This is a genomic window from Lysinibacillus sp. DFXJR4 (assembly GCF_057196045.1).
Window position 1 is genome coordinate 1 of record NZ_JBXUNW010000025.1, and the last position, 44,451, is coordinate 44,451.

At 34.8% G+C, this 44,451-nt stretch carries 43 protein-coding genes and 2 pseudogenes; 25 read left to right on the plus strand and 20 right to left on the minus strand.

Going from position 1 to position 44,451, the window contains the following annotated elements:
- Nucleotides 1-315: 315 nt before the first annotated feature.
- Nucleotides 316-1,779, plus strand: a complete 1,464-nt coding sequence (locus tag AC2CGN_RS24220; protein ID WP_484516717.1) for an IS1182 family transposase — start codon at nucleotides 316-318, stop codon at nucleotides 1,777-1,779.
- A 152-nt stretch (nucleotides 1,780-1,931) separates the two neighbouring features.
- Here the strand turns inward: AC2CGN_RS24220 and AC2CGN_RS24225 are convergent, their stop codons facing one another.
- From AC2CGN_RS24225 to sigV, 4 genes are all read right to left on the minus strand, one after another.
- Entirely contained in the window at nucleotides 1,932-3,410 is a 1,479-nt protein-coding gene (locus AC2CGN_RS24225; protein ID WP_484516719.1) for a spore germination protein, read from the minus strand.
- Nucleotides 3,410-4,534 carry an endospore germination permease gene (locus AC2CGN_RS24230; protein ID WP_484516721.1) on the minus strand — a complete coding sequence of 375 codons (1,125 nt, stop codon included), beginning with the start codon at nucleotides 4,532-4,534 and terminating at the stop codon, nucleotides 3,410-3,412. Before AC2CGN_RS24230 ends, AC2CGN_RS24225 begins: the two co-directional genes overlap by 1 nt.
- 170 nt (nucleotides 4,535-4,704) lie before the next feature.
- Entirely contained in the window at nucleotides 4,705-5,592 is an 888-nt protein-coding gene (gene rsiV, locus AC2CGN_RS24235; RefSeq protein WP_484516723.1) for an anti-sigma-V factor RsiV, read from the minus strand.
- Nucleotides 5,585-6,103, minus strand: coding sequence for an RNA polymerase sigma factor SigV (gene sigV / locus AC2CGN_RS24240; protein WP_283868371.1), 519 nt, complete (start codon nucleotides 6,101-6,103; stop codon nucleotides 5,585-5,587). Before sigV ends, rsiV begins: the two co-directional genes overlap by 8 nt.
- 505 nt (nucleotides 6,104-6,608) lie before the next feature.
- On the opposite strand from sigV, the gene AC2CGN_RS24245 reads away from it, so the two are divergent.
- Together AC2CGN_RS24245 and AC2CGN_RS24250 are read left to right on the plus strand one after the other, a co-directional pair.
- Nucleotides 6,609-6,989: a hypothetical protein gene (locus AC2CGN_RS24245; protein ID WP_484516725.1), complete on the plus strand. Its 381-nt coding sequence runs from the start codon at nucleotides 6,609-6,611 to the stop codon at nucleotides 6,987-6,989.
- Between the two features lie 74 nt (nucleotides 6,990-7,063).
- A complete protein-coding gene (locus AC2CGN_RS24250) occupies nucleotides 7,064-8,056 on the plus strand; it encodes an LLM class flavin-dependent oxidoreductase (RefSeq protein WP_484516727.1) in 993 nt (330 codons plus the stop codon).
- Between the two features lie 48 nt (nucleotides 8,057-8,104).
- Here AC2CGN_RS24250 and yfkAB (AC2CGN_RS24255) read toward each other — a convergent pair.
- Nucleotides 8,105-8,960 (minus strand): annotated as a pseudogene (gene yfkAB, locus AC2CGN_RS24255) (radical SAM/CxCxxxxC motif protein YfkAB); the annotation flags it as partial.
- 40 nt (nucleotides 8,961-9,000) lie between these two features.
- Between yfkAB (AC2CGN_RS24255) and AC2CGN_RS24260 the strand changes: the two are divergent.
- The 3 genes from AC2CGN_RS24260 (at nucleotide 9,001) to yfkAB (AC2CGN_RS24270) (ending at nucleotide 10,866) form a co-directional block, all read left to right on the plus strand.
- Nucleotides 9,001-9,453: a hypothetical protein gene (locus AC2CGN_RS24260; RefSeq protein WP_484516729.1), complete on the plus strand. Its 453-nt coding sequence runs from the start codon at nucleotides 9,001-9,003 to the stop codon at nucleotides 9,451-9,453.
- Nucleotides 9,454-9,495: 42 nt separating this feature from the next.
- The gene (locus AC2CGN_RS24265) at nucleotides 9,496-9,699 is read left to right on the plus strand and encodes a hypothetical protein (protein WP_484516731.1); all 204 of its coding nucleotides are present in this window, start codon (nucleotides 9,496-9,498) and stop codon (nucleotides 9,697-9,699) included.
- Nucleotides 9,700-9,762: 63 nt separating this feature from the next.
- Complete coding sequence (gene yfkAB, locus AC2CGN_RS24270; RefSeq protein WP_484516733.1) at nucleotides 9,763-10,866, plus strand: radical SAM/CxCxxxxC motif protein YfkAB; 1,104 nt, start codon at nucleotides 9,763-9,765, stop codon at nucleotides 10,864-10,866.
- Between the two features lie 568 nt (nucleotides 10,867-11,434).
- Here yfkAB (AC2CGN_RS24270) and tnpC read toward each other — a convergent pair.
- The 5 genes and pseudogenes from tnpC to AC2CGN_RS24295 all read right to left on the minus strand — a co-directional run bounded on the left by tnpC (nucleotide 11,435) and on the right by AC2CGN_RS24295 (nucleotide 15,001).
- Nucleotides 11,435-13,023: pseudogene (gene tnpC, locus AC2CGN_RS24275) on the minus strand (IS66 family transposase).
- Nucleotides 13,024-13,073: 50 nt separating this feature from the next.
- A complete protein-coding gene (tnpB, locus tag AC2CGN_RS24280; RefSeq protein WP_313373316.1) occupies nucleotides 13,074-13,427 on the minus strand; it encodes an IS66 family insertion sequence element accessory protein TnpB in 354 nt (117 codons plus the stop codon).
- Nucleotides 13,424-13,618 carry a hypothetical protein gene (locus AC2CGN_RS24285; protein WP_429986016.1) on the minus strand — a complete coding sequence of 65 codons (195 nt, stop codon included), beginning with the start codon at nucleotides 13,616-13,618 and terminating at the stop codon, nucleotides 13,424-13,426. Before AC2CGN_RS24285 ends, tnpB begins: the two co-directional genes overlap by 4 nt.
- 232 nt (nucleotides 13,619-13,850) lie before the next feature.
- Entirely contained in the window at nucleotides 13,851-14,474 is a 624-nt protein-coding gene (locus AC2CGN_RS24290; RefSeq protein WP_429987526.1) for a hypothetical protein, read from the minus strand.
- A 14-nt stretch (nucleotides 14,475-14,488) separates the two neighbouring features.
- Nucleotides 14,489-15,001, minus strand: coding sequence for a zinc metalloprotease (locus AC2CGN_RS24295; protein WP_429987525.1), 513 nt, complete (start codon nucleotides 14,999-15,001; stop codon nucleotides 14,489-14,491).
- Nucleotides 15,002-15,115: 114 nt separating this feature from the next.
- On the opposite strand from AC2CGN_RS24295, the gene AC2CGN_RS24300 reads away from it, so the two are divergent.
- From AC2CGN_RS24300 to AC2CGN_RS24320, 5 genes are all read left to right on the plus strand, one after another.
- Nucleotides 15,116-15,529 carry a hypothetical protein gene (locus AC2CGN_RS24300; RefSeq protein WP_484516735.1) on the plus strand — a complete coding sequence of 138 codons (414 nt, stop codon included), beginning with the start codon at nucleotides 15,116-15,118 and terminating at the stop codon, nucleotides 15,527-15,529.
- Between the two features lie 273 nt (nucleotides 15,530-15,802).
- On the plus strand, nucleotides 15,803-16,060 hold the full coding sequence (locus tag AC2CGN_RS24305) for a hypothetical protein (protein WP_429987522.1): 258 nt from the start codon (nucleotides 15,803-15,805) through the stop codon (nucleotides 16,058-16,060).
- Between the two features lie 139 nt (nucleotides 16,061-16,199).
- Complete coding sequence (locus tag AC2CGN_RS24310) at nucleotides 16,200-16,904, plus strand: YjjG family noncanonical pyrimidine nucleotidase (RefSeq protein WP_484516737.1); 705 nt, start codon at nucleotides 16,200-16,202, stop codon at nucleotides 16,902-16,904.
- 162 nt (nucleotides 16,905-17,066) lie between these two features.
- Nucleotides 17,067-17,981, plus strand: coding sequence for an S-layer homology domain-containing protein (locus tag AC2CGN_RS24315; RefSeq protein ID WP_429987521.1), 915 nt, complete (start codon nucleotides 17,067-17,069; stop codon nucleotides 17,979-17,981).
- A 173-nt stretch (nucleotides 17,982-18,154) separates the two neighbouring features.
- Nucleotides 18,155-18,790, plus strand: coding sequence for a 50S ribosomal protein L25/general stress protein Ctc (locus tag AC2CGN_RS24320; RefSeq protein ID WP_286923814.1), 636 nt, complete (start codon nucleotides 18,155-18,157; stop codon nucleotides 18,788-18,790).
- A gap of 46 nt (nucleotides 18,791-18,836) precedes the next feature.
- Here the strand turns inward: AC2CGN_RS24320 and AC2CGN_RS24325 are convergent, their stop codons facing one another.
- The 3 genes from AC2CGN_RS24325 to AC2CGN_RS24335 form a co-directional block, all read right to left on the minus strand.
- Complete coding sequence (locus tag AC2CGN_RS24325) at nucleotides 18,837-19,445, minus strand: DUF2812 domain-containing protein (RefSeq protein ID WP_484516740.1); 609 nt, start codon at nucleotides 19,443-19,445, stop codon at nucleotides 18,837-18,839.
- On the minus strand, nucleotides 19,432-19,719 hold the full coding sequence (locus AC2CGN_RS24330; RefSeq protein WP_054771827.1) for a PadR family transcriptional regulator: 288 nt from the start codon (nucleotides 19,717-19,719) through the stop codon (nucleotides 19,432-19,434). Before AC2CGN_RS24330 ends, AC2CGN_RS24325 begins: the two co-directional genes overlap by 14 nt.
- A 144-nt stretch (nucleotides 19,720-19,863) precedes the next feature.
- Entirely contained in the window at nucleotides 19,864-20,490 is a 627-nt protein-coding gene (locus tag AC2CGN_RS24335; protein ID WP_283868363.1) for a YczE/YyaS/YitT family protein, read from the minus strand.
- Between the two features lie 165 nt (nucleotides 20,491-20,655).
- Here AC2CGN_RS24335 and AC2CGN_RS24340 point away from each other — a divergent pair, with 165 nt between their 5' ends.
- Together AC2CGN_RS24340 and AC2CGN_RS24345 are read left to right on the plus strand one after the other, a co-directional pair.
- A complete protein-coding gene (locus AC2CGN_RS24340; RefSeq protein WP_283868362.1) occupies nucleotides 20,656-21,081 on the plus strand; it encodes a pyridoxamine 5'-phosphate oxidase family protein in 426 nt (141 codons plus the stop codon).
- A gap of 361 nt (nucleotides 21,082-21,442) precedes the next feature.
- Nucleotides 21,443-22,771 carry an alpha/beta hydrolase family protein gene (locus tag AC2CGN_RS24345; protein WP_484516743.1) on the plus strand — a complete coding sequence of 443 codons (1,329 nt, stop codon included), beginning with the start codon at nucleotides 21,443-21,445 and terminating at the stop codon, nucleotides 22,769-22,771.
- A 77-nt stretch (nucleotides 22,772-22,848) separates the two neighbouring features.
- On the opposite strand, the gene AC2CGN_RS24350 is transcribed toward AC2CGN_RS24345, so the two are convergent.
- Nucleotides 22,849-23,400 (minus strand): flavodoxin family protein, encoded by a 552-nt coding sequence (locus AC2CGN_RS24350; RefSeq protein WP_484516745.1) that lies wholly within the window; start codon nucleotides 23,398-23,400, stop codon nucleotides 22,849-22,851.
- 114 nt (nucleotides 23,401-23,514) lie between these two features.
- Here AC2CGN_RS24350 and AC2CGN_RS24355 point away from each other — a divergent pair, with 114 nt between their 5' ends.
- On the plus strand, nucleotides 23,515-24,399 hold the full coding sequence (locus AC2CGN_RS24355; RefSeq protein WP_484516747.1) for a LysR family transcriptional regulator: 885 nt from the start codon (nucleotides 23,515-23,517) through the stop codon (nucleotides 24,397-24,399).
- Nucleotides 24,400-24,454: 55 nt separating this feature from the next.
- On the opposite strand, the gene AC2CGN_RS24360 is transcribed toward AC2CGN_RS24355, so the two are convergent.
- A complete protein-coding gene (locus AC2CGN_RS24360; protein WP_484516749.1) occupies nucleotides 24,455-25,480 on the minus strand; it encodes an S-layer homology domain-containing protein in 1,026 nt (341 codons plus the stop codon).
- A gap of 141 nt (nucleotides 25,481-25,621) precedes the next feature.
- Between AC2CGN_RS24360 and AC2CGN_RS24365 the strand changes: the two genes are divergently transcribed.
- From AC2CGN_RS24365 to AC2CGN_RS24390, 6 genes are all read left to right on the plus strand, one after another.
- Nucleotides 25,622-26,599 (plus strand): bile acid:sodium symporter family protein, encoded by a 978-nt coding sequence (locus AC2CGN_RS24365; RefSeq protein ID WP_484516751.1) that lies wholly within the window; start codon nucleotides 25,622-25,624, stop codon nucleotides 26,597-26,599.
- A 776-nt stretch (nucleotides 26,600-27,375) separates the two neighbouring features.
- Nucleotides 27,376-28,293 carry a metal ABC transporter solute-binding protein, Zn/Mn family gene (locus tag AC2CGN_RS24370; protein WP_429982083.1) on the plus strand — a complete coding sequence of 306 codons (918 nt, stop codon included), beginning with the start codon at nucleotides 27,376-27,378 and terminating at the stop codon, nucleotides 28,291-28,293.
- A gap of 9 nt (nucleotides 28,294-28,302) precedes the next feature.
- Nucleotides 28,303-29,031, plus strand: coding sequence for a metal ABC transporter ATP-binding protein (locus AC2CGN_RS24375; RefSeq protein WP_283868346.1), 729 nt, complete (start codon nucleotides 28,303-28,305; stop codon nucleotides 29,029-29,031).
- Nucleotides 29,032-29,043: 12 nt separating this feature from the next.
- Nucleotides 29,044-29,916: a metal ABC transporter permease gene (locus tag AC2CGN_RS24380; protein ID WP_429982082.1), complete on the plus strand. Its 873-nt coding sequence runs from the start codon at nucleotides 29,044-29,046 to the stop codon at nucleotides 29,914-29,916.
- Nucleotides 29,913-30,779: a metal ABC transporter permease gene (locus AC2CGN_RS24385; RefSeq protein WP_286923830.1), complete on the plus strand. Its 867-nt coding sequence runs from the start codon at nucleotides 29,913-29,915 to the stop codon at nucleotides 30,777-30,779. The genes AC2CGN_RS24380 and AC2CGN_RS24385 overlap by 4 nt, the downstream gene beginning before the upstream one ends.
- A gap of 246 nt (nucleotides 30,780-31,025) precedes the next feature.
- Nucleotides 31,026-32,213, plus strand: coding sequence for an MFS transporter (locus AC2CGN_RS24390; RefSeq protein ID WP_484516754.1), 1,188 nt, complete (start codon nucleotides 31,026-31,028; stop codon nucleotides 32,211-32,213).
- A gap of 79 nt (nucleotides 32,214-32,292) precedes the next feature.
- Here the strand turns inward: AC2CGN_RS24390 and AC2CGN_RS24395 are convergent, their stop codons facing one another.
- Nucleotides 32,293-33,060, minus strand: a complete 768-nt coding sequence (locus AC2CGN_RS24395) for a GNAT family N-acetyltransferase (RefSeq protein WP_429990065.1) — start codon at nucleotides 33,058-33,060, stop codon at nucleotides 32,293-32,295.
- Nucleotides 33,061-33,299: 239 nt separating this feature from the next.
- Here AC2CGN_RS24395 and AC2CGN_RS24400 point away from each other — a divergent pair, with 239 nt between their 5' ends.
- Nucleotides 33,300-33,947, plus strand: coding sequence for an ArsR/SmtB family transcription factor (locus AC2CGN_RS24400; protein ID WP_484516769.1), 648 nt, complete (start codon nucleotides 33,300-33,302; stop codon nucleotides 33,945-33,947).
- Between the two features lie 348 nt (nucleotides 33,948-34,295).
- Nucleotides 34,296-35,480: an MFS transporter gene (locus AC2CGN_RS24405; protein ID WP_429983987.1), complete on the plus strand. Its 1,185-nt coding sequence runs from the start codon at nucleotides 34,296-34,298 to the stop codon at nucleotides 35,478-35,480.
- Between the two features lie 254 nt (nucleotides 35,481-35,734).
- On the opposite strand, the gene AC2CGN_RS24410 is transcribed toward AC2CGN_RS24405, so the two are convergent.
- The gene (locus tag AC2CGN_RS24410; protein WP_484516756.1) at nucleotides 35,735-36,952 is read right to left on the minus strand and encodes a helix-turn-helix domain-containing protein; all 1,218 of its coding nucleotides are present in this window, start codon (nucleotides 36,950-36,952) and stop codon (nucleotides 35,735-35,737) included.
- A gap of 146 nt (nucleotides 36,953-37,098) precedes the next feature.
- Here AC2CGN_RS24410 and AC2CGN_RS24415 point away from each other — a divergent pair, with 146 nt between their 5' ends.
- The gene (locus AC2CGN_RS24415; protein ID WP_484516758.1) at nucleotides 37,099-37,863 is read left to right on the plus strand and encodes an alpha/beta fold hydrolase; all 765 of its coding nucleotides are present in this window, start codon (nucleotides 37,099-37,101) and stop codon (nucleotides 37,861-37,863) included.
- Between the two features lie 203 nt (nucleotides 37,864-38,066).
- On the opposite strand, the gene AC2CGN_RS24420 is transcribed toward AC2CGN_RS24415, so the two are convergent.
- From AC2CGN_RS24420 to AC2CGN_RS24430, 3 genes are all read right to left on the minus strand, one after another.
- Nucleotides 38,067-39,368 (minus strand): alpha/beta hydrolase family protein, encoded by a 1,302-nt coding sequence (locus tag AC2CGN_RS24420; RefSeq protein ID WP_484516760.1) that lies wholly within the window; start codon nucleotides 39,366-39,368, stop codon nucleotides 38,067-38,069.
- A gap of 169 nt (nucleotides 39,369-39,537) precedes the next feature.
- On the minus strand, nucleotides 39,538-39,972 hold the full coding sequence (locus AC2CGN_RS24425; protein WP_484516762.1) for a DUF3021 family protein: 435 nt from the start codon (nucleotides 39,970-39,972) through the stop codon (nucleotides 39,538-39,540).
- A gap of 15 nt (nucleotides 39,973-39,987) precedes the next feature.
- Nucleotides 39,988-40,437: a LytTR family DNA-binding domain-containing protein gene (locus AC2CGN_RS24430; RefSeq protein WP_429982076.1), complete on the minus strand. Its 450-nt coding sequence runs from the start codon at nucleotides 40,435-40,437 to the stop codon at nucleotides 39,988-39,990.
- A gap of 789 nt (nucleotides 40,438-41,226) precedes the next feature.
- Here AC2CGN_RS24430 and AC2CGN_RS24435 point away from each other — a divergent pair.
- Both AC2CGN_RS24435 and AC2CGN_RS24440 read left to right on the plus strand, forming a co-directional pair.
- Nucleotides 41,227-42,705 carry an Lsa family ABC-F type ribosomal protection protein gene (locus AC2CGN_RS24435; protein WP_484516764.1) on the plus strand — a complete coding sequence of 493 codons (1,479 nt, stop codon included), beginning with the start codon at nucleotides 41,227-41,229 and terminating at the stop codon, nucleotides 42,703-42,705.
- 529 nt (nucleotides 42,706-43,234) lie between these two features.
- On the plus strand, nucleotides 43,235-44,119 hold the full coding sequence (locus AC2CGN_RS24440) for a GNAT family N-acetyltransferase (protein ID WP_484516766.1): 885 nt from the start codon (nucleotides 43,235-43,237) through the stop codon (nucleotides 44,117-44,119).
- Nucleotides 44,120-44,451: the final 332 nt, after the last annotated feature.

Consider the following 44,451-nt stretch of genomic DNA (forward strand, 5'->3'; position numbering starts at 1 on the left):
TATTCGCAATGCTGATCGTGTGCTTGTCGTTACACCAAATGGCATCGAAGAGGATGGCACTTATGATGAGCTAGTTGAGCAAAATGGTCTATTTGCTAAGCTACACCATATTCAGTTTCGCAAAGGTCAAGGTGAATCTATACAACAATATGTAGAAATCCCATAGATAAATAAATCTCCCCTTATCTTAAAGGAGGGCACTGAAAAAGTCCATTATTTAAATTAGGTAGTTGAAAGTTCGATTATATCGAACTTTCAACTGCCTTTTTACTTTATAATAATGATATTAAAAGTAAGTATGTAGGTGATATCCCGATGATTTCAAACCAAGAATCTCTTAATCTTAGTCCGTTTATGGCCATATATGACATTGTTGTACCGAAGGATAATATGCTTCGGCAAATAAATGAACTTGTTGATTTCTCTTTTATTTTGGACGAACTGAAAAACAAATATTGTCTTGATAATGGTCGTAATGCGGTACCTCCCATTCGCATGTTTAAATATTTACTATTAAAATCAATATTCGATTTATCCGATGTAGATGTGGTAGAACGTTCTAAATATGATATTTCGTTTAAGTATTTTTTAGATATGGCACCAGAAGACTCTGTCATTAATCCAAGTTCACTAACGAAATTCCGTAAGCTCCGTCTCCAAGATATGAGCTTATTAGATATGCTCATTGGCAAAACTGTAGAGATTGCAATAGAGAAAGAAGTCATTAAAAATAAAACAATAATCGTGGACGCCACCCATACAAAAGCACGGTATAATCAAAAATCACCTATAGAATTTTTACAAGAGAAATCAAAAAATGTAAGAAAAGCTGTTTATCAAATCGATGAATCGATGAAAGAGAATTTCCCACCAAAGACAAATTCTAACGAAATAAATGATGAAGTGGATTACTGTCGTCAAGTCATCGAGGTAGTTGAATCTCAACCTCAAATTGAGATGATTCCAGCTGTAAAAGAAAAACTAAATGTCCTAAAAGAAGTGGTACAAGATTATGAGGAGAAGTTAAGTTATTCGACAGATCCAGATGCACGTATTGGACATAAATCAGCGGATTCTTCTTTCTTTGGTTTTAAAACACATATTGCAATGAGTGATGAGCGAATAATAACAGCTGCGATAGTAACTACTGGGGAGAAGAGTGATGGAAAATACCTTCAAGAATTAGTTGAAAAAAGTAAAGAAACAGGTATGACCATTGATACAGTCATTGGTGATACAGCCTATTCTGAAAAAGACAATATCCAGTATGCAAAAAAAGAAGAATTCCAACTTATATCTAAACTAAATCCACAAATCACGCAAGGTGGACGAACAAAAGAAGATGAATTTGAATTTAATAAAGATGCTGGTATGTATGTGTGTAAAGCTGGTCACATGGCGATTCGCAAAGCACGGACAGGAAAGAAAAATCAAGGACAAAATCAAAAACATACGTATTATTTTGACATCGAAAAATGTAAAATATGTGCTTTCCGCGAAGGTTGTTATAAAGAAGGGGCAAAAAGTAAAACATATTCAGTTTCAATCAAATCTACTGAGCATAAGGAACAAGAAGCATTCCAAAACAGTGAAGAGTTTAAGGAGCTCGCACGTACTCGCTATAAAATAGAGGCGAAAAATAGTGAATTAAAAAATAGACATGGGTATGACACGGCAATAGCTTCGGGTTTATTTGGTATGGAAATACAAGGTGCAACCGCCATCTTCGCTGTAAATTTGAAACGAATCATTACACTTTTAAAAGAAAAAAATAGTTAATGGAGAATAAAAAAGACAACTTCTTGTTCGAAATGAAACAAGAAGTTGTCTTTTTTAAAGTTAAACTCTTTCCACAATAAAAAAACTGTATGTTTTTCAGTGCCCTCATCTTAAAGGGGGAGATTTATTATGAAGCAATAAAAATGCCAAGACTATTGGGAGCTTTCCTTTGTTTTCTTTTGCTTATTCGAAGAAGTTCGTGTGTAATCTTGTGGAGCCAATGCTTTATTACGTTCTGTATAGCCTTTTGGTGAAAGTCGGAAGATGGATTTTTTAATGGTAGACCAATTTAAATCTGTGGCAAGATTCATGTAAGAATAACCATAAATTCGAATGTTACATAAGTACAAAAGTGTCAAGTATAGAGAGATAAAAAATCCAAATAAACCCAAAAATCCACTAGCAAGAATAAAAATGACACGTAATAAGCTGATTGTTGTGACTAGGGATTGGTTCACTAATGTAAATGAAGCAATTGTAGAGATGGCAATGATCACAATCATTTCTGGACTTGTTACACCAGCACGGATGGCTGCATCCCCAATAATTAATCCACCTACAACACTTATCGTTCCTCCAATAACAGAGGGGAGCCGTAAACCAGCTTCACGGAATAATTCGAACATGAGTAGCATAAGTAGCATTTCAAGTGAAGAGGGGAGCGGTAGCCCTGTTTTCGCTTGGACAACTGTTGCTAAAAGCTGCAATGGTAGCTGATTTTGATGGTAGGTTGTCAAGGCTAACCAAAATGCTGGCAACAATAAGCCAATTAAAATACCGGATATCCTTAATAAACGTTCAACAGAACTAAAGATAATAGGGTATTCATTATCCTCAGCTGATTTTAACAATAGAAATAAATTTACAGGTGTGATAACAGCATATGCTACACCATCAACGAATATAAGAAAACGCCCCCTGATTAAAGCTTGAATGGCATAATCAGGACGTCCTGTATAATCAAATTTTGGGAAAAGCTTAGAGTTTTTATTAATACGTTCCATTAATAAATCCCCACTGAACACTATATCTGTATCAACAGATGCCAATTGCTTTTTAATGCCGTGTAAAATATCCATATCGACAATATCATCAAAATAAAGAATGGCCACGGTTGTTTTTGATCGTTTACCTAACTCTACTTTTTCGACACAAAAAGAATTAGTCGGTAATCGTTTTCGCAAAAGTGCTATGTTGACACGTATATCTTCAATGAAATTATCACGAGGTCCCTTTACAAGAACCTCCATTCTCGTTTCTTCAGGATTTCGATTAGGCTTTTTTGCAATATTACTCGCATATAACAATTCCTCTTCCTCAAAATAAAGCAGAAGAGACCCCGTATAGACAAATGTAATAGCCTCTTCTTTGTCCTTAACCTTTTGCAGTGAAGGGATATGGAGTTCCTTTTCAATATTTTCTTCCAGCGGAGCATCTGTTAAATGATCAAAGAGATATCGAACGCGCTTTATAATGACTTCATTGAGTAACTGCTGGTCGATCATTGAATCACAGGTAACGAAATGTACTTTGTGTTGATTAAATGTATATTCCTGAAATTGAATATCTGCAGATTTTTGAAATAATTTTTTTAAGGTGCTCAGGTCTATAGCCATCTCCGGCTGAGGCATTATGATTCACCACTTTCCATTTCTTGTTTATCGGATTTCCCCTTTTTTGCGGATTTATCTGAAAAGAATGCTACTAGGACGAGAAAAACAGAGATTGCAAAAAAGAAAATAACAGTAGTTGTTAATATATAGTTCCCTTTCACCTTTAAAAATATGTTTTCATTCAAAATAATTAATGGTAAACAAATAAAGAAAAATGGTGGAGCGAGCATTTTCCAAATTTGCTTTGGCTTACTAGTCATTTTTAATAAATCAGCCACTATATATAACATAAAGCTGACTCTTATAAATGTTCCAGTAAGCCATTGATAAATTGAGAAAAAGTCTAAATGCTCTATATAGCGACCGATGGAAACTAATCCCCATTCCTCATAGGCAGGGTACCTTTGTTTAGCCGCTTCCACTGGGCCGAATTCTGTAATTGCACCAATAAGAGGTCCTAAAGTAAGCCCCATTAAAATGAAAAGCATGATGCCAAAATGATACCAGCGGATACGGTCTTTATACTGATGCTGAAGAAATAACAACATCAATAGCTCAATGAATCCTGATGTAGGATAGATTGCTCCCTTTAGAACAGGTGAAAAACCATGCTCAAAAAGGGGAAGTAATAAATGATATTCCTTCACCTGAATATTTGTAAATGCTACAAAGAATCCAAAAACTACTACTCCAAACAATACAAAAACATTTAAGATAACGATCGTCTGTAGACTAGTTGTGACAAGTAAAATACAAAGAATTGTATAAATAAATAGCAAAATGATAACTGGTGTTTGTGGTAAAAACGTAGTGTTCACCCATTGTAGCGTTTCAACCATCGTAAAAGCTGCTAAAATAATCAAAAATATAGCGATACAATAAATAACAATTGTTGAGGCTGTTTTTCCAATAGTTCCATCTAACCAATCTCTTATAGGTTCTTGTTTTGACTTTGATTGAATATAAACTAACAAAAGTAACCAGAAGATTATAATGACCGCGGCTATTAACACAGATGCCCACCCATCTCTTTTTGCAACGTCAAGCAGCGGTGGAATAATCGTCACATGGTTTTTTAAGCCAATAACAGTCATGGATAAGAAAATAACATGTAAAATACTAATTGATCCTACATTCTTCATATGAAAACCCTCTATCGTTAATTGATACCATTCAGTTTTGACAAAAAGTGAGCGGTTTATAAGTATGTTGACATTAACTCAAAAGGAGAGTATTAAATGATTCAAGCCATAGAAAATGCGAGGAACTGACGTATATACATCAATTTCCTCGCATCTTGAACTTTTTATGTTTAGTGAATATATTGCATACTTACAAGATCATTCTTTAACACATCTGTTGGGATTTCGAATTCAACAACACCCATATAACCAGGAGCAACTTCATATTTATCGAAGGAAATGACAAGCTTCCCTTTATCTGAAATATAGAATTGTTGTTCGCCATTAATTGTTTTAAATTCTTCAAAAAGCTCCTTGTCAGGAATGCCTCCTCCTTTTACCCAGAACACTTTATCTGAGTCAGAAGCAGCTTGTTTACGCATCTGCTCAATAATGTTTTCACTTATAGTTTTAATATAACTATCGTCTTTAAAGAGCATTGGAAGTGTAATTAAAATTTCATTTTCTTTATCAATCGTATCATAGTGCATAACTGTAGAAGACGATCCAACTGTATTTACGATATAACGTCCAATTGATAAGATTTGGTCATTGTCAGTTTTAATGTCATAGCCGCTATCTACTCCTAAATGACCACCTCCATTTGCCTTTAAATCTCCGACCTCGGCGATGAAGTTATCATAGAGGGCTTTTCCCTCTGCACGGTATTTTTCATTTAAAGTATTAGCAAGCTTTTGATTTTCAAGGTTTTCAATAGAAGGCACCTTAATGTTTGCATCGTAAGTGTCCTCAGCTACTTCATATTCCGTCCATGTTAAAACCTTCACGACACTGCCAACTACAGGGATTTCAGAAAGTGTACGTGCCATTGCAGGACTGACATTTAAACCTGCAGTAAAAAGCATAGCGGCCGCTGCTGAACCAAGTAACCATTGCGGTGCTCGTTTTTTTCTCTTCTTTTTCCCTTGTTGCAGTGCATGTTCAACTACAAAATCAAGCTCCTTTGGAATGGGTACTTTATTATATTGCTTTTCTAGTTCTTTTAATTTTTCATCCATGTGCTGTTTCTCCCTTCACATCTTGCAATTGTATTTTCAGAAGTTTTAGCGCCTTATAAAGACGCGATTTGGCTGTACTCAGCTTTATGTTAAGGATAGTGGCAACATCAGCGAGCTTTAAATCTTCAAAATAGTGTAAAATGACAACTTCACGATACATTTGAGGTAACTCGTCTAATGCATGCTCTAAGTCCACATTTTCATAGACGTCCTCCTGAGCCGGTGTTAAATATTGCAATGTATCATCATCTGTCACTTGTAAGCGTTTATGCTTACGTAAAAAATCTATGGCTGTCCGTACGACAATTTTATAAAACCAGCTTTTCATATACTCGACATTTTCGAGTCGGTGGAGCGAAAGCATGGCTTTTTGAATACTGTCCTGTACGACATCTAGTGCGTCCTGTTCATTTTTTGTATAGCTATACGCGAGCAAATAAAACCGCTCTTTTTGTTCACGAATGAATTGGACAAACACCTCTTCATGTTGAAATGCATTTCTTGTTTTCATGTCCAAAGAAGCTCCTTTTTAACATTTTCAAATTGTATACAACTACTAGACGTATGGGGAAACAAAAAAAGTTGATGAAATGATAAAACTTACCTTCATATAAGATAAGTTTTATCATTTCATCGTAGCTACATACTTCATAAGGTAGTCTTCAATCAATCTAATAGTTACCATAAAATAAGCGATTACGTAAAGAGGATAGCATAGTCATAATTTAGTTATCCAACGTATATAAACATAAGGAGGGCACACTCTTGCCTAGCATAATTACCTATCATTCATGATTTATCATAACGAAATGAGAGTTGCCAGTAACTATCAGTCAGCTTGATAGTGTAGTATGTTAGCATTATGTATCTATTGCATTTCTACAAAAAGCAAAAATATTCTATTTTAAGTATCTGTTTTCGTGTATTATGTAGATAATAATGTTTTTTACGTAAAGGGGACGTGATGACATTTGAGTTTAACAAATCATCTCAGAGTGTTTATTTGTGTAGTGTTTATGGGAGTATTGGTGGGATATGTTTTTAATGCCAAAAAGGATATAACAGACAATGAATATATTGAAGTAGTAAAAGAAGGCTATTTGTCCAATTTCTCAGATGTCACGGTTCGCAATGCTTTTAATTATGCGTTTTTTGAACCATATTGGCGATATTATAAAGCGAAAACGGGGGAGCATGTTGTCGAATTATCAGGTGATATTACGTTTCAAGGGAAAAAAGGACATGCCATCTTACAATTTGTTGTAGATGAACAAAACATGGCGTTTTCTGCTCATGCGATGAAGTTTAATGATGCAGTGTTAAGTGTTGAGCAAAAAAACAACTTGATTGGCATGGTTTATAAGACTTGGCAGATGAAGCAGCTTGCTTATCAATAAGCTTTTTTATTTTATAAAAAGTACGTCCTATATTACAGTAGAAAGGGGGAACCTACAGAGAGAGGATGTTTTCAATGAAGTTAAGTATTTTAGATCAAATGCCTATCCCTAAAGGTCACACGGCTGAGGAGGCATTTCAACGTACAGAACAATTGGCACTTTTAGGTGAGTCGCTCGGCTATCATCGTATGTGGCTGGCAGAACACCATAATAGTAACTCGTTAGCAAGCTCTGCTCCAGAAGTGACAGCCGCTTTTTTAGCAGCGAAAACGAAACGGCTTCGTATTGGTACAGGTGGAGTAATGATGATGCACTATTCACCCTATAAGCTAGCAGAGGTCTTTAAAACATTAAGCGGCTTGGCGCCGAATCGTATTGACTTTGGCGTTGGCAGAGCCCCTGGTGGCGATCATGCCGCTATTTATGCACTAGCAGAAGGGCGAAGACAGCGTTTCACGGAGCAATATGACAAGCTTGAAATTATATTAAAATTGATGAATAACGAAAAAACGGGAGAGTATGTTTATGATCAGGTCATAGCAGCACCCGTCGATATTCAGTTACCTGAGGCATGGTTGCTTGGCTCTAGCGGACAAAGTGCTATGCAGGCAGGACAGCTTGGTGTGGGCTATTCCTATGCTCAATTTTTTACAGGCAATATGTCCAAGGATATTTTCGATTCTTATAGAGCTTACTTTGCTCCTTCTTATTACATGGAAAAACCTCAAATTATCGTTACCTATGCTGCAACTGTTGCAGATACCTTAGAGGAAGCAGAATATTTGGCTAAGCCTATAGATATTACTCGGTTGCACTTGATGAAAGGGCAAATTATCCAAGGTATGTCACCTGAGGAGGCGAAGGATTTCCCGCTGACAGAAATGGATCAAATGTCAATAGCGAATAATCGCAAAGCTAATCTTGTAGGAACGCCCAAGGATATCGCTGACTTTTTAGTAGCAGAGCAAGAGCATTATGGCTTTGACGAAATTATGCTGAACTGCAATCAATATGCACAAGAAAGCCGCATGAATTGTTATAAGCTACTTGCAAAAGAGTTATTATAGAAACAAAATGTCCGATGCATGATGTTGATTTCTGCATTGGACATTTTTTTATATTTTAGCTGAGCCACTAACAAACTCTGTTTCTTTATAATACATATTTTTAACAAGCACATTTGGTCCTAAGCATTTTACTGCAGGACAATGACAGTTAAGAGATTTTGCTAAATCTGTGGCCATCCATTTTTCAAAAATAGCTGGTAGTTCATCATTCACAATATTGCCAAGTGCTGGTGTATCGCCAAAGTCTGTGACAATAACATCACCTGTGAAAATATTAATATTTAAGCGAGAGCGACCATCGGGATCATTTACGCATCGTTACATTTTTTGCTGCTCTTAGTCGTTTTAAAAGCAGTTGATCTTCTTCATTCATACTGCATGGATAAAAAGGTAGGGTACCAAAGAGCATCCATGTGTTTTCATCTCGAACATCCAGCAGATGATGAATTGCATCACGAGTTTCCTTTAGTGATAAAGAGGTGAGGGCGCTGGCAAAATCAGATGGGTCATTGGATGTATTTTCGACGCGGGAACACTTCATATCTTTACAACTTGATTATGGATGTGTTCTAAGTAAAGCAATGTTTTTGTTAAGCATCGTTTCTGCCGATACCATGACACCATGCTCAGCTAACATACGAGAGTTATCAATCATACGTTGGAAAAGAGCTGCACGTTGCTCATATGTCGGTTTACGCTCCATTATTGCAAAGCCCATTTCGACGAATTCGTTGACTGTGCCCCAGTTGTGTGAAATGTGCAACAGGTCTAAATACGGTGCAATGAACAAATAACGTTCTGGCTCCATTGTTAAGTTGGAGTTGATTTGTGTACGTACTTCACGTGCATGTGCGTTTAATAGGGAGTACTTTTGCACGGATTTTTTACTCTTCATTGGCTCTCCGATGTTTATATAGAACATAAAAGAATATAACGTAAACAATATGTCAGTTAAATTCGACTACCACAGTGAATTAATTCTTATAGAAGAATTAATTACAGAAAAGTTCTATGATTTTCTAGAGTGTTACGATAAATTTTTACACCCTAAGAATAAATTACTTTTAATTCATGAAGATACTCCTGTAAAAAAGAAAGAAAAATTATCTAACAATATGTATATGAATTATGTAATGAATAGTTACAAGATACCATACTCTTCCATAACGAGATTATTAAACGATGAATTGACTGCACCGTTCATAATAAAAATTTTAGATGCATTAAATTTAAATGACTTTCTTGAGTATCTTGCTGAAAAGCATTCATTTAATTTAGAAGAAGATTCATTATCTCATTATTTGTATTTTAGAAGAGAAAATAGAACAGAACACCATCAAAGAAGAAAGCAAGATAAAATGAGAAGTAAAGCATTTCTTAAAGATAAAATTATTTGACGTGGTTGTGGAGAATACATGTCTGTTAGAGGATTATCTGAAATGGTTAGGAATTGTTATAGAATCCATGATATTGAAAGTGGTAATTGTAATGGAAAAATGAAGTCGATAGCGCAAAATAAAGTACTGAACCATATAAAAGATGAAATTGGTGTTGATGTTGTAAATAAAACAAGTGATTCCAAATATATTCATCATGTTTATTTGGAAACTGATGGCTCTATAACAGTTAAATATAAAGATTAAAGTACTTTATTATCTCTGTAAACTATGCGAAAATTGTATAGCAGAAAAGGAGATTTTTTATACATGAATACTATATTTAAACCATATGACACATGGGAAAGCTACCATGACATTGAAAAATATGGAAAACTAACGCTATCCAATATTGAATTTACTACAACAACACTATGTAATATGCGTTGCGCTCATTGTGCAGTCGGTTATGCATTAACAACTAAAGAAGCTAGTTCACTTCCAATTGATGATATTCTAAGACAATTAGATGAAGTTGAAACTTTGCGTACAATGAGTTTTACTGGTGGGGAGCCATTACTGACTAAGAAGGGAATTAGGGATAATTTATTACCACTTCTTAAGTATGCTAAAAGCAGAAACATTAAAACTCAAATTAATTCAAATTTAACATTACCTATGGATCATTATGAAATGGTTGCTCCATATCTAGATGTAATGCATATCTCTCATAATTGGTGCAACGAAGAAGAATTCGTTGAAACAGGATTTGCAATGATGGAAAGAAAACCTCCTGTTCAAAAAAGAGCAGAACTATACAGAAATATTTTAGATAATGCTAGAGAGCTAGCTAAAAGGGGAATGTTTGTATCTGCTGAAACGATGTTGAACCGTAATACTGTTCCCTACCTTGAGAAGATTCATAATGAAGTAGCAAATGAAATGTTATGTAAAAGGCACGAAATTCACCCTATGTATTCTAGTGATTACGCTGAAAACTTAGAAACTATAGGATTAGATGAATATAGAGATACAGTCAATAAGATACTTGACTTCAGAAATGAAGATATTTGGATACTATTCGGTACATTACCGTTCTATGCTTGTAGTACAGACAAACGTGATTTAGATTTACTGCAAAGAATTAATAACATACCAAATACTACAGTTAGAAATGATGTAGATGGACGTTCTAGAATGAACTTAAACATTTTTACAGGTGATATTTCGGTATCGGATTTCACTGACGATGGTGCAGCATTAGGTAATATCAAAGAAGAATCATTAATTAATATCTATGACAAATGGTTAAATACTAACATTTCAAACAGCATTAACTGTCACTGTCCTGCTGTTAAATGTTTAGGTTCTAATATCATTGTTAAAAATATGTATTACCAAGATAAAGTTTTCGAAAGTGGTTCTGTTAAATAAATCACAAAAGTAAAATCCCTATCCATAATAATAATTGGATAGGGATTGAATTTGCACTAATATGATGTTTTATGACATGTATATGACTAAAATGCGATTACTTTACAGGACTAACATATGTAATTATAACTATATATTGAATTATTTTTAAGATTTACTGCCTATAATTGAACAATACCCAACCACTTTAGCTTCCAACATCTTCTTACTAACATTAGAGGAACAAGAACAATGGCAAATGTTAGCCTTCTTGAATTTTACATATTCGTCAAGATGTCGTAAAGGTGAAGTTCATCAACTTTATAGACCTGTTGCAAGTGTAGAATATGGTTTCAAACTAGATGAAAAAGAAGTTTAGAGAAATTGCCAAACAGGTAGTAACTAAAGTGGAACGAGACGTAATTGGTTAGAGTCAAGACTGTTCTGTAAAGTACAATATCTTGAGAAAACTAGCACTGGATCATTAAGAATCATTTCATTTAAAGGTAAGCCCGAAATACAAAAATAAGCGCACCTTCTGGTACGCACGATGAATGGCCAGCTATCTGAGTCTTTTTCAGATAGCTGGCTATTTTGAACATGTGGCTTGGATATTTTTCGACCAAGGCATGTAATCTTGTAAAATCTCTGGCTGTTGTTGAATCGGTAAATTTGGTAGATCCGTTAATAGCTTCACTAGGTACTGATAAAAATCAATGCCGTTTGTTTTGGCTGTTTCTGCTAAACTCAAACAGATGGCATTTGCTTTAGCACCAGCTTCACTCACAGAAAAAAGCCAGTTCTTGCGACCAATCACATTTGGGCGAATCGCATTTTCAGCTGTATTATTATCCATCTCAATTCGGCCATCGAACAGAAAAGCTTTTAATCCATGTATACGATTTAATGTGTATTCGGCAGCTCTAGCTAAGGCGTTTTTTCCGAAGAAAGGCGATTCATCCACCCATTTTAAGAATTTCTCTACAATCGGCTTTGAATATTTTTGCCGTGATTTTCGGCGTTTACCTGGTGAAAGATGCTTAAATTGACGTTCTAGGTGATACAGTTGATCACAGTAATCCACGCCAATTTGCCCATTTTTGCTATCAGCTTTCAGCCAATAACGTCGCACGTGCGCCCAACAGTTTGCGAACGTGACATCAGGTAGATTACCGTATGCCGAATACCCATCACAAATCACGGTTCCTTTAAAGCCTTCTGTAAATTTTGCTAGTACAGAACGACTTCTCGATAATGCACTTTGAAAAAGAACGATGATCGGTCCTTGGCTTGGCACGCTTCGGAACACCCAATTGTAGGCATTCGATTGTCCTGATTTTCCGTCTGACCGATTGATAATTTGCGCATACGTTTCGTCCACATGCAGTACTGATTTCATCGTTAACATCTGCTTCATCTGTTCATAAATCGGTAAAAGCCAATCTTCTGCAGCACGAATAACCCAGTTTGATAGGTTCTTATCATTCGTAAGCAGGCCATAACGTTCCCACTCCTTTACCTGACGATAAAGAGGTAAGTACTGGATGAACTTATCATAGATAAGTTTTGCTAGAACGGTAGGTCCTGCAATGCTTCGCTGAATGGCAGCTTGTGGAGCTTTCCCACGTTTCATTTGTGCTTTTTGTGTGGCATCCATTTTACAGTGCTTGCACTCGTAGGCATGTTCAATATGCTGGATGCGCATCATTTTTGCCGGAATGAATTTTGCTTCTTCACGCGCAATCGTTGTACCGGCTTCGGTCATTTGACCAAGGCAACAGTCGCATTGTGTGTTTTCAGGATGATGATGAATTTCTTCTATTTCCATTCCATCACGAAACGAATCATTTCGTTTTTTCTTATGTAATTTACGAACAACTGTATACGTAACAGTTGACGTGCTTTGTTCTTCTGTGTGCTCAGGTTCGCTAAAAGACGGGTCGTCTTCGAATAAAGAGCCTTGTCCATCCGGTGCTTGATACTTGGATTTTTCGGATTTAGAGCCGTATAAAGCTTTTGTTAATTGGCGAATTTGTTCAGCTAATGCCTTGTTTTGGGACAACGAACGATCTAACTTTATTGAAAGCTCTTCATTTTGTTTTTCATGTATGCTAATTGTTCTTCAAGTAATTGGATTACTTTTTCTGTTGTCGAAGAGTTTTCCAAATCATTCACCACATTTCATTCAGTATAAGTTATGGATGATTATACCACTTAGGTGAATAGATTTAAAAGACACCTGTTGCCGATTTCGAAATTGCCTTTGGCTGCTGAAGTGATAATCCTTCTAAGAGCCAACGAAGCTCCTGTTGAGAAAGGTTACGCACTTCCTTTTCATCTTTTGGCCATTGCAGTTTCCCATTTTCTAGCCGTTTATAGAGTATGGCAAAGCCATCACCATCGAAGTACAAACATTTATAGCGATCCTTGCTCGTTCCAGAAAATAAGAAAATGGAATCGCTATAGGGGTTTAGTTCAAAAGAATCCTGAATAAGTGTAGCGAGACCATCAATGCCTTTTCGCATATCCGTCTTGCCACAAATAATATAGATGTTTTGCACACTCGTAAAATCATGCTTCATTGTTTATTCAGCTCCTTCATGATCATTTGAATGATGCGCTCATCTACGTCATTGAAGAAGGAGATTTCAATGCCAATTGTTTTAATGATACAACTTGGTTCAGAGGAAACTTGCGTTGAATTGATAAAAGAATACTTGTCCGTGATGGGATCCAGTGTCACAGGGACGATTGTTAGTTTAGTAGTTGACATAAAGAAGCACCCCCTTTAATTGATACGTCTATCGTACCGGAGGTGCCTAGTTTTTTATATGCGTTATTTGAATACGGGCTTACATTTAAAGGATTTAATTTTGAAGTTAATGAGCTTTAAAATACAAAATTAAATAACCACTAAAAAAATAGAGAAAAGGCGTCTTTTACAAAACTTTTTTCATAATACACTTTTTCTCTATCTAAATGAATTGAAGATTTAACATATTAATTTATTTATTATATTCTGTTCTAGCTTCATTAAAAATATTTTCAATATGTTTCAGTTCTGAATCATCTAGGTTTGCTTCATAAATCTCTAATTGATCAGAGTCCAATGGTACTTTACCAACTGTAACACCACTTGTAGCAAATACTTCGTCTTGCTCATCTGTTAGAAACAGTAAATACTCATCTCCTTTATTCATTTTTTCATAACCATTAACGCTGTAAATAGTACCTTCTGATTCAAAATTTAATTCTGCAATAGGAATAGTTTGCTCTAGATTAATTTTAGCATTGGTAGTTGCATTTTTTACAACTTCATTAATTTTAAAATCTGCAACTGTATATCCACCAATTACTGCTTCGTCTATTTTAGATTTAAATACCTCTGTTCGCACATCTTCTTGTTTGATTCCTTTAACAATAATAGGTGATTTCTCTACTAATTCACTTAAATCATTGAAGCCATCTGTTTTAGCTTCACCATCAATTCGTTTAGGTTTTGATGTAGAATTTTCTGAAATAGTTTTACTTTCATTAGTATCTTCTTTAGAAAATCCTTCTGAAATAAGAAGACTACCACTAAATAAAACTATTAATCCGGCACTAAATACGAAAAAATTTTTCTTCATTATTAACCTTCCTTTCAATATTTTTTTGCGATTCCAGCTTTGTCATCTTTTAAAGGATAAGCTTTGTTATTAAAACCTAATTTTCTCATAACTGCTATTTCATTATTCTCTTCTTGTGTATGACCTAATCCTGCCTCATGACCAACTTCATGAACTATGGTTTCAATTCTTTGAGTTGAATCTAACTCTACGCGCCATTTTTTATAAATAGTAATTCTCCCACTACCAAAACTTTGACCATAAGTATTTCCATTGTATTTATCTAAGTATTCGATACTTGCTTCTACACCAGATGCTGTAGGTACTTTTTTCGTAAAGTTGATTTGAGGGAGCGCATTCCATGCTAGAATTCCACTTTTAACTTCACCACCTAATTTGTAACTGTCAAAAGTAGGGTCTATCCAGTAAAATGCATCTTTCGGATTACTGAATTTTTTGCTATTTAATTCATAAGCTTGTCCTTCAGGTACTTGAAAACAAAAAAGGATTCCTAAGCTTAAAACTAAAAACGAAATCTTCCTCTTCATATAATCATCTCCTATTAACATAATATTACATCAATACCATATTAATATTAATTGAGAATAAAAGTCAATAGTGTTAAAATTTAATAAGAAATACAATAGAAGGGTGGTATTTATGTGTTAAAAAAAATAATTATTATTTCATTTGCATTGATTTTTTTATGTGCTGGATGTTCTAATAACGCAAAGAAAATTATTTTAGAGATAGCTGATGAAAATGGAAATTTTAAAGAAAGTTTAGAAATTCTAGATAAAGATCAAATTTCAATAATAAATAAAATCCTTAATAAAGTTAAATGGGAAGAAAAAAGCGAAGAATCATTTGGACTATTAAAGTATAGAATGTCTTTTGATTTTATAGATCCTGATAAGGAGTTGAAGTCTTCTTATTATTTAATCTATTTAGATTCAAATGAACAAATAATTCTGGTAGAAAATGATGTGAAATATACTAAATTATCAAAAGAAGAATCAAAAGAATTACTTGATATACTGCAAATGAATAACTTAAAGGAAAATACTACAAATTGAATGACAACTCAACTAGCTTCATAGATAGAAAAACCAGCACATTTTTAATTAAGAGTTATAATAAAGAAATGCTTGAAGAAAAGAATACTGATTTTTTTAAAACTAAATATTCACAACTATTGAGAGATTCTTAACCGACTCTCTTTTTTAATTCAATAAAATTTCCCTTTTATAAAACTTGAACACTTGGTGTAATGTTAAGAGTTGTCAATGGTATAATGTTCTTACTAAATAACTGATAGAAGGGCGATATGAATTATGTTCCACCCTTTCATGAAAGTGCAGCAAGACAGAAAAGAGAAACTTGAAATAATGTTCCCTGAATCAATTATAAAAGGATTTTCTTTATCTCTTTTGAAGAAGATAGTGCATATTTTAGATATCCCATCTTTTAATAGCAAGAGTAAACGAGAGTTAATACCTGCTATTATTTCAACTCAAGAAAAGTATGAAGGGAAACTTGACACAATTTTCTTTTGCAAAATTGAAGACAATGTTTGCGGATCAATGAAGTTAAATGAAAACTGTTAAGCCTTCACTTAGTGAATGATTTTGTTCTTTAAACCAAATGTTGGATAAAGAAAAACGATTTTGCTGTTATTTTTTTAGAAAAACGTTATGATAGAAAGAGCGAAATGGTAACATAGCACCAAAGAAAGTAGGATGTAACATGACAAAGTATGAAACTTTATTGTTTGATGTAGATGACACCTTATTAGATTTTGATATTGCTGAAAATGCAGCACTTGATCATCTATTTAAGCAGGAAAATATCGCAGCAACTCCAACATTGGTTGCACGGTATAAAGAAATAAATGAATCTATGTGGCGTGCTTTTGAACGCGGTGAGGTGGCTAAAGATACACTCCACAATACGCGATTTTCCATTGCATTAAAGGAATTCGGCTATGATGTTGATGGAAGCTATTTTGAAGCAATCTTTCAAAAATATTTGAAGGAGGCACATCATTATGTTGATGGTGCCTATGAAGTCATTGAGCAGCTAGCTAATCATTATGATTTATATGTTGTTTCTAATGGTAAAACAGACACTCAAAATAAACGATTACAGGATGCACAACTTGCTCAATTTTTTAAAGGTATCTTTATTTCAGAGCAAACTGGCTTTCAGAAACCTATGCCAGCCTTTTTTGACTACGTTTTTGAACGCATTGATGGATTACAAAAGAGTAAAACATTAATCATTGGTGATTCATTAACATCTGATATTAAAGGCGGATTACAAGCAGGCATTGATACATGCTGGTTTAATATACGTCATATTGACAATACAAGTACAATTCAACCGCAGTATGAAATAAAAAAGCTACACGAGCTACATGTTCTATTAGATAACAAAATAACACTTTTATAGATATATGCTCACTACACTTCACCCATTTGCAAATTGAAGTGTAGTTTTTGATTGGAAAATATCTAGGACTAGAGATCTGATGGAGTATGTGCTAAAAATACTATATTTTTACAAAGTGGATTCCAGTATGATAGTTTTAGATGAAAGGAAAGGAGAAGCAATATGAAAGGAAAAATTAGAACGGGAGTACTAGTAGGAATACTTAGTATTTCATTGGTAACTCCTTTGCAAGCACATGCCTATCAAGAGCCCACGGATTATGTACATATGAAAACATCCAATATGATCGTTTACTCTGCCTATGGTGCCAAAATTAATGCCTCTGAAAAGGGCGATACGTTTAGTATTAAAGCCACTATCGTCAATAACCGCCAGCCCCTAGAAATTGAAATTTTCAAGAATGGAAAGGATGGAATTTTAAAACAGGTGGCTAAAAAAGGGGTAATGGAGCCTGTTGCTTATCGAGACTTAGGAGATCGGGTAATTGCCACAATTCATAATAGTGCGGAATTAAAATTTGTAAATCCACAGCCAATTTACTTTCGAGATACAGATAATTCGGTGTATAGTTCGTATATTTCGACATTAGCAGAACGGGGTATTGTCCAAGGTAGAACAGCAGATTATTTTGGCGTTAATGATTCTTTAACGCGTGCACAATTTAGTGCATTACTAGCTCGTGCATTCAGTTTTCAGCCAGTTCAAGCAACCCAATTTAAAGATATTAATGCCAAGAAATCCTGGTATGGGGGCTATGTTGGAGCATTACATTCTTTAGGAATTATCAAAGGAAAATCTCAGAATTTATTTGATCCTAATGGGAAAATTACACGACAACAGGCAATATTAATGCTTGGCCGAACTTTGGATGCGGTAGATTTTGTTCAAGAAAAATTTGTGTCTTTACCTTATCAAGATAGCTTCAATCTACAGGAGGAAGCTTTGCACCATACGCAAACCTTATATGCAATCGGAGCTTTAAATGACAATATGAATTTATTACCAAATCAGATGATTTCACGAGGTGAGTTTGCTAAAATGCTAGCAGTATCATTAGAAGCTGCTGGAAGGTTGTAATAATGAACAGTAAGTCGAGGACATGATGTCTCTCGACTTTTTAATTAGTTAGACTTAGTTGTTTCGCCTCGAAGTTTGATAATGGGACTGAATGTAGATGTATATTGGTATAAAAAACATAACAACAGGCAAACCTTTTATGAGACTAGTTTCCATGAAAGGGGAAATTGACGATGACTACGGTTTTAACAGCAAATAAACGTGAAAAAGGAAGTCGCTCATCATTAACGCAGCTTAGACAGAACGGTGCTATTCCGGGTGTAGTCTATGGCTATCAAATGGAGCCAACAACCATCACTGTGGATGCTAGAGCATTTGCCAAAATACTAGCTACGTTCGGAAATAAAAGTGTCTTTCATTTAGATATGGATGGCAGGCAGATTAATGCGGTATTAACGGAAGTGCAACGCTGTGCGCTTAAAGGCAATGTAAAACATGTGGATTTTAAATCCATCAATATGTCTGAGGAGCTTGAGGTAGATATTCCAGTGACAGTGGTTGGACATGCCGCAGGAGTTGCTGATGGAGGATTTCTTTTACAGCCTAATCGTGAGGTACGTATAAAGGTGAAGCCAACAGAAATTCCTGAATCGATAGAGGTAGATGTCACTAATTTAGCGATTGGGACTTCTCTCTATGTTGGAGATATCCGTCAGCAGTTTTCTTTTGATATCTTACAGGAGGATGATTATACATTAGTGACAATCACACCGCCTGCTGCTGAAAATGAACAAGAAGATGATACAGTGGATGATACACCTGAAGTGATAGAAGCGACAGGACAAAATACTGCTGAACCAAGAGAATAGCGCAAAAGAGGAGCCATCTTACATACGGTAAGTGGCTCCTTGCTGTTTATTGAATAAACTGCTGTATAGATTTACGATAACGGAAATACATGACTAGGTACATAGCAAAGGCTACTAAAAATAGCCATGGAGGGATAAAACGCATAAGGGCAAAGGGTGTTTCAAATAAAAAAGCAAAAAGGAAAGCAAAACCTTCTTTATCCCATAAACCTGGCGTAAAATAAGCATCTTTTATATGGAGAAACTTAGAAAAGTTGCCATTGTTATAAAAAATCATAAACCATATAAAAGTGAGTATCGCCCAATTGTTGGAATGCTTCATTAATCGTTTATATTTTGCGATTTGGGAATCATTATCAGAAAATAATTGATCATTACCATCTTTTCTTTTTAACCAATAAAAAGTACCATCATATGATTTTTCTTTTAATGCTTGCCATCCAAAATCCTCATATAACTGTTTATAGTTTGTTCGGTCTTCTTTCCGAAGATCTTGCTGACAATCAATACGGATAACCTGCTCAAGATCAGTCGTATTTTTAAATGTATAAAAACCAGTAGAATTTATTTTTGTACAAACCCATCCTTTGGACAGCATATCATTTAACCATTGCTCTTCCTTATCGATATCAAAAAAGATTTTAAACTTTTTCATTTCCATCAGTCCCCTCATATAAAGATAAAATTCGCTGCAATCTTTGTTGCTCGGCTGCTAATATTTTTAGCCCCTCAGCCGTTGTTTGGTAAACCTTACGTCTTGTGTCCTGTGTCTCAACAGGTGAAATCCAATGATATTTCAATAGATTTTCAATTGCACCATACATAGTGCCAGCAGCAATTCTTACACTCCCAGCGCTCATTTCCTCGATTTTTTGCATCATTGCATAGCCATGTAATGGTTCACGTAAGGCGAGTAGAATGTAATGCATGGTTTCAGATAAAGGTAGTAATTTATGTTTTTTCACAAGTTCACCTCTTATACAGTCCAACTATATAGTTTGATTATATATAGTTGAACTGTATATTGCAACTGAATAAAAAAGACAATGCACTTTTTGGCATTGTCTTGAAGCTTATACTACGGCGCTTTTCACGCCTGTCCATCTCATAAATAATTTTTCATTAAAGGTTAAAGCAAATTGTACGATTGGTCCGAGTCCAAAAGCCATCAGTAGAGTACCAATACCAATGGGACCACCTAGTAAAAAGCCAATCACTGCAACCGTTACTTCCATAGTTGTTCGGGAGCGTGTGACACTCCAGCCTAGTTTATGAACCATAAGTAACATAAGCGTATCCCGAGGACCAATGCCTAAATTTGCTACCATATACATACCGCAGCCCCAGCCCAATAAGACTAGTCCTGTTAGGTAGGAAATGAGCTGCATCCAAAAACCATCGATGTCAGGCAGCCAGTAGTTAAAAATATCGATAAAAATGCCTGCTAAAAACATATCGATAAAGGTTCCTGGTAATGGGAATTTTTTCGTAATAGCCATATCAAAGGCTAAGATTGCAAGTCCTAATAAGATGGACCAAGTGCCAATCGATAACCCAATTGATTTTGTTAAGCCGATGTGTAATACATCCCAAGAGCCAACACCAAAGAGTTGACCTTTAATAGTTAGTGTAATACCAAAAGAAAGCACAATAATGCCTGTTATGAAAAACAAACAGCGCATAAAAAAAGCTTGTTTCATTTTTTAACCCTCATTCATCCGGAATTTCCTATTGTCTATCAAATTATTATAGCAATGGATTTTCAATATGTCCGAAGATAGTCATTTCACATTTTTCAAAAAAAAACGGTTTATCTTTATCGTGAGAGGGCAAAATAGATGAAGTAGATGAAAGGATGGGATGAAATGACTTCTGTACGTGAAGAAATTTTAGAAGTTTTGAATCGTGAAAAAATAGGAACAATGGCAACGGTGGAAAATGGTAAACCCTACTCGCGCTATATGACGTTTCAACATGAAGATTTTGTGTTATATACGGTGACAAATAAACATTCTGAGAAAATGGAAGAGCTTCGCAAAAATCCATATACCCATATATTATATGGCTACGAAAACGGAGGCTTTGGTGATACGTATGTTGAAATAGAGGGTAAACTCACAGAAGTACACGAGGAAGGCATTAAAAATAAAATAGCAGAATTTTTTACAAGTATTTTTGTTGGCAATCAAGACGAAATGGTAACACTTAAAATCGAACCTATTCGCATGCGCTTAATGAATAAAAAAGGGCAGCCTCCAAAAGAGCTAGAATTTACAAACGACCATGAATAATTGGTCGTTTTTATGTGCCTAAAAGCCAAGCATTTCCTTAAATCAAAAAAGCAATAAAATTTATGAATTCAACCGTTGAATGAACGAAAATCAAGATATTAGTGGAAAAGGAAATATACATATATAACATCCAAAAAGAAATAATTATCTATTCCTTAAAGTTTTACATAAAGACACTTGCAAAAAACAGTTAAGTATAGTTAACTTAACTAAAAGGGAATAGGAGTTGAGAATATTGAGGTTGTTTGAAGGGGTTTTAATTGTAGTTCATATTTTTTGGCTTTTTTCTTTTTTATTTAGATTCGATGCAAAAATAAAAAGGATAATTAATGTTATCACACTAATTTTTTTGGTTGTTCATTTGGGGTTTGAAGGTTACAGATGGCAAATGGGATTAACCTATATATTATTTATTCTTTTAACTGCTTTCACCATAAAGCCATTTTACGAAGAAAAAGTTACACTTGTAAGCGTGAATAATAAACGGAAGGTCAAAAAGCTTTTATACATATTTTTTATTCTTATTTATATGTTCAGTAGCATTGGTTTAATCACTATCATGCCTGTATTTCAACTTCCAAAGCCTACAGGTCCTTTTGAAGTTGGTATGAATTCAAGGCATTTAATAGATGACTCCAGACATGACTCGAAACAAAAAGCTCGGGAATTAATGATACAAATATGGTATCCAGCTGAATTGGAAAATAATTCAAAGGATATTCAATATGAATCCTTTCCTTACGAAGAATGGTCAGGCACGCTGGAATTTATTTTTTCAGTGCCGCGCTATCTATTTGAGTATTTAAAATACGGTCAAACTAATAGTATAAAAGATATAGCGATATCCAATAAAGAAGATAAATATCCCGTTCTATTATTTTCTCACGGATTTGGTAGTACTAGAATGCAAAGTATTTCTCAAATGGAGGAATTGGCAAGTCATGGCTATATTGTTGTCAGCGTTGACCATACGAATGATGCAGCCTATACAAAATTCCCAGATGGACAGGAAGTTATGAATCAAGCAGACGCATATTCTTATTCATATAATATTGAAGATGAGAAAGATGTAAAAACGAGATCAAAAGATATGAGCTATGTGCTCAATCAATTAACAATGTTAAATGGTAATGATCCTCAAAGCTTGTTTACTGGAAAGATAGATATGGACAAAATTGGAATATTTGGTCATTCGTATGGAGGTTCAACAGCTGCCCAAGCATTGTTGGATGATAGCAGGATTTCGGCAGGAATCAACATAGATGGACCATTGCATGAACCAGTGGCTAGCTCAGGATTTGAACAACCATTTATGTTTATTTTAAATGAAGATTATCTTTACTTATCAGACGAAGAAATTCAATACACGAATATCACCCCGGAGGAATTTCAAAAGTACCATGATAAAATCACGGATCTTGCAGATTTTCACTATAAAGAGGGAATAAAGGGAGATACTTTTATGCTTACTTTTATAGCAGGAGATCATTATACCTTTACGGATTTCCCTTATCTCTCTCCATTGTTGTCATGGAATATTGACGTTAATCAATTTCATCAAGTAATGAATGGGTATATTTTGGCTTTCTTTGATCACTATGTGAAAGATAAAGCTCCTGATCCATTACTAATGAAAGAGGAAAAAGAAGATAAGTTTTATTATTTTAACACTAATATGAAACATCATTGATAGAACATGGGACTAAATTATTTCATTAGATATAAAAAAACGACCCAAAAGCTAGTTGCTTTTGGGTCGTTGTTAAATTATAAAACACGATTTTTTAACTTCTGATTCAATATTTTTGCTTGGGCTAAAGCCTGTGAATCGTTTGCGATTTCTCCAGGCTTATTGCCATTTCCAATAATATAGGAAGAAAAAGGCATTCTTAGGAAATCGAAAATAAAATGGAATTGCTGAATCATCGGAAGCCCCTTAATATTGGGAGCATCGCCACCAACGGCAAGGACGATTGCCTCTGTCGTCTGAAGCTTTTCCTTGAGCTGTGGGAAACGTTCATCACGAATGGCATGGCTTAAGCGATCTATCATATTTTTCATGATGCCTGACATGCTGTACCAATAAATGGGTGTTGCGAAAATAACAATATCACTAGTAAGAAATGCTTGAATAATTTGATCATAGTCATCATCTACAAACTGAAAGCCGTTGTCGTCATGACGTAAATCGTGAATAGGCTTAATCGTTATATTTTTTAAATCTATTTTTTGATGTGGAATATCTGCTAATACATAATCAGCTAGCTGTTCACTATTACTAGCGATTCTGGAGCTCCCGATAAAAGCAGTAATGTTCATAAAAATCCTCCTCTATCTTTCAGGTTATAACTAGTGTAAACTTAATTTAATTATCGATAAAGCTGAATGTTTCGATAAAATATATCGAAAAAAACGATTTAGGGGGTGTTTGTAATGGATTTAAAACAGCTACAAACGTTTTTAAAGGCTGCAGAAACATTGAGCTTTACACAGACAGCACAGTTACTTGATTATGCTCAGTCAAGTATTACAGCACAAATTAAATCACTTGAAGAGGAGCTCGGAGTAATTCTTTTTGAGAGGCTTGGCAAGCGTGTCACTCTTACGGATGAGGGAGAGCGATTACAACAGTATGCCCAAAAAATGCTGGAGTTAAATAGCGAAATGAAAAAGGCAGTATCCAATGAACAAGCACAAGTGGTGTTAAAAATTGGCGCACAGGAAAGTCAGTGTGTTTACCGTCTACCAAGTATTTTGCAGCAATATCAGAAAGCGTATCCACAAGTAAAAATCATTTTTAAGCCGGTCCATACAACTGAAGTTGCCAAAGATCTATTACAGTCTGGAAATCTCGATGTAGCCTTTATTTCTGATGCTTATAAGGAAACACCTATGTTGTATCGTGAGCGACTTATCCAGGAACAAATAATTTTTGTAAGTGCACCAACTAGCATAAAAAGCCATACACTATCAGCGCAACAATTATCAGCAGAGACAATGCTTCTAACTGAAAATGGGTGCTCTTATCGCAATCAATTAGAAGCACAGCTACAGCAAGAGGGGTTGCTGCCATTACAAATGATTGAATTTGCAAGTATTGAAGCTATTAAACAATGTGTGATGGCAGGATTAGGTATTACATTTTTACCCAAAATGGTAGTGGAGAAAGAACTAGAGGATGGACAGTTAATCGAATTACAATCTTCGTTCAATATAAAGCCCATTTACACGGATATTGCTTGGCATAAAGATAAGCATATTCAGCCGTACCTTAGTGATTTCATAGAGATTGCAAGGAACTGGTATCAAACATTGTAAAAGCAAAGGTGCCTGTATGAAATAGGCACCTTGATCGAAAATGTTGCTTTTATTGTTACTGCTTTTTTAAAGTTCCAGAAAAATTAGTGTCTTCATCATGTGCTGCCCGACAATCCACTTCGGTTATTTTTAAGGCGTTAGTAAGTCTCTCAAATTCGATAACACAGCGATTGCCAGCAGATGATTTGTTCATTACTGCTTTATTACTTGTAGTAATTGTCGCGGTTCCATCGACACTTCCGGCAGCAGTTCCATCATTCGCAGTGATGAAAATATTAAAGCTGTTGCTTGTTGCATTGGAAATAATGGCTTCACGGCGGTTAAAATCAGTCGAACCTTTTCCCCATTTATAGCTATAGAAATAGGTACCTTCCCAGGCACTTTTCGTAGGTGTTGTAAGCCGCATTGTTGGATCAAGCTGATTTTGAGCGTTTTTAGCACGTACATTTAACGAAGCATTACTAGTATTTTCAAAAATAGCTTGTGCATCCTGAGAAATTTCATAAAAATTTCTTTCATCCATTCGATGAAGTATGATCACGACTTGAGCACGTGTCAATTTATTTGTTACACCGAAAAACTTTTGTAAATTACGATTTTCATACTGTGGATTTTGACCAATAGAAATGTAATAATCAAGTAAAAACTGGATGGATTGATCTAATCCGCTTTTGCCTTTAGCCAAATGTGTAATCGCTTGAGCAACCACGCCACGCTTGATTGAAGCCGCCCGAATATTATTATCTAAATAGCCGTTTAATGGCACGCCATAGCTTGCCAGACGGTTGTAATATTCATCTGACCAGTTGGCAGCAGGGGTTTGTTTTTTTAATTCATCATAGGGTGTTTCCAGTTCATAAAAATTAGACAATAATTTGGCGAATTGTTGCTCAGTAATCATTTCATTTGGCTTAAAAGTACCATCTGAATAGCCATTTACAATATCGTATTCCTCAGCCCACAAAATAGCTTCATACGCTTCATGATCCTCAGGCACATCTTTAAAGCCTGCAGCCTGTACCTTGTCCCCACTTGCAATAACAAGAAGTGAAAATAGTAAGGTATACACTAATTTTTTCATTAGTCTTTTTCATCCCTTCTAGCTAGATATACTAATAGTTTGCAGGAAATGGATAAAAACTGCAAATTTTTCTAGTCTTAATTTCAAAGTTGAAAGAGGTAGTAAGACAAGGGATTACAGTATGAGAGGAGGAGCTTTTAAATGCTACATCGATTCAATCAATACCTACAAAAATGGATGCCTATTTTAACGCCACTTAGCTTAATCATAGGCGTGCTATTTGAAAATATTGGGCACCAGCTGTTATTTTTAGTGCCATGGATATTTGCCTTTATGACATTTGTGGGTAGCTTAAGTATGAATATAGAAGGGATGAAAAGCTTAAAAAAGTATCCAACAGTCATTTTTATAGCCATTGCCTTTCTACACATACTTATGCCAATTTGGGCTTACATTGTATCCACAATCATCTTTCATGAGCATTTCCTAACAATTGGCTTTGTCTTAGCGGTTGCCATTCCAACAGGGGTTACAAGCTTTATTTGGGTGAGCATGTGTAGAGGGCATCTTGCGTTATGTCTTGCTATTATTTTAATCGATACAGTTCTATCACCTATCGTCATTCCTGCATTATTACATATTGTTGTGGGGCAATCAATTGAAATAGATACTGCTGGATTGATGTTAGATTTACTTTGGATGATTGTTGTACCATCCCTTGCTGGTGTTGTGTGTAATGAGTTTACGAAAGGGAAAATTGCTATGACACTAGGGAAAAAATTAGCCCCTTTTTCGAAACTGTGCTTATTTAGCATTGTTATGATTAATAGTAGTGTGATTGCACCTTATATGAAAACAATTAGTTGGGCGCTTTTCAGTATCATTTTGGTCGTCTTTTTACTAGCAGTTTCGGGATATGTTCTATGTTTAGTGCTGGGACATTATCTTTGGAAAGATAGTAGGATAATCACGATGTTTGTTTTCACAGGTGGGATGCGCAATATTGCTGTTGGGGTTGTGATTGCTACCACCTATTTTCCAGCTAAAACGGTTATGCCCGTTGTATTTGGAATGCTCTTCCAACAAGTGTTAGCATCATTCTTTAGTCGTGTCATGGAAAGATATCAATTAAAATACGGGGGAACAAACAAAAAACATTTGCTATCCCAAGAAGGGTAGCGAATATGAATGCTGACGCTTACTTTCTTTGTCGAACATATAAGGAAATCTTTGTTGGATGGGGGGCTGAATTGACGAGAAATGTGCAGGATAGAATAATAGTTTTGCTAGATGGAGGTTATTTGTACTTAATAGAATAACTATCGTTAGTTATGAGCAGATTCCATAATTTTTAAAATCAATGGGTGGGAGTTTAAAGAAGAATACACCCGCCTCCTATGGTAAAAATGTAGCAATAAAGCTCTTTGTAAAGATTAACCTGATGTCATTGACAATATATTCAATAACATAAACACCACTATTCATGTGAAAAAATAGTGGTGTTTTTTGTGTTGGGCATTCATCTAGTGTAGTTATTTATCCTGGCAAAAAAAATTTTTAAAAGAAATTTTCATAAAAGAGTTGAATTTTTTTTATATTAAGCATATATTTTTCCTAAGGGAAACAAAATATCGTTCGAGAAAGAAGAGTGACTGAATGAAAGAGTTAGATGATTTAAAGCTGACGATCCTTCCGTTGAGCATTTTACTAATTCTTACACTTGTATGGGAACTAACAGAGTCTGTTGGTGCGGGAATAATGATAATTGTTTTCTGGATAGGCTGGCGTCGGCTTATAAGAAAATTATTATAAATAAGGCATCGATGATACTACTATATGACAGCAGCTGCTTAAGCGGACATAACGAAGTAGTGGAAACATGTTAATGTCCGCTTCAAATAATCTATAGCAAGGATCATCATGTCTGAATATAAAGAAAGAAGAGGTATTTATACATGAAACGGTTTTTGGGTGTAGTTGTTTTTTCACTCTCACTTCTACTTTTTGGTTGTTCTGCTGATACAACTAAAGAGGATAGGGAAGGGGTTGTTGTAGCAACAACCGGGCAAATTGCGGATGCCATTAAAGCAATCAGCGGGGGTCACTTACAGGTTTCAGCATTAATGGGACCGGGTGTTGATCCACATTTATACAAAGCAACGCAAAGCGATTTATCGAAACTGGATAAGGCAGAAGTTATTTTTTATAATGGCTTACATTTAGAGGGACAAATGTTGGATATTTTTGAGCAGATGTCAAAAAGCAAATCCGTACTTGCCGTTGGAGAAACATTAAATAAGTCAGATTTACTAGCAAGTGATGATGATGCTATGTTACATGATCCTCATATTTGGTTTGATATCGAGCTTTGGAAGGGAGTCGTTCAGGCGATTGGTACTAAGCTTCAGGAGGAATATCCAGAATTTAAAGATGATTTTGTAGCAAATGAGAAAGAGTATTTAAAACAGCTTGATGAATTACAAGTATATGCAAAGAATAGAGTAAATGAAATTCCGGAAAAACAACGTATTTTAGTAACAGCACATGATGCTTTTAATTATTTTGGAAGAAGCCAGGGATTTGATGTGCGAGGTTTGCAGGGACTAAGCACTGATTCCGAATATGGTGTAAAGGATGTACAGGAAATGGTGAATTTTTTAGTAGCCAATAAAATTAAAGCCATTTTTATCGAATCGAGTGTCTCCGATAAAGCCATGAAAGCAGTAATTGAAGGGGCCAAAGAAAAAGGGCACGACATTGTTATTGGAGGAGAATTATTCTCGGATGCAATGGGAGCAGAAGGAACAAAGGAAGGTACATATATTGGTATGTATCAACATAACATCGACACAATTGTCGATGCATTAAAGTAGGTGAAAAATATGTATGCATTAACAGTAGAAAATCTTTCAGTAGCTTATGATAAAAAAACAGTTTTAGAAAATGCTAGTGTTTCAGTTCCAACTGGCCATTTGTCTGCAATTATTGGTCCGAATGGAGCGGGAAAGTCAACCTTTTTAAAGGCAATCTTAAATCAACTACCAAATAAGGTAGGGAGAGTTGAAATACTCGGTAAGGTTTTTGAGCCGAAAAGCTTAGTGGTTGGCTATGTTCCTCAGCGCAATGCAGTAGATTGGGATTTCCCTACAAATGCACTGGACATTGTGCTGATGGGTCGTTATGGTCATACGGGATTATTTAGAAGACCATCTAAAAAGGATAAAATTTTGGCGCAGCAAGCTCTTGCAAGTGTAGGGATGGAGGACTTCGCTGATCGTTCCATTGGTCAACTTTCTGGTGGACAGCAGCAACGGGTATTTTTAGCACGTGCACTTGCCCAAAACGCAGATATCTATTTTTTAGATGAACCATTTGCTGGAGTCGATGCCGCAACGGAAAAAACGATTATTGATATTTTAAAAGATTTAAAGGCACAGGGTAAAAGTATTTTTGTCGTCCATCATGACTTACAAACAGTTAAAGACTATTTTGATTATACAATTCTTTTAAATAAAACGATTTTAGCATCCGGTGCAACGGAAGAAGTTTTTACACCAGCGCAATTACAAAAAACATATGGTGGTAAACTTTTCATGATGCAGAATGTGTAAGGAGGGGACAATATGTTAAGTGGTAACTTATTGTGGGTACTTAGTGGAACCATGCTACTCGGAATAGCAGCGGGTATAACGGGCACTTTTTCCTTCTTACAAAAACAAAGCTTAGTTGGTGATGCTGCAGCACATGCAGCTTTACCAGGGATTGCACTCGCATTTTTGTTAACTGGACAAAAGGAATTACCAATCTTAATGCTTGGTGCAGGAATCACATCTGCTTTGTCCGTGTATTGTATACAATGGATTGTTTCTTTTTCAAAATTGAAGGCAGATGCAGCAATAGGCTTAGTATTAACTGTATTTTTTGGTATTGGCGTTGTCTTTTTAACGGTAGTTAATCGCAGCCCTTTAGGTAATCAAAGTGGGCTGAACAATTTTATTTTTGGTAAGGCAGCAACAATGACAAAGGCAGATTTAATGTGGCTTTTTATTAGTGCTACAATTATTATTTTAGTCAGTCTCCTACTCTATAAAGAGTGGAAGCTACTAATCTTTGATCCAGTGTATGCCAAAGGTATTGGTTTACCTATTGAAGCATTAAAGGCAACACTTACCGTTTTAATTGTTATGACGATCGTAACAGGTATACAGGCAGTGGGTGTTATTCTCATGTCAGCATTATTAATTATACCTGCTGCAAGTGCAAAATTATGGACGAAAAAATTGAGTTCCATGCTTGTACTAAGTGCCATTATTGGTGGGGTATCTGGCATTACGGGAACCTTTATTAGTGCTATGCGCACCGGCTTATCAACTGGACCAATTATTGTATTAGTAGCGGCTGCTATATTCTTTCTTTCGTATTTCATAAGCCCGTCTGGTCAAATTAGTAAATTTCGTAGAAAAATGCAGTTTCGAAAGCAAGGTGAGCTAGGATGATAGAATTTTGGGTTATTTTAACCGGCATTTTAGTCGGTATTACCTGTGGGATTGCAGGGGTTTTTCTAATCTTGCGTAGAATGTCAATGATTGCTGATGCGATTAGCCATACCGTATTGTTTGGTATTGTAATGGCGTATATTATTACCCAAACATTAAATGGTTTTTGGATGCTCGTCGGTGCAGCAGTTGCGGGGATTTTAACAGCCTACCTAGTGCAATTACTACATTCTTCAGGTATACAGGAGGACGCAGCCATTGGTGTGGTCTTTACGTCCTTGTTTGCAGCCGGTGTGCTCCTCATTACTTTATTTGCGGGTAATGTCCATTTAGATGTGGAGCACGTATTAATGGGAGAAATTGCTTTTGTTCCTTGGGATAGATGGACATTTCTTTCCATTACATTGCCAAAGGCTGTATGGATGCTATTGCTTGTGCTCCTCATTAACATAGGGTTCCTTCTATTATTCTTTAAGGAAATGAAGCTCACTACCTTTGACCCTGTATATGCTGCCTCCATTGGTGTTCCCGTACTATTTCTACACTATGGGTTTATGACATCAATCTCCTTTACAACGGTAGCTGCCTTTGATAGTGTCGGTGCTATTTTAGTTGTTGCTATGCTAATAGGACCTGCAGCCACTTCCTATTTAATAAGTAAATCAATTAAGCAAATGTTTTTATATAGCATGGCTTTTGGTGCTGCCGCAGCAGTTATAGGCTATTATTTGGCAAAGTTTTGGGATACGTCCATTGCAGGGATGATGGCGACTATAGTGGGAGTTCTATTTGTGATGACATTGATCAGTCAAAAAATCATCGATCAACGCAGAAAAGCACTTGTAAGTAAATTAGAAGTATAAAAGGATCATATTAAAGGAATCGAGCAATCATTCTCGATTCCTTTTACTATTTTTTTTATTCTCCTTTTATTCAGATTACATGAGGTTAGATCTATTACGAAGAAAATTGACTTTTGGTTAGCCAGCCCCGTTTTTTAGCATTAAAATATTTAAAAATTTATATATTTCTATATACGAACTATTTTCATTTTGTTAAGATGAGTGATATTAATTGAATCGAATATAGAACAACAGGGGAGATACAGCATGTGGCGCAATCGGAATGTATGGATTATTTTACTAGGTGAATTTGTCGTAGGTCTTGGCCTGTGGGCAGGCATCATTGGAAATCTCGCTTTTATGCAAGAGGTTGTACCTTCTGATTTTCACAAATCTTTAATTATTTCTTGTGGTATATTAGCAGGTTTAGTAGTTGGGCCATTGGCTGGACGTATTATTGATCGATCGAGGAAGAAAACCGTTGTACAGCAGGCAAGTGTTGCCCGAATTATTAGTGTCCTATTTATGTTTATCGCTCTCTACACAAATTCGGTAATTTGGATGATTCTTTTTTTAATTACCTTGCAAATTGCGGCAGCCTTTTATATGCCTGCCCTCCAATCAATTATTCCGATGATTGTTAAGGATAAAGATTTAATGGCCTTAAATGCATGGCAAATGAATGCTCGGACAATTTCGAGAATTATTGGTACTGCTGCAGCAGGATTTATGTTAAGCTTCTTTGAGCTGAAATGGTTATATATTATTTCATTTATTGTCTATATTAGTATGTTTATTATTACGAGTTTCCTACAGTTAGATGAAGCGGAAAATCCATCTTTAATGAATAAGGAAAAGGGTAACTTCAAAGAGGTTCTACCAATGGTAAAGGAGCATCCTATCGTCTTGATGACTCTTGTCCTAATGCTTATTCCAACGTTATTTTTAGGCTCCTTTAATTTAGTCATTATGAAGATTTCCGAAATTCATCAGTCAACGACTATCTCAGGATTATTATATACAGTTGAAGGCATCGGTTTCATGCTGGGAGCAGCTGGCTTGAAAATGATAGCAGAACGAGTGAAAATAGGGACCTTGCTCTTCACTTTAGCATTTATTATTGGTTCAATGGAGCTCATGCTTTTATTAGCTGATATAAAATTCTTTGCACTCCTGACATTTGCCGTTTTTGGATTTTCAGTAGGATGCTTTTTCCCAACTACTATGGTCATTTTTCAAAAGCAAGTACCTAAAGATTTCCATGGTCGATTTTTCTCCTTCCGCAATATGATTGATTCTGTAATCTTTCAGGTTGTCCTATTATCAACGGGTATGATGCTTGATTTAATTGGATTAAGTGGGATGGGGCTTGTTTTTGGGATTATAAGCTTGAGCCTAACGATTTCTTTTTTACTTTATTCAAGGAAAAAAAATGTTGTGATGCAGGTACAATAATGAAAAATAGTAAGAGTCCATTTTGAGTTTGTATCAAAATGGACTCTATTTTTATAGGCAAAGAGAGCCTATCTAACCCTTATTCAAAGACAATCATTTCTCCAACTTCTTTAAATCCGAAGCGTTTATAAATATTTTTTCCATCCTCTGATGCCTGTAAGACTACTGGCTTTTGTTTATCGATTGTTTGATTGAGTAGGAATTGAAACATCTCACTGCCATAGCCCTTGCCTCTAAACGTTTCTTTTGTCATCACATCATAAATACCGTAGCTATCGTTATCTTCGATTAATAAACCCGTAGCTACAGGCATTTCCATTATACAACCAATAAACATTCGAGCGTTTGATGCTAATTTTTCCTGTGAGAATTTACGAAAATAAATTTCAAGCGCATCTCTTTCCGGTGTGCCTTCAAATAAACTTAGAAAAACCTCTTTATATTGAAGAAGCCCTTCCTTATTGCTTACTTGTGTAATGTTAAGATGATTGGAAATTCGTTGACCAGTATGAAGTGTATGGTCAAGCTTCATCATAATATTTCGTTCAGCTTCCTTTAAATTATGTTCCTTTATCAATTGTAGCCAGTCATTGCTTAGATTATTAGCATCCACCCACGTACTAAAAGGAAGCTCTTTTACAATAAAATGATTGATTGCTTGTTTCATATGGTTTTGGTTGTGAATCGTAGGGGAGTTTGCCAATAGCATATTAAATGTATCAGTAGGAATCTCCGTGTTAGCTATTACATAGTTAGCTCCCTTTATCAATTCCCCAGAAACTGCATGAGTAAATAGCTTTAGTTTTTCCTCTAAATTACTTATCACTAATTGTTGATTTGTTTTCATATTTTTCAACCTTCCGCTTTTAGTAGTGCGCACTCTATTTCATTATAAAGACAATGAAAGATAAAAAATACGAAGTTCACTGTTTTTATATCCTCCCATAATTTTCTGAAAATATGTTTAATAATTGTTCCTTTCATTTTTAGTCAACCCCTTTCTTGTTTGACAAAAGGTTGTGTTAAGCTTAAAATCCAACTATTCAATAAATTAATTGAATAGTTGAAGGGTGGTTTGTTTGTATGGTGGACGAACGAAATTTAAAGGACTTATTATATCAAGAATTTGCAAGGATAGGGAAATGCTTATCAAGTCCAAAGCGATTAGAAATTCTTGATATTTTATCTCAAGGCCCTAAATCTGTGGAGGCATTAGCCAAAAATACGGATATGTCAGTAGCCAATGTATCACAGCATTTGAAAGTACTATTTAATGCAAGATTAGTCATATTTAAAAAAGAAGGAAATTTTGTTTTTTATGAACTAGCCAATGAAATCATAGCCGATTTTTTAACCACATTCCATGCATTATCGGAAAAACAACTTAGCCAGGTTCAACAAATAAGGGAAGAGTTTTTAAATAATCAACTTGGATTAGATGGAATCACCCTAACAGATCTTGCTAGCAGTATGGATAAAGGCGAGGTATTGTTACTTGATGTAAGACCTAAGGAGGAATATGAAAAAGCCCATATTCCAGGAGCGATATCGATTCCTATTGAGGAATTAGAAATGCACCTAGCATCGTTACCAACCAATTGTGATGTTGTTGCTTATTGTAGAGGACCATATTGTTTAATGTCTGCCGAAGCGGTAAAAATTCTGAAGGCAAGTGGAATTAATGCTTTTCGATTAGAAGAGGGCTTTAGAAAATGGCAGCAATTAGCAAAATAATCATATGAAATTAGGTTTTATTATAGAGACAAAAGAACAAAGGTGTGTGAATGCTGCATGAATAAAAAAGTAAAAATATTTTTATAGGAGAAGCTGAGAATGTAAAAAATTGAACATCCAAGTTTTAATGTGAAAGCGCTAATGAATAAATTTGTAGAATTGGCTTGTGGAACATGCTTAAAGTCGAGATAACTAGTTGAAAACGAATGGGCTAACAAAATGATTCCGTTTTAACAATTGAGAATAATAGAAAGTAGGTGTTGTGAAGTGTTTAATCAATCACATGATTCCATTGAACAGTATATAGAATCACCCGAAAAGCTACAAAGTTTATATAGGCGTGTGTTGATGGTTGTTAGTCTATCTCAAATATTCGGTGGAGCAGGACTAGCTGCAGGTATTACGGTAGGGGCTCTTTTAGCTCAACAAATGCTTGGAACGGATGCTTATGCAGGAGTACCTTCCGCTTTATTTACGTTAGGGTCAGCAGGTGCCGCTTTAATTGTAGGAAGAGTATCACAGCGCTATGGGCGTCGTACAGGCTTATCAGCAGGGTTTATTGTCGGTGGTCTAGGTGCTATAGGTGTAGTGATGGCTGCCATGATGAATAGCGTTATTTTATTATTTGCTTCCCTTTTAATCTATGGAGCAGGAACCGCAACCAATTTACAAGCTCGCTATGCTGGAACTGATTTAGCAACTAATAAACAACGAGCAAAGGCTATTAGCACAACCATGGTGATGACTACATTTGGGGCTGTCGCTGGTCCAAATTTAGTAGAAATTATGGGTAAATTTGCTGTATCTATTGGTGTTCCATCGCTAGCAGGTCCATTTATCTTATCAGCAACAGCATTTATCTTAGCGGGTCTTGTCCTATTTATTATGTTGCGTCCTGATCCGTTAGAAATTGCGAAAAGGATTGAAGCATATAAAGAAAAGTCTGCATCTGAAACTAATACGCAATCTATACATCCCACAAACAATAAAAGAGGTCTAGCAGTCGGTGCAACAGTTATGGTACTTACTCAGATTGTAATGGTTGCAATTATGACGATGACACCAGTACATATGAAGCATCATGGACATGGTCTGACGGAAGTAGGAATTGTTATCGGATTTCATGTAGGCTCCATGTATCTTCCTTCTCTTGTAACAGGAATTCTTGTTGATAAAATTGGGCGCACTGCCATGAGTATAGCTTCAGGCATTACTTTGTTATTGGCAGGTTTATTAGCAGCATTCGCACCAAGCGATTCGATGGCGCTATTAATCATTGCACTTTCTTTACTAGGATTGGGCTGGAACTTTGGCTTAATTAGTGGTACTGCTCAAATAGTAGATTCAACAGAGCCTTCCACTCGTGCAAAAACGCAGGGGAAAATGGATGTTTTAGTGGCACTTGCAGGAGCTTCAGGTGGTGCTCTTTCAGGAATGGTAGTAGCAAATGCAAGTTATGCAATACTATCTTTAGCAGGAGGGCTTTTATCCTTAGTACTTATTCCAGTGGTTATTTGGTCTAGAAGAGCTTGAGATGAGTTATAGGACACTAAAGTTTTTAATCTGATACTAGTTTCAAAGCAACCAAGGCTATTTTTTTGAAACATGTAGTGAAATCAAGAATTAAGAGTGAATTTAAATATAACTTTATTAAAAAACAATATAATTTAAGGTTCTTTTGTTGGCATTCGGTACTCCGAAATGTGTATCAAAAGAACCTTTTCCTTTTAATTGATAACAAATAAAGTAGTTTTAAAACAAGAGCCTAAACTCGCATTTTATGGTTTTTATTTTGGCAAATTTTTATTTACTAACTCTAAGGTGTTTTTAATGTAATTGTGATAAGGTGTTTCGGGTAACGAATCTATATTATCAGCTGCCCTCTTTGCAAAAATAAGTGCTTCTTCTACCTTTCCTAGCTGTAAAAGACAATAAGCCCTATATGCATCTGCTGTGTAGAGAATACATAATTCAAGCGGGTAACTATTTGTATTTGGCATCTCAAATTTCTCAAATTCTTTTAAGGCTTCATTTATCTTTTTTTTCCCTAATAACGCTTTACCTCTTTCAAGATAATAAAAATCATTTCCAAGATTACCGTTCAGTAAGATAGCGTACTTATTTAAATAAACAAGAGCTTGTTTATAATCTTTTGAGATTTGATTACAATAATGAGATTGCAATAATAGTGTAAAAGCTAAGGACCTATTATTATCACTAAAAATAGCAAACTGTTCAGATTTTTTTATAAAATAGGAAAAATCATTTTCATTGTTATGAAGAAGTGCTTGGAACGCTGCAATTCGGAAAATATTATCCATTTTATAAAAGACCATTTTTCTTTTTGATATTTCAATTAATTGATGAAGCTTATCCTTTCCAGATTTATATTCACCAATTCCAAAGAGTAAGACCATTTCAACGAAATTTGCTTCTATATCAACAAACAAATCAATTACTATAGCCTTTTCCTCATATTCTTTTTTAACACTTCGTAACATTCTTAGAGCTGCATGATACTTGCCGCTTTTTGCAAGGTATTCTACTTCATACACTTTAGCCGCCAAGCAATGGCTATAAAGAGATAATCGTTCATAGATTGTTATTGCCCAATCTATCAACTTTTTTCCTCGATTTTGATCTGTCTTTATTATTACTCTTCCAGAAATATCTAATATTCTAGCAGATTCTAATGAAATAGGAAACTGTTGTTCAAATATATTTTGCGTTAGCTTAATTATCTGTTCATCGTTGTTTTTATCAAAGGCTTCCTCTAATTTCTTAAGTAAAAACTTTAGCTCATCAGGAGTAGGATTACCTAACAAATATTGAGGATCACAGCCTAACTGACGTGCAATGAATTTTAAGCTCTCCATAGAAGGGTTTGCACGTCCATTTTCAATCATACTTAACATTCCTTTTGACATTTTATTATCAGCTAGCTCTAATATTGTCATTCCTTTTTCTACTCTTAATTTTTTTATTCGTTTCCCTAACTCATTCATTTCCAACATCCTTTGTAATTCTATAATTTTAGTTCAATTATATTAAACTTTGTGTTGAAAAGAAAATTATTACATGCTAAGATGAGTTCAATCAAATTGAACTTTTTGAGATGAACTAAACAGAGGAAGAAGATGAGGGATTGAATATGAGTGAATTTATTGAGGATAAAGTCGAACAAAAACTAGATATAGGAGGTATTGAATTATATTATGAAATATTAGGGAAGCAGCATGGAGGTCCTACATTAGTTTTCGATTCAGGATATGGAGTAACTTTAGATAACTGGAATCCGATTAAAGATGAAATATCAAGTTTTTCAAAAATGTTCATTTATGATAGAGCTGGTATTGGAAAAAGTGATATAGATGATAGACCTCGACATAGTAGGCAAAGTGTAGAGAATTTACGTATTTTACTAGTAAAAGCAGGTATAAAACCGCCATATGTATTAGTAGGACACTCATTCGGAGGATTAAATATAAGATTATTTGCTAGTACATATCCAGAGGAAGTTGCTGGAGTAGTTCTTTTGGACTCAACTCATGAGGATCAAAATAAAATATTGCCTTCTTTATTTTCAAAAGAAGTTCAGGAAGCATATTATAATCAATTTACTTTAGAAGGCTCTCTTAATGAGGTTGAAGAAAGTTTAGAACAAGTTTGTACTTCTAAATCCTTTGGAAGTATTCCATTGATAGTCGTTACTGGCGGTCTGCAGCCTTTTCATACAGAGGAATCTATGGCTGCTTGGCTTAGATTTCAGAGAGAGCTTGCTAACTTGTCAACGAATAAACGACATATTATTGTTGAAGATGCTGGACATGCAATACATATTGATCGACCACAAGTTGTTATTGATGTAATTAGGGATTTGTTAGCTACAGTAAAGAATAACAATAAGAATTCATGACAATTTTTAAAAATGTATTGCTTTTAGTAATAGTATATTCATTATGATTATTAACGTCCTTAGATTAGTAATAAATGACTACACAGTAAATATAATTTCAGTAGTTTAATAGAGGAGGCTCAACAAGACTTTATTGTAAAGTTAATGAGCTTCCTCTATTAAAATAATTATACAAGTATTAGACAAAGCCGTATACTTTTTGTTCAATAGGTCTCTTTAGGAGTAAACTGGCCGATTCCCTTTAATTTGGAGTCAAAAAATTCAAGTATTAGTTCATTTTCAGTTTCAATACAATATAATTTATCAATATCAGCTTTTCCCCGTTGTACAATATTTGCCAGTATAGGAGAGAAAAGCGGTAAATCGGTCAAGCTTAAATGTTTTGCCCCTTGGAAATGAACCGTATATGCATCTTTGAAGTGCTCATTATTGAGTTTGTTTGCTATATAAATGGGACTACTATCGAGCTGTCTCCAAACATCATCAGAATAAATGTTAAGAAGTGGGGTCGTAAAGTCTTTGTTATTTGCTACAAAATCATCGATTTCTTTCTTATAAATAAGTTCACTAAAGAAAGAGGCATCGATATTTACTACTGCACTTACATCATTGCGTGCTCTACCTAGCCACACACTTGCAGCACCGCCCATTGAGTGCCCAAACACACCAATCTTCTCTGTATTGATATGTTGATAAATAGGGTTATTGTCACTTTTGGCTTTTGCAAGTATTGTATCAAGGACAAAATTCATATCGTCTGTTCGTAGTTTCATCCATTTTTGGATAATATTATAGCGTTCTTCATTCGAGTAAACACCTTTATTTGCATTTTCCACTTCATTTTTAAAATCTGAATTGATCATAGTGACTTTTCCATCCTCTGAACGAGTATAGAAGGAGTGATAGGGATGATCGATGGAAACGACTATATAACCATGGCTTGCTAGCTCAGTAAATGTAGAGGCGTTACTTTCCTTGATACCATATGCTCCATGTGAGAATACCAAAAGCGGATATGTTCCATCTGCCTTTTTTGGATACCAAAATTCCACATTCACGAATCTGTTTTGCTCCGTGTCTACAAATTCCTCGATGCGCTCTTCATCGTAAAATGTCTCAGTAGCGGTTGCGACTTCATATTCTCCTGTCACTTTTGGTGATAGGTACTGTGGAAAAATAATGACAGGTGAAAGTACAAATACAAATGTCACTTTCATCATTATCGACTTCCAGACAATGCTAGAAGTTTTGTAGGGTTTGTTTTTTGTTTTCTTAAGGATAAGAGCTACTGTCCCATTTAAAGCTAATAAGAAAAGTAGTATAGCAAGCATTATCCAGCTAAAACTCCATACAATCACTGATGAAACAATAAGTAACACAAATACTATAAATACAGCAATCCTAATCCAATTCTTTATTTTGTTATGGTTTTTCTTAGTCGCTATGCAGTAGAATGCAAAAGCAATCTCGAAAATCAAAGCCATTAATAATAGTAAAATTCCCATTGTTGTTCCTCCATCTCATAATTTTTATGAAATCATCATAATAAACGGATGGAAGGATGTATATGGAAAAACAGTAAGTTGTATTCACAAGCCAATAAGATGCAAAAAACGATAAGCTCTAATGCTTACCGTCAATAATTTGTTATCTGATAACTACTGATTTTCTTGACTATTCACCTAATTCTTTCTTCATTAATTTTAGTCTTTCATTGATTTTTTTTACATCTTTTTTATCATTTTGCCATGACAGTAGACGAACAATAATATATATTACCGCAATTTGCAGTGCTAGAGAGATTACACCTAATGCATCATTTACAATATTAATAGCGCTGCCTAGGACGATCAATAAAATCTCCAAAGTAAAGAAATGAATAATAATTCTTATACGCATTTTCTTCTCACTAAGATCATTAGGAGAATATAAAATAAATCCAGTTAATGCACTTAAAAGTGAAAATGACATAATGATATAAATTGACTTTAAATCAAAGGCCATATTGGGATAATATATTTGTCTTAAAAAAGTAATAATAATAATTATCGATGCGAAAATAATTAAGAAATCCTTAATGATGTCTCGTACAAATTCGGAAAGTTTCATATATGTATCCACCTTTTACAATCCAAGCATTTTTTTTAGAACAGGCACATACTGCCTTGAAATAACAGTACGTTCTCCGTTATCCAGCACCGCTTCGAATCGACCACTTATCGTCGGATAAACAGATGAAATTTTGGTGATGTTCAAAACTGTTGATTTTGATGCGCGAAAACAGTTTTTTCCTTTGCATAATTCCTCTAATTCGTATAGTTTTTGTTTCACCTCAAAGACGTTATCTTTGCAGTAAATAAAAACTTTTCCCTCGACTGCTTCAAAATAATAGATATCACTAAGCTTAATGCGGTGAATACGATCATTTTGATGTCCAAGTAGAATAAGATTTTCAGTTTTCAGCTTGTTTATGATTTCATTTATTTCGTGATCAACCTCATGACATCTAATAATAATCTCTTCTTCTTCTTCTTGGCTTATTTCTTCTATTGAAATTTTCAAATCATCACCCACGAAAATTCAAATTATTTCTTTTGACTATACCTTCAGACAATCCTTTTTACATTTTATCAGATTAAAGTTTGGGATAGTAGTTAGAATTCTGTAAGTAAGAGGAGGAAAAAGGGCAAGTGAGAACTACTAAGGGAAATCAATTTACAAAATTGGATTTACTACATGAAAAATTACAGTTCTTTTTATGTTTTGAAATTGCTGTCCTTTTGACATTCAACTACATATTTCACTGATAAAGTGAAGGCTAAGCTTAGTAAAACACAAAGCATTTTTAGATAAATTGAATTTTTATAAAAAATTTGTTAATATAAATATACAATTATGAGAGGACTGATGGATGAACAATGATTAACTAATCTATATTTTAAGTTGAAATCAATAACTTCAAACTACAAAATATAGGATTAGTCTGTCCATTTTTATCAATCAATCAGTTTTTACTTTATTTGTCATGTTTCCTATGGCAAAAAAGTCCTTATTCAATACCAGTGAAAGACTAATCCTTCCAATGACAAATTGGGAGGATTTTTTATTTTTATTCAGCTTTCTGGATGTATTGTTTATCTGTAGCGAAAGCAAAGTGAAATTGATTCTCTCATAGTCAATATTCTGTCAAATCTAATGAAAGGAGTGAGAAAAATGAGCGATTCAGACACAATTGTTACACACGTAGACCTCCGTATAAGTCGTTAATATCCATCAAACTTATACGGAGAAGTATTACACTAGATGGATGTACCGACTTTGTATTAATAGAAAAAAGTGTTGATATACAAAGGAGGAATTTTCATGTCAATGATACAAGTTCAAGATTTAACTTTTTCCTATCCAGGTAGCTTTGATAATATTTTCGAAGGCGTAAACTTTCAATTAGATACCGATTGGAAACTTGGGTTTATCGGTAGAAATGGTCGAGGTAAAACAACATTCTTTAACCTATTATTAGGAAACTATGAGTATAGTGGGAAAATCATTTCATCAGTTGAATTTACTTATTTCCCATATCCAGTTTCAGATAAAAATAAGTTTACTTATGAAATTTTTGAAGAAATTTGCCCACAGGCAGAAGATTGGGAATATCTTCGCGAAATATCCTATTTAAGTGTTGATGCTGAAGTTATGTACCGACCTTTTAAAACATTATCTAATGGAGAACAAACAAAGGTGTTGCTTGCTGCACTTTTTTTGGCTGAGGGTCATTTTTTATTAATTGATGAGCCGACCAATCATCTAGACACGGATGCTCGAAAGGTTGTCTCTGATTATTTAAGGAAGAAAAAAGGATTTATTTTAATTTCACATGACAGGGTCTTTTTAGATGGCTGTGTTGACCATATCTTATCTATCAATAGGGCAAATATTGAAGTTCAAAGTGGTAATTATTCTTCTTGGAAGTTAAATTTTGATAGACAGCAGGAACACGAAGAGGCAACCAATCATCGTCTACAAAAGGACATCGAGAGATTGAAGCACTCTTCAAAGCGTTCAGCAGGCTGGTCAAGTCAAGTGGAGGCTTCCAAAAATGGCACTACGAATTCAGGCTCTAAGTTAGATAAGGGCTTTGTAGGACATAAAGCAGCAAAGATGATGAAGAGAGCTAAGAACATAGAATCAAGGCAGCAAAAAGCTATTGAGGAGAAGTCAAAACTGCTAAAAAATGTGGAAAAAACGGAGACCTTAAAATTAGAGCCATTGGTCTTTCAGTCAAAGCAACTATTGGCTTTAGCAGATGTGTCTGTACAATATGATGGTCAGCTAGTGAATCAGCCAATTAGCTTTAAAGTTGAACAAGGTGATCGAATTGTACTTGATGGAAAAAATGGTAGCGGGAAAAGCAGTATCCTAAAACTTATTTTAGGAAATCGGCTACAGCATACGGGCTCAATAAATCTTGGGTCGGGGCTTATTATTTCCTATGTCCAACAGGATACATCTCATTTGAAGGGAATGTTAGCGGACTTTATTGAGGAGCATAACATTGATGAAACGTTATTTAAATCGATCCTTCGTAAAATGGATTTCGACCGTATTCAGTTTGAGAAAGATATCTCTCATTATTCTGGTGGACAAAAGAAAAAGCTTCTAATAGCCAAAAGTTTATGTGAAAAGGCTCATTTATATATTTGGGATGAACCATTAAATTTTATTGATATTTATTCACGCATGCAGATTGAAGAGCTAATTCAAAAATTTAATCCCACAATGGTATTTGTTGAGCATGATCAGGCATTTCAACAAACTGTTGCAACAAAAACGATCACTATGTAGCTGATAAACAAACGTTTTTATTTCTGTTAGATAGAATCCATTTTGATTAATCTTTTTTCAAAATGGATTCTTTAAGAAGATATTTTTTGGTACTAGAATGAAAGAGGACACACTGAAGCTTTACTCAGTAGTTAGAAGATTTTACAAAAAAGAGAATGCAAGGTAAAATAAATACAATCCGAAAACAGAAGGGAAATTAGACTTTTATGCTAAAACTTATAATCGCAAATTAAATTCCAATGAATTTAATAATAAGGACTATTCTGTAATTTTTGAAAATTATAGGTTTATTAGTGATGTCCTTTTGCGATAAATGAGAGAAGCAAATTTGTCTAATCCAATAAGCAAATAATAAAGTATTAAATCAGACTGAGATATAAGGTTTGATTTTTAATACTTTAGTTTGCATATAAAGAGACTTTATGGGTTTTTGCTCATAAAGTCTTTTGCTGTTTTTAGGAGGTGATAATTCCCATAAAATACAAGCAATACAAAAAAACGATTGAAACAAAAATTGGAGGGAATTAAAATGGAAAAATATGAATTAGTAAGTGATTATCGAAATAATGAAAGCTTGAAGGAAAGCTTCAATGCCTTATCAATGAAAACATTCAAATTAGATTTTCGAGGCTGGTATAACAAAGGGTATTGGAATGATACTTATATACCATATTCATTTGTAGATCAAGGTAAGATTATTTCAAATGCTTCAATTAATAAAATGTCAGTAATTATTAATGATAAAGTATATAAAGGCATTCAGATCGGTACTGTAATGACAGATGAAAATTATCGCAATCAAGGCTTGGCGAAGCAATTAATGCTGCATATTATGAAAGAACACGAAAATACCTATGATTTTATGTATCTTTTTGCGAATGATACGGTATTGGATTTCTATCCAAAGTTCGGCTTTACACGTCTAGATGAAAGTGAGTTTAGTTTAGACTTAGCAAAAAGTTCCATTCAAATGAAAATAGATGCAAAAGTTAAGCAGCTTTCTATTGACAATGATCTTGAATTACTTGAAAAATTTGCGAAAAACCGCCATGTTAACTCAATGATTTTAGATGTTGAGCATAATGAAAGTTTATTAATGTTTTATTTTACGATAGTATTTCATGAGACTATTTTCTTTGTGGAGGATTTAGAAACGATTGTGCTAATGGAAGAAGAAGGAGATACGCTGCATATTTTCGATATCATTTCGTTAAATGCTCACAATGCGGAAGCTGTATTAGCAAGTATTGTAAAGGAAACAACAAAAAAAGTGGTATTTTATTTTACACCTAGTTTTACAATCAAGGGCATGACAGCAACCATTATGCCAAATGATGATGATGCGTTATTTGTTTTAGCGAAAAAAGGATTGCTAAAGGGTAACTTTATGTTCCCTTTAACATCACATTGTTAATAGGAAAAGCAAAACCTCATTTTAATCCCAAAATGAGGTTTTTTCTTAATGCTAATTTATTCAACATAAAATCTTTTTGCCCGATTGCTCTGAATTAACTATTGTCTCAAGAACAGAGTAGCGGGGCATTGTCATTTGCTCGTTTTCAAAGCCTCCCAATAATAATTAAATAGTTCCAGACAAAGAAGAAATTGCTAAGGTCAGAGAAGAATCGCTCCGGTTCAACGCAAAGGTGCTCGGATCAGTGGAAGAATGGCTCCGGTTCAAGGTAAATCTGCTCGGGTCAGAAGAAGAATTGCTCCGGTTCAAGGTAAACCTGCTCAGGTCAGAGG

Coding starts and splice junctions, on each gene's coding strand:
- AC2CGN_RS24355 (WP_484516747.1), top strand. CDS start 23,515: ATGGATTTAAAACAGCTACAAACGTTTTTAAAGGCTGCAGAAACATTG.
- AC2CGN_RS24330 (WP_054771827.1), bottom strand. CDS start 19,719: ATGCATTACATTCTACTCGCCTTACGTGAACCATTACATGGCTATGCA.
- AC2CGN_RS24375 (WP_283868346.1), top strand. CDS start 28,303: ATGTATGCATTAACAGTAGAAAATCTTTCAGTAGCTTATGATAAAAAA.
- yfkAB (WP_484516733.1), top strand. CDS start 9,763: ATGAATACTATATTTAAACCATATGACACATGGGAAAGCTACCATGAC.
- AC2CGN_RS24285 (WP_429986016.1), bottom strand. CDS start 13,618: ATGTCAACTACTAAACTAACAATCGTCCCTGTGACACTGGATCCCATC.
- AC2CGN_RS24225 (WP_484516719.1), bottom strand. CDS start 3,410: ATGCCTCAGCCGGAGATGGCTATAGACCTGAGCACCTTAAAAAAATTA.
- AC2CGN_RS24250 (WP_484516727.1), top strand. CDS start 7,064: ATGAAGTTAAGTATTTTAGATCAAATGCCTATCCCTAAAGGTCACACG.
- AC2CGN_RS24265 (WP_484516731.1), top strand. CDS start 9,496: ATGGTTAGGAATTGTTATAGAATCCATGATATTGAAAGTGGTAATTGT.
- AC2CGN_RS24370 (WP_429982083.1), top strand. CDS start 27,376: ATGAAACGGTTTTTGGGTGTAGTTGTTTTTTCACTCTCACTTCTACTT.
- AC2CGN_RS24230 (WP_484516721.1), bottom strand. CDS start 4,534: ATGAAGAATGTAGGATCAATTAGTATTTTACATGTTATTTTCTTATCC.
- AC2CGN_RS24360 (WP_484516749.1), bottom strand. CDS start 25,480: ATGAAAAAATTAGTGTATACCTTACTATTTTCACTTCTTGTTATTGCA.
- AC2CGN_RS24320 (WP_286923814.1), top strand. CDS start 18,155: ATGACTACGGTTTTAACAGCAAATAAACGTGAAAAAGGAAGTCGCTCA.
- AC2CGN_RS24245 (WP_484516725.1), top strand. CDS start 6,609: ATGGGAGTATTGGTGGGATATGTTTTTAATGCCAAAAAGGATATAACA.
- rsiV (WP_484516723.1), bottom strand. CDS start 5,592: ATGGATGAAAAATTAAAAGAACTAGAAAAGCAATATAATAAAGTACCC.
- AC2CGN_RS24385 (WP_286923830.1), top strand. CDS start 29,913: ATGATAGAATTTTGGGTTATTTTAACCGGCATTTTAGTCGGTATTACC.
- AC2CGN_RS24425 (WP_484516762.1), bottom strand. CDS start 39,972: ATGAAACTTTCCGAATTTGTACGAGACATCATTAAGGATTTCTTAATT.
- AC2CGN_RS24410 (WP_484516756.1), bottom strand. CDS start 36,952: ATGAATGAGTTAGGGAAACGAATAAAAAAATTAAGAGTAGAAAAAGGA.
- AC2CGN_RS24415 (WP_484516758.1), top strand. CDS start 37,099: ATGAGTGAATTTATTGAGGATAAAGTCGAACAAAAACTAGATATAGGA.
- AC2CGN_RS24335 (WP_283868363.1), bottom strand. CDS start 20,490: ATGAAACAAGCTTTTTTTATGCGCTGTTTGTTTTTCATAACAGGCATT.
- AC2CGN_RS24325 (WP_484516740.1), bottom strand. CDS start 19,445: ATGAAAAAGTTTAAAATCTTTTTTGATATCGATAAGGAAGAGCAATGG.
- AC2CGN_RS24420 (WP_484516760.1), bottom strand. CDS start 39,368: ATGGGAATTTTACTATTATTAATGGCTTTGATTTTCGAGATTGCTTTT.
- tnpB (WP_313373316.1), bottom strand. CDS start 13,427: ATGAAGCATGATTTTACGAGTGTGCAAAACATCTATATTATTTGTGGC.
- AC2CGN_RS24305 (WP_429987522.1), top strand. CDS start 15,803: ATGAAAGTGCAGCAAGACAGAAAAGAGAAACTTGAAATAATGTTCCCT.
- AC2CGN_RS24395 (WP_429990065.1), bottom strand. CDS start 33,060: ATGAAAACAAATCAACAATTAGTGATAAGTAATTTAGAGGAAAAACTA.
- sigV (WP_283868371.1), bottom strand. CDS start 6,103: ATGAAAACAAGAAATGCATTTCAACATGAAGAGGTGTTTGTCCAATTC.
- AC2CGN_RS24315 (WP_429987521.1), top strand. CDS start 17,067: ATGAAAGGAAAAATTAGAACGGGAGTACTAGTAGGAATACTTAGTATT.
- AC2CGN_RS24295 (WP_429987525.1), bottom strand. CDS start 15,001: ATGAAGAGGAAGATTTCGTTTTTAGTTTTAAGCTTAGGAATCCTTTTT.
- AC2CGN_RS24365 (WP_484516751.1), top strand. CDS start 25,622: ATGCTACATCGATTCAATCAATACCTACAAAAATGGATGCCTATTTTA.
- AC2CGN_RS24435 (WP_484516764.1), top strand. CDS start 41,227: ATGTCAATGATACAAGTTCAAGATTTAACTTTTTCCTATCCAGGTAGC.
- AC2CGN_RS24260 (WP_484516729.1), top strand. CDS start 9,001: ATGTCAGTTAAATTCGACTACCACAGTGAATTAATTCTTATAGAAGAA.
- AC2CGN_RS24310 (WP_484516737.1), top strand. CDS start 16,200: ATGACAAAGTATGAAACTTTATTGTTTGATGTAGATGACACCTTATTA.
- AC2CGN_RS24440 (WP_484516766.1), top strand. CDS start 43,235: ATGGAAAAATATGAATTAGTAAGTGATTATCGAAATAATGAAAGCTTG.
- AC2CGN_RS24380 (WP_429982082.1), top strand. CDS start 29,044: ATGTTAAGTGGTAACTTATTGTGGGTACTTAGTGGAACCATGCTACTC.
- AC2CGN_RS24220 (WP_484516717.1), top strand. CDS start 316: ATGATTTCAAACCAAGAATCTCTTAATCTTAGTCCGTTTATGGCCATA.
- AC2CGN_RS24390 (WP_484516754.1), top strand. CDS start 31,026: ATGTGGCGCAATCGGAATGTATGGATTATTTTACTAGGTGAATTTGTC.
- AC2CGN_RS24290 (WP_429987526.1), bottom strand. CDS start 14,474: ATGAAGAAAAATTTTTTCGTATTTAGTGCCGGATTAATAGTTTTATTT.
- AC2CGN_RS24340 (WP_283868362.1), top strand. CDS start 20,656: ATGACTTCTGTACGTGAAGAAATTTTAGAAGTTTTGAATCGTGAAAAA.
- AC2CGN_RS24350 (WP_484516745.1), bottom strand. CDS start 23,400: ATGAACATTACTGCTTTTATCGGGAGCTCCAGAATCGCTAGTAATAGT.
- AC2CGN_RS24405 (WP_429983987.1), top strand. CDS start 34,296: ATGGTTGTTAGTCTATCTCAAATATTCGGTGGAGCAGGACTAGCTGCA.